Raw genomic sequence first — 49076 nt, 5'->3', positions numbered from 1 at the left:
GGCGGTCATCTGCAGCACCATATTCGGGAAAAGATCGGTGCGCTGCATGGAAAAGCTGAGGCTGGAGCCGGTGTTGACGTCGGCCTGGATGCGGCGCGTCGCCTCCGCGTATACCTGGTTGCCGGCGGCGCCGCCGACGGAGTCCAGCGCCTCGACCAGCGGCACCCCGGCGGTGAACAGCGTCGACAGCGTGCGCGCCCAGCGCGCGATGGTGGCTTTGCGGATGATGTCGCCGATCACCGGCAACTTCAGCAGGATGCGGTCCATCTGCTCCTGCAGCTTGGGCGTGCGCTTGAACGCATAGAAGAAAGCAAACAGCCCGCCGAAAATGGAACCGAATATCAGCCACCAGAAGCGGATGAACAAATCAGACAGCCAGATCACGAACAGCGTCGGCGCCGGCAGATTGGCGCCAAAACTGGAAAACAGGTCCTTGAACGCCGGAATCACGTAAATCATGATCACCGCCGTGATGACGAAAGCGGTGCCGACGATGGCCGCGGGATAAATCAGCGCCGATTTGATCTTGGACTTGATGGCCATCACCTTTTCCTTGTAGGTGGCCAGTTTGTCCAGCAAAGAATCGAGCACACCGCCGGCTTCGCCCGCGGCGATGATGTTGCAGAACAGCTTGTCGAAATGCAGCGGCCGCTTGCGGAACGCCTCGGCCAGCGAGATACCGGTCTCCACGTCTGCCCGCACCTCCAGCAGCATGCGCGTCACCGCGGGGTTGCTGTGCCCCTTGGCTGCGATGTCGAAAGCCTGCAGCAGCGGCACGCCGGCGCGCATCATGGTGCACAGCTGGCGGGTGAACAGGGTAATGTCTCTTTCCGTGATCTTGCGGCCGAAACCAGCCCGGCGTTTGCGGATTTTCACCACGCTGATGCCCTGGCGGCGCAATTGCATCTTGGCGACGTTTTCCGACTCGGCGCGCAACTCGCCGCGGATGGCTCGGCCGGACTTGTCCTTGCCTTCCCACTCCCAGATATGTCCCGGATTCGTTTTTTTTGTTGTCGTCGCCATCACTCCCAACCTTCCTTGTTCACTTCAGGACCACGCCATGCGCCGTGCCGCTTATCGCCTGCTCAGTCGTTGGTGACCGCTTCGATTTCCGCCAGCGAAGTGACGCCGCGCTTCACCTTCAGCAAGCCAGATTGCCGCAGGTTCAGCATGCCCTCTTTCTTCGCCAGATCGGCGATATCGACCGCCGTGCCGTTCTTCATGATCAAGCGCGTCATGGCGTCGCTGATCGGCATCACTTCATAAATCCCCACCCGCCCCTTGTAGCCGGTGTTACGGCACTCGTCGCAACCGACGGGGCCGTAGGGCTGCCAGCTGCCGTCCAGCTCGGCCTTGGCAAAACCCGCGCGCAGCAAGGCCTCTTCCGGAATCTCCAATGGTTTCTTGCAGTGCGCGCACAGCCGGCGCGCCAGGCGCTGCGCCATGATGAGCAACACCGAGCTGGCGATATTGAACGGCGCCACCCCCATATTCAGCAGACGAGTCAGCGTGGCGGGCGCGTTATTGGTATGCAGCGTGGAAAATACCATATGACCGGTCTGCGCGGCCTTGATGGCGATGTCGGCGGTTTCGAAATCGCGGATTTCGCCCACCATCAGCACATCCGGGTCCTGCCGCAGGAAAGCGCGCAGGGCGGAAGCGAAGGTCAATCCGGCCTTCTCGTTGACATTGACCTGATTGATGCCCGGCAGGTTGATTTCGACCGGGTCCTCCGCGGTGGAAATATTGGTGTCCGGCTTGTTCAGGATATTCAGGCAGGTGTACAGCGAGACCGTCTTGCCGCTGCCGGTCGGCCCAGTCACCAGCACCATGCCGTACGGCCGCTCGATGGTGTCCAGCAGCTGTTGTTTCTGCTCCGGCTCGAAGCCTAATTGTTCAATATCCAACGATGCCGAAGAGGAATCCAGAATCCGCATCACGATCTTTTCGCCGAACAGCGTAGGCAGCGTGCTGACGCGGAAGTCGATGGCGCGCGTCTTGGAAATCACCAGTTTCAACCGGCCATCCTGCGGCACCCGCTTCTCGGAGATGTCGAGCTTGGAGATCACCTTGATGCGCGAGGCGATCTTTTCCTTCAGGATCAGCGGCGGCTGCGCCACCTCCTTCAGCACCCCGTCCACCCGGTAGCGGATGCGATAGTACTTTTCATAAGGCTCGAAGTGGATGTCCGAAGCGCCCACGCCTATGCCGTCCAGCAGCATCTTGTGGATGAACTTGACCACCGGCGCGTCATCCACTTCCATTTGCGGACCGGCCTCGGATGGCGCGTCCGGATCGCCAAATTCCAGATCGCCGAAGTCTTCGCCCTCCAGCTCCTTCAAGGCCGACGCCGGGCTGTCCTGATAACGGCCCACCAGCTTGGACAGCTTGTCGTCCTCCACCACCACGATTTCCACCGTCAAGCCGGTCTTGAAGGTGATCGCATGATAGGCGGAGGTTTGTGTCGGATCGGACGTGCCGATGTACAACTTGTTGCCGCGCTTCAGCAAGGGCAGCAGGCGCCGGCTGGTGATCAGCTCATCGTCCACCAGCCCCTTGGGCAATTGCTCGGTATCCAGCGCCGCCATGTCCAACAGCGGATAACCAAACACGCGGGAAGCAAAAACGGCCACATCGCGGGCGCTCATCTTCTTGCTGAGTATCAGCTGTTCGACAAAGCTGATATGCGAGGCGGCGGCGTGCTTTTGAATCGCCTCCGCATCCTGCTGCAACAGCATATTATGCTGAACCAAGGCCCGTCCGAGGCCGGAAATCCCTGCCGTAGCTTCCATAAGCGAAATGGGTCCAGTTTTGTCGTGTGAGTTTGAAGCCATAGGCCTTGACGCTATTATATGCAAAATATCGCCGCGGCTCAGCGGCAATCCTTCACCGCCATGTCATGGCATCCTGCGGCACTGAATTGCCATGAAAACGAAAAAGGACTGCCGCAGCAGTCCTTTTCTCGCAACAAAGTGAATCGTCTTAGAAGCGGTGGATCAAACCGAGACCGAAGGAGTTCTCATTGTCGGCGCCCGGGAGCTTCCACTTGACATGGCCATACGAAGTGTAAACTTCCGTACGCTTCGAGACCGCATAATCAAGAGACAACACATACTGGTCATAGCCCGAATTATTGACTGTGGAGCCATTGAAATTCGCGTCATACCCCTTGGCGTAAGAGAAGTACGGGGTAAAAGCTCCAAAAGTATAGCCACCAGTCAATGCCAATTCCTTGGTCTTCAGCTTGCTGGTATCAATCACTGCTTGCGACACCCCGCCAGTAATATACGCGGCGTTAATTTTGGTCCCCAAGGCCGAATTGTAGTAGCTACCGAAGCCATAACCTTGAATTTGCTGATAGCCGAATGCCAAGTAAATGTTATTGGCATTATAACCTGCTTCGAGGCGGTGCCAGTCCTTGTTGCTGCCTGCAACGTTGGAAGCATCACCCCAGCTGGCATAGCTGTATTTGCCGAAGTAACCAGCGTTTTCGTAGCTCAAGCCAATGTTGACAAATTGCCTATTGGTACGCGCTCCGTCCAAGCCCACAGCTCGTGTCTCGTCAACTCCCCACAAGGCCATGTAGCTGAAACCATACCAAGTCGGGCTATCGTAACGAACCGCATTATTCACGCGATCATCCAGACGAGTGAACATGCCAAGGCCGCCTACGCTCTGGCCGCTGTAGTACCCCGGGTCGACTTGTTCCATGTCCAGGTTGGGGTAGTTAGACAGGCGGCCCAAACGGATCTGCCCCCAGCCGTCGCCAGCCAAGCCAACAAATGTGTCGCGAGTGCCAAAGCCGGTACTGTTGCTGCCGTCTACATTCACTCGGCTTTCAACCTGCCAGATTGCCTTCAAACCATTGCCCAGATCCTCGTTGCCCTTGAAGCCCAGGCGAGAAGTCCAGTCATTGATTTCAGAGCTGCCTTGTGGATTGCCGTTAGCGTCCTTGGACAAGGTGGAACTATAGGTCTTGTTATATTCATAACCGCCGCGGATTTGGCCGTAGATGGTCACATCCGCCATGGCGGCGGCTGGCAGGGCGGCCAGTGCCAAAGCGATGAGCTTCTTGTTCATTGCAGATCCTTTCAAGTCAGTTGATTTTGTCCTGTTGACTCATCGGCTTAGGCCGCTGGCCCGGACATTTATGTGCCGACGGTATATTCCGTCGGTCGCTGTTGCCAATATAAGACTGGCGTTGCGAAAAAACAAAGATCAACCGATTCAGGGCCTGCAAAATTACCAAAAAAACAACATCATCATCCGCAAACTCTTGATAGGAAAGCCATTCACGTAAGCGCAATGCATCAAGTTGTGCGGTTAAGAAACAACACCCCTACTCTGTTGTGAATTTTTTACAACACAATTCAGCCAGCAGGCGCAGCACCATACATGCAAAAACCGCCAACCGTTGCCGGATGGCGGTTCCCATGCAGGCCGCCGCGCCCGAGGCGCGGACGCCAGAGCTATTTCGCGGCCGGTTTCGCCGCCGGCTTGGCCGCAGGCGCGGCGCCGCCAACCACCAGATCCTTGCGCAGCTTTTCCAGCGTCTTTTCGCCGATGCCGGAGACTTTTTTCAGATCATCCACCGTCTTGAACGGTCCGTTCTTGGTGCGGTAATCGACAATGGCTTTGGCCTTGGCTGGGCCGATGCCGTTCAAGGCCTCCAGCTGCTGCGGCGTGGCGGTATTCAGATTGACGGCCGCCCAGGCGAAATTGCACGACAGCAACAGGCTGGCCAACACAGCAAACCACTTCTTCATGGCGAACTCCTTGATGGAAGGTGTCTTGCAAATGGGTCTCGGTTTTATGACGTGCAGCTTATGCGCGCTGCAGGATCAATTCTAAAACCACTTTGCTGCCCACGTATGCCAGCATCAAGGACAGGAAGCCGGCCAAAGCCCAGCGTATCGCCACTCGGCCGCGCCAGCCTTTCAGGCGCCGGCCTATCAGCAATCCGGCGAAAATCAGCCAAGACAGCACGCCAAACACCGTCTTGTGCGTCAGCGCCGCGGCCTTGCCGAAAACCTCTTCCGAGAACACCACTCCGGTCAGCAAGGTCACCGTCAACAGCAGAAAACCGACGGCGATGACCTGGAACATCATGGTCTCCAACGTCAGCAACGGCGGCAGCTGCTTGGCCAGCAGCGACACCCTGCGGTGATGCAGCGCCCGCTCCAGCAGCAGCATCAGCACGGCGATCAGCGCGCCGATGGCGAACAGGCTGTAGGCCAGCATGGACACCAGGATATGCAGCACGAAGGCCGGATTGGACAGATCGCTGACCATGTGGCGGCCTGGGAAGGCGACGGCGAAAGCCAGCGCGCCCATCGCCAGCGGCATCATGAACAGCTGCAGCCCTTCCACCTTGTAGAAGAAGCTGCAGGTCCAATAGATCAGCAGCATGATCCACACCATCACGCTCAGGGCGTGCCCCACGCCCAGCGACAATCCGCCGCTGACGCTGAGCGGCGTCACCACCACCACGGCCTGCACCAGCAGCAGCACGCCCAGCAGGCTGTGTTCCAGACGCGGATTGCGCGGCCAGCGGGCCACGCCCTTCCAGTTGGCCAGGTAATGCCAGGTGAAGGCGCCATAGGACAGAATCAGAAACAGGGTCAAAACGAGCAGGAGGCTGGTCATATATAAGGTGTGTGATCAAATCCGGGCGCTTACCCGGCGGCTCGTGATAAAATCGACAGTTTGAGAGTCTACACCAAGCTGCCTAATCGTTGGCAGAGAGTAAGGACAGCACCATGCTAGACAACCTGACCAGCCGCCTGTCCGGCGTGATGAAAACCTTGCGCGGCAACGCGCGGCTGACCGAATCGAATATCCAGGACGCGATGCGCGAAGTGCGCATGGCGCTCTTGGAGGCCGACGTGGCCTTGCCCGTCGTCAAAACCTTCATCGCCCAGGTGAAGGAGCGCGCGCTGGGCCAGGACGTGATGGGTAGCCTGACCCCGGGCCAAGCCCTGGTGGGCGTGGTCAACGAAGAGCTCATCAAGCTGATGGGCGAGAAGAACGACGAGCTGAACCTGGCCGCCGTGCCGCCCGCCATCGTGCTGATGGCCGGCCTGCAAGGCGCGGGCAAGACCACCACCGTCGGCAAACTGGCCAAAAGGCTGAAAGAAACCCAGAAGAAGAAGGTGCTGGTGGTATCGGCCGACGTCTACCGTCCCGCCGCCATCGAGCAGCTGAAGCTGCTGGCCTCGCAAGTCGGCGTCGAATGGTTCCCGTCCGATGCGTCGCAAAAGCCGGTTGACATCGCCCGCGCGGCGATCGACCACGCGCGCCGCCACTTCTTCGACGTGCTGCTGGTGGACACCGCCGGCCGCCTCGCCATCGACGAGGCGATGATGGACGAGATCAAGGCGCTGCACGCCGCGATCAATCCGATTGAAACGCTGTTCGTGGTGGACGCGATGCAGGGCCAGGACGCGGTGAACACCGCCAAGGCCTTCAATGAAGCGCTGCCGCTGACCGGCGTCATCCTCACCAAGATGGACGGCGATTCGCGCGGCGGCGCCGCGCTGTCGGTGCGCCACGTCACCGGCAAGCCCATCAAGTTCATCGGCGTAGGCGAAAAAGTCACCGGCATCGAACCGTTCCACCCGGACCGCATCGCCAGCCGCATCTTGGGCATGGGCGACGTGCTGTCCCTGATCGAAGAGGTCCAGAAGGGCATCGATCAGAAGGAAGCCGAGGTGATGGCCAAGAAACTGAAGTCCGGCAAGGGTTTCGACCTGGAGGACTTCAAGGCCCAAATGCAGCAGATGAAGAAGATGGGCGGCATGGCCAATCTGCTGGAAAAGATGCCTGGCCAGTTGGGCCAGATGGCGCAAGGCATCCAGGGCGCGGAGGCGGAGAAATCCATGCGCCGCATCGAGGGCATCATCAACTCGATGACGCCGGCCGAACGCCGCAAGCCGGAGCTGATCAAGGCCAGCCGCAAGCGCCGCATCGCCGCCGGTTCCGGCGTGACGGTGCAGGAAGTGAACCGCCTGCTGAATCAATTCGAGCAGATGCAGAAGATGATGAAGCAGTTCTCGTCCAAGGGCGGGATGATGAAGCTGATGCGAGGCATGAAGGGCATGATGCCCGGCATGTGAGCCAAAACAACGGGCGCCAGTCGCCCGTTTGTTTTGAGATGAAGACAAGCCGCCGGCAAGGCGGCGTCGAAGCGCTACAGTGATGAAGAGCCGATAACAAAATCTCATCGCCCGCCTCAGCCCAGGCGCGTCGACGCGATCAGCACGCGTCGCGCGGCAGCGCACAAGGCAGGATTGAGAGTTTTGTTAGCGGCGCCAAGGGATCGAACCGGCCTCGCCGCCGGAGCCGTTAGTACCGCAACCCGCCGTTGTTTGGCAAACCACGTTTGGAAATACCCCGCATGAATCTGACTACGTTGACCGCTCTGAGCCCGCTGGATGGCCGCTACGCCGGCCAGGTCGAGGCCCTGCGCAACCTGTTCTCCGAATTCGGTTTGATGAAGTGCCGCGTCAAAGTGGAACTGGAATGGCTGAAGATGCTGGCCGCCGAGCCGGGCATCGAGGAAGTCAAACCGTTCTCCGACGCCACCATTCGCGAGATCGACGACGTGATCGCCAACTTCAGCGTCGAGCACGGCGAAGAGGTCAAGGCGATCGAGGTCCGCACCAATCACGACGTCAAGGCCATCGAGTACTGGCTGAAGGAACGTCTGTCCGGCAATCCGGAAGTGATGGCCGCCAGCGAGTTCATCCACTTCGCCTGCACCTCCGAGGACATCAACAACCTCAGCCACGCCCTGATGCTGAAGGCCGCGCGCAACACCGTGCTGCTGCCGACGCTGGACGAGGTGATCCACAAGCTGCAGAAGCTGGCCCACGAACTGGCCGCCGTGCCGATGATGTGCCGCACCCACGGCCAGCCGGCCACGCCGTCCACCATGGGCAAGGAACTGGCCAATGTGGTGTACCGGCTGAAGCGCCAGCGCGAGCAGCTGGTGCATCAGGAAGTCCTGGGCAAGATCAACGGCGCGGTCGGCAACTATAACGCCCACCTGGCGGCCTACCCGGACATCGATTGGGAAAGCCTGTGCGGCCGCTTCGTCACCGGTCTGGGCCTGACGTTCAATCCGTACACCATCCAGATCGAGCCGCACGATTACATGGCCGAGCTGTACCAGGTGATGAGCCGCATCAACACCATCCTGATCGACCTGAACCGCGACGTGTGGGGCTACATCTCCCTGGGCTACTTCAAACAGAAGGTGAAGAAGGACGAAGTGGGCAGCTCCACCATGCCGCACAAGGTCAACCCGATCGACTTCGAGAACGCCGAAGGCAATCTGGGCATGGCCAACGCCATCATGGGCCATCTGGCGGAAAAACTGCCGGTATCGCGCTGGCAGCGCGACCTGACCGACTCCACCGTGCTGCGCAATATGGGCGTGGGCTTCGGCTACACCCTGCTCGGCCTGAAGTCCTGCCTGAAGGGCCTGAACAAGCTGGAGATCAATCCGGCGCAGATCGCCGCCGAACTGGACGCCTCGTGGGAACTGCTGGCCGAGCCGGTGCAAACCGTCATGCGCCGCTACGGCATCGCCAATCCGTACGAGCAACTGAAAGAGCTGACCCGCGGCAAGGGCGGCATCACCCGCGAAACGCTGCATGCCTTCATCAAGAGCCTGGAGCTGCCGGAAACGGTCAAGGCCAGCCTGCTGGAACTGACGCCTGGCAACTATCTGGGCAAGGCCGAAGAACTGGCGCGCCGCGTCTGATCCGGCCGATTGATCCGTCCTGCACGCCGCCCCTTGGGGCGGCGTTTTGCATTTCACCCGATCTTTATCGCCAAATTTGCGGCAACTTCGCCGCAAAAGCCATGCCGCTGTCGCATGCCAAGCAGAATTTAGTGGTCAAAAAGCCGTTTGCCCACGACAATGGAGTGTGAATAAGACCAGAATATCAGCTGCTGCAAATTGGAAACGCGGTGCTGTTCCCGCGAGACCGCCCGGACAAGGGTAAACCTTGAATGAGAATGGATGATCATGCAATCAATGTACGACCAATCCTCGAATCCCCCGGCAAGCGATGACGAAGTCGCCGCCATCCCGCAGCCTTCGTCCCCCCGCCCGCTGCTGCAACTGAACGAGCGCGCCCAGTCGGGGCTGTACCAATACTTCATCGAGCACGACACCAATCGCATCCTGCAGCATCTGGACACGCTGCGCGGCATGGCGTTCGCCCGCGAGATCGAAGACGACGAAGGCGCCCATGTGGAGCGTCCGTTCCCGTCGGTCTGCCTGATCGGCCTGGGCCGATGCGGCTCCAATATCGCGCTGGACGTGGCGACGCTGGTCTACAACGCCCGCCGCTTCTACATGAATGAATTCTCCGGCGACGAAAAAACCCCGCCGGAGCAGGAACAGCGCCCGCGCAAATGGATACGCCGCAATCTGCTGTCGCAGCACAAGACCGCCAAGCCGGCCTTCCTGATCGAACCCATGGTGATGCTGGGCGACCTGGACAAGGACATCAAGGGCCGCATCCGCTTCTCTCGCCGCGGCGAACAGAGCGATTTCTTCAGCAATTACAACAAGATGAAGATCATGGACCTGGCCGAGGTCCATGCCGGCGGCGCAGGCAACGCGCCCATCCTGGGCCAGTATCTGGCCAAGATCATCCTGAACAAGGACACGGTCAGCTTTTCCGACCCGGAATGGGCGCTGATCCACTCCTACCTGATGGACTCCTGCGGCATCAAGGCCAACCAGTCGCGGCTGTACTTCTACATATTCAGCGCCGGCGGCGGCACCGGCTCCGGCATGGCGTCCGAATTCGGCCTGGCTCAGCAGTACGCCTACATGAGCAAGACCTTCGAAACCCGCAACGACGACAAGCCCGGCCAGGTAGACGATTACGGCTTCGTGTTCGAGCCCATCTTCACCAGCGGCATCTGCATTCTGCCGAATATCTCCGGCCAGCATGCCGAAGGCTCCGAGGCGCTGCACATCAACGCCGGCCGCCTGCTGTGCAAATACCTGGCTGAGGAGTGGGATTTTTCCTACAACTTCGTCAACGAGGAAGCCGGCGCCGAAAGCGTGATGCGCCGCATCCGGCCGTGGAACGCGATGATGCTGATCTCCAACGACATCATGCGCTACGCCGAAGAGAGCGAAGGCGGCAATATCGAGCACCTCGACGTCAACGCGATGGAGCGCCACGCCAACCAGTACATCTCGCAGCAGATCTTCAACATCCTGACCGCGCAGGCCGTCACCAGCGATTACGACGAGAACTACTTCCTGCGCGCCGGCATCGACATGGGCGAGACGATACGGCTGGACGCCAACGACCTGTTCATGAGCCTGGCCGGTCCGGTCGCGGTGGCTTACGCCGAGTCTGTCGTCAGCGATCCGCTGGGTTCGGACGGCTTCGTCAACAAGCTCGACATCGACGACCTGTTCTTCCGCTCCATCGACCTGCCCCACTTCAACCAACAGACGCAGGCGATCGAGGGCATCAGCCTGCTGCCGATCGAATGCGAAAGCTATCGGGCGGCGCTGGAAGAGTACAAGCAGTCCGGCTACGCGGCGGAAAAGCTGAACCAGCTGTTCTTCTTCCAGAACTGCTCGTCGGTGGTGGCCATCCTGTCGCTGCCCAAGGGCTACAAGCTGTCCTACCTGGATCTGAACCGGCTGAAGCGCCACCTGAACGACCTGTTCCCCAGCACCACGCTGAAGCGCTACGCGCTGGTGATCGGCGCCTCCACCAACCTGTCCTTGACCACCCTGGTGGCCAAGAGCCCGTGCTTGAGCGATGACTTCCTGACGCTGATCGTCGCCTACATCAAGCGCTGCTTCGCCCATGGCAACCACCGCTTCGACGACAGCCTGGACAATGTCATACTGGATCTGATCACCTCGGACACTTTCGACGAGACGCTGCTGGAAAAGCTGCTGAACGATTACGAGAACCCGGCCAAAATCCTGGACACCAACTGGTTCGCCATCAAGCCGATGTACGAGAAGAAGTACCGCGAGCTGATCCGCGACAACAAGAAGTTCGTGTCGATCAACGACATCCGGCTGACCCGCGAGCATGTGCAAAAAGCGGTGTGCTACCTGCGCGAGATCTACCGCCATCGCATCGGCAAAACGCGCGTCGTTTCGCTCAACCGCTACGCTCGCAAAAAGTCTTGACGCATCAAGCCATCCTCAAACAGCCCTCCCATCCGGAGGGCTGTTTTCATTGCGTTGATGCGCGCTAGAACTTTTTTCCACGCCTGACGCCGGCCCGGTCAACGGTACGACCCCTTGACCAGTTAATGCAGTTTGGATGATGGGTTCCGCCGGCCTCGCCGGCAGCAAACCTTAACAAAAACCGCAAGGCATCGCCGTGCAATCCCGCCACAGAACATCCCAAACCTGGCATAAGCTGCAAAGACGGCGCGCATCATGGCGTGCCCGCCGCGACCGCGCGCCAACCTAGCGAGGCAAGCCGTACCCTATGTGGATTGTCGAAACGGCCCTGAAACGGCCCTATACCTTCATCGTGATGGCCATCGTCATCCTGCTGGCCACCCCGCTGGCCATCATGCGCACGCCCGTCGACGTGCTGCCGGAGATCGACATCCCGGTGATCAGCGTGATCTGGGGCTATGGCGGCCTGGCGCCGCAGCAGATGGCCGACCGCATCACCCAGACCCACGAACGCGTGCTGACCACCACAGTCAACGACATCGAGCACATCGAGTCGCAGTCGCTGGCCGGCATCGCCATCATCAAGATCTTCTTCCAGCCGGGCGTCAACATCCAGACTGCCATCGCCCAGGTGGTGTCGGTTTCGCAGGCGGTGGTGAAGCAGATGCCGCCGGGCGCCACGCCGCCCTTGATCATCAAGTACACCGCGTCCAGCGTGCCGGTGATCCAGGTTGGCCTGTCCAGCAAAACGCTGTCGGAACAGGAGGTGTTCGACACCGCCATCAACACCATGCGGCCGCAGCTTGTGACGATACCGGGCATCGCCATCACCTACCCCTACGGCGGCAAGATACGCCTGCTGTCGGTGGATCTGGACAGCCGCGCCATCGCCGCCCATGGCCTGACGCCGACCGACGTGGTCAACGCGGTCAACGCGCAGAACCTGGCGCTGCCTTCCGGCACCGCCAAGATAGGCGGCACCGAATACGATGTGGAGCTGAACGGTTCTCCGGACACCATCGCCGGCCTCAACGACATCCCGGTGAAAACCGCCGACGGCGCGACGGTATTCCTGCGCGAGGTGGCGCACGTGCGCGACGGCTTCTCGCCGCAAACCAATATCGTCAAGCAGAACGGCCAGCACGGCCTGATGATGTCGATCTACAAAAACGGCGGCGCCTCCACGCTGGACGTAGTGAACCACCTGAAGGAAAAGCTGCCGGGCCTGCTGCCCTTGCTGCCTAAGGACCTGCGCGTCGGCCTGCTGGCCGACCAGTCCATTTTCGTGAAAACCGCCGTGCAAGGCGTGATCCATGAGGCCCTGGTGGCAGCGCTGCTGACCGCGGCGATGCTGCTGCTGTTCCTCGGCAACTGGCGCACCACCTCCATCATCGCCGTCTCCATTCCGCTGTCCATTTTCTCGTCCATCGTCGCGCTGCACATGATAGGCGAGACCATCAATGTGATGACGCTGGGCGGCCTGGCGCTGGCGGTGGGCATCCTGGTGGACGACGCCACGGTGACGATAGAAAACATCGAACGCCACCTGCACATGGGCTCGCCGCTGTACACCGCCATCCTGGACGGCGCCGGCGAGATCGCCATCCCGGCCTTCGTCTCCACGCTGTGCATCTGCATCGTGTTCGTGCCGATGTTCTTCCTGGAAGGCGTGGCGCGCTATCTGTTCGTGCCGATGGCCGAGGCCGTGGTGTTCGCGATGCTGGCCTCCTACGTGCTGTCGCGAACCTTGGTGCCGACGCTGGCCCTGCTGCTGATGGGACACCCGCATCGCCAGGGTCGCATCGCGGCGGCCATCCACCGCGTGCATGAGCGCTTCAACGCGCGCTTCGAGCGGCTGCGCGAGGTCTATGCGCATCTGCTCAGCCACTTGCTGACCCGCCGCAAGGCCTTCATCGCCGTCTTCCTGGGTTTCTGCCTGGCCTCATGTGGACTGTATTTGCTGCTGGGCCGCGATCTGTTCCCGGAAGTGGACACCGGCCAGATCAAGCTGCACGTGCGCGCGCCCACCGGCATGCGCATCGAGGACACCGCGGCGCTGGCAGATCAGGTGGACGCGGAGATCCGCAAGGTCATCCCGCCGCAGGACCTAGACTCCATCATCGACAACATCGGCCTGCCGTATAGCGGCATCAACCTGTCGTACAGCAATTCCGGCACCATAGGCACGCTGGACTCCGATGTGCTGATCTCGCTGAAGCCCGATCACAAGCCCAGCGCGGACTACATCGCCGCCCTCCCCAAGCGGCTGGAAAGCCGCTTCCCCGGCGTGGAGTTTTTCTTCCAGCCGGCAGACATCATCACCCAGATCCTGAACTTCGGCGCCCCCGCGCCCATCGATGTGCAGATTTTCGGCAAGGATCTGACGCAAAACGCCGCCTACGCCGGCCGGCTGCTGCGCCGCATCCAGGCGATACCCGGCGCCGCCGACGCGCATGTCCACCAAAGGCTGGATGCGCCAGCCATCCAGTTGACCATGGACCGGCCGCGGATGCAGGGCATGGGCATCGCGCCGCTGGACGTCGCCCAGAACTTGCTGCTGCCCTTGTCCGGCAGCCAGCAGACGCAACCGGCGTTCTGGCTGAATCCCAACAATCACATCGTCTACAACCTCCAAGCGCAGACCCCGCAATACCGCATCGACTCGTTAGACCAGCTGCTGAAGCTGCCGGTCAACTCGCCGGGCAGCCATGGCATGGGCGCCCAGACCCTGGCCAATCTGGTGCGCGCCTCGCCGGGCCGCACCCCCGCCATCGTCACCCGCTACAACATCCTGCCGTCGGTCGACGTCTACGCCAGCGCGCGCGGCCGCGATCTGGGCTCGGTGGCCGCGGATATCCAGAAGGCCATCAATGAAGAACAGGCCCAGTTGCCCAAAGGCAGCCATGTCGGCATGCGCGGCCAGGTGGAGACCATGCGCTCTTCCTACCTGGGCCTGGGCGTCGGCATTCTCGGCGCCATCGTGCTGGTCTACCTGCTGATCGTGGTGAATTTCCAGTCCTGGCTGGACCCTTTCATCATCATCAGCGCTCTCCCTGCCGCGCTGGCCGGCATCGCCTGGATGCTGATCGTCACCGGCACCAATCTTTCGGTACCGGCGCTGACCGGCGCCATCATGACCATGGGCGTGGCCACCGCCAACAGCATTCTGGTTGTGGCTTTCGCGCGCCAGCGCATGCGGGAAGGGCTGCCGCCGCTGTCCGCTGCGCTGGAAGCCGGCGCCACCCGGCTGCGCCCGGTGCTGATGACGGCGCTGGCCATGATCATCGGCATGATTCCGATGGCCATCGGCATCGGCGAAGGCTCCGAGCAGAATGCCCCGCTCGGCCGCGCCGTGATCGGCGGTCTGATGTTCGCCACCGTGTCCACGCTGCTGTTCGTGCCGGTGGTGTTCGCCTCCTTCCACCGCTATCTGGAAAAACGCAAACAAGGCGCGACTGGCGCGGCCGACAACGCCGCCCCTTCCGCACAGGACGCATGACATGACAGAGCCACGCCACAACCATCAGGGCCTGCCCGAACTCCATCTGCACCACGCCCGCCGCGGCGCGGTAGCGCGCAAGGCGCGCATCGCCGCCGTCATTGCGATTGGCCTGCTGCTGGCGGGGCTGGGCCGCACGCTGCTGGCGCGCCACGCCAATGCCGAAGCGCTGGCCAAGGAGGCCGAACGCCACGCGGTGCTCACCGTCAGCGTCGTCACCCCCGCCCGAAGCCGCGGCGACGCCAAGCTGACGCTGCCCGCCACGTTGCAAGGCATCGCCGAGGCGCAGATCTACGCCCGCGCCAGCGGCTACATCAAGCGCTGGCACAAAGACATCGGCCAGCCAGTGAAAAAAGGCGAGCTGCTGGCGGAACTGGACATCCCGGACGTGGACAAGCAAGCGCAGCAAGCCCAGGCCAACTTCGCGCTGGCGAAAACCGCCTACCTGCGCTGGAAGACGCTGCGCGCCCAGGACGCGGTGTCGCAGCAAGAGTTCGACGAGAAGGAAAGCGCCTACAAGCAGGCCGACGCCGAACGGAAACGGCTGCGCGACCTGCAAGACTTCGCCCGCGTCGCCGCGCCATTCGACGGCATCGTCACCCGCCGCAACATCGACACCGGCAGCCTGGTCAATGCCGGCAACGGCGGCGTGCCGCAGGCTCTGTTCGCCGTCGCCCAGATCGACAAGCTGCACCTGTACGCCTACGTGCCGCAAGCCAATGCCGCCGCCATCCGCGTAGGCCAGACCGTGGACATCGCGCGCCAAGAAGCGCCAGGCCAGCCGATCAAAGGCAAGGTGGCGCGCACCGCCGGGGCCATCGACCCCGCCACCCGCACCCTGCAAGTGGAAGTGATGGTGGCCAATGCCGACCACGGCCTGCTGCCAGGCCAATACGTGGATGCCACCTTCCGCCTGCCCAAGGGCGACGCGCTGACGCTGCCCGCCAATACGCTGCAGTTCAACGCCAAGGGCAGCCGCGTGGCGGTGGTCGGGCCGGACAACAAAGTCCACCTTCAGCCCGTGGCGGTGGGCACCGACTACGGCCATGAGGTGGAAATCCGCACCGGGCTGAAACCCGACGACAAGGTGATCATCAATCCGCCAGACTCGATCAATGACGGCCAGCCGGTGACCATCGCCGCCCCCTTGAAGGAGGAATAGGGCCATGCGCACGCGGCCTCTGCTGATCGCCGCCGCGCTAGGCGGCGGCTGGCAAGCCGATATCCACCGCTGATAGTCAAAATCCCTACCCTGCAAATTGTAATAAAACTGCTACAAATAACTGGACAGGCCGGTTGGGTCATCCACGCCAGGGCTGCCGGTTTGCCGTAGCGGCCTGGCCATTTCTCTTTTCTCCAGTCAACGCTCGACTCTGTACGGCACCGGCCTGCTGCGCGGCCTTCCAAAATCCCTGTCAACAAGGTGGTCATTATTGCCATCGCGGAGTAGCATAAAAAAATAAGCCAACCGGCAAAGCTATCAGTTTTGGATATTCCCTGGCGACTTGCTGGTGCGAATGTCCCGGAGGAGATGGACGATGGAAGTCACCCGACGCCAGCTGTTCAAGCTGACCGCGGCGCAGCTGGGCGCCTCCAGCCTGGTCGCCATGGGTTTCGCGCCGCAGCAGGCGCTGGCGGAAGTGCGCCAGTTCAAACTGCTGGGCGCGCGCGAAACCCGCAACACCTGTACCTACTGCTCCGTCGGCTGCGGCCTGATCCTGTACGGCCTGGGCGACGGCGCCAAAAACGCCTTCGGCGAGATCTACCACATCGAGGGCGATCCGGACCATCCGGTCAGCCGCGGCTCGCTCTGCCCCAAGGGCGCCGGTCTGCTGGATTTCATCCACAGCCCCAAGCGGCTGAAATACCCAGAAGTGCGCGAACCCGGCAGCAGCGAGTGGAAACGCATCAGCTGGGACGAGGCGATTTCCCGCATCGCCCGGCTGATGAAGGACGACCGCGACGCGCACATCGAGGAAAAAAACGCCGCCGGCGTGCCGATCAACCGCTGGCTGTCCACGGCCATGCTGACGGCGTCCGCCGGCTCCAACGAAACCGGCATCATCTCGCAGAAATTCATCCGCAGCCTGGGCATCGTCGCCACCGACGCCCAGGCCCGCGTCTGCCACGGCCCGACCGTGTCGGCGCTGGCCTCCACCTTCGGCCGCGGCGCGATGACCAATAGCTGGGTGGACATCAAGAACGCCGACTTCATCCTGGTGATGGGCGGCAATGCCGCCGAGGCGCATCCGGTGGGCTTCAAGTGGGCGATAGAAGCGAAAAAGACGCGCGGCACGCGGCTGATCGTGGTCGATCCGCGCTACAACCGCACCGCCTCGGTGTCCGACCTCTACCTGCCCATCCGCGTCGGCACCGACATCGCCTTCCTCGGCGGCGTCATCAACTGGCTGATCAAGAACGACAAGATACAGTGGGACTACGTCAAGGCCTACACCAACGCGTCGCTGATCGTGCGCGAGGATTACCACTTCGACGACGGCCTGTTCTCCGGCTTCGACGCCGGCAAGAGCAAGTACGACAAGAGCAGCTGGAACTACGAGCTGGGCGACGACGGCTACGCCAAAACCGACCCGACGCTGCAACACCCGCGCTGCGTCTGGCAGCTGATGAAGCAGCACTACGCGCGCTACACGCCGGAAGTGGTCAACAATATCTGCGGCACGCCGGTGGACGGCTTCCTGCAGGTGTGCAAGGAACTGGGCGACACCGCCCGTCCAGACAAGGCAGGCACCATCCTGTACGCGCTGGGCTGGACCCAGCACACCACCGGCGCGCAGAACATCCGCACCATGGCGATGATCCAGCTTTTGCTCGGCAATATCGGCATGCCCGGCGGCGGCGTCAACGCGCTGCGCGGCCACTCCAATATCCAGGGCCTGTCCGACCTGGGCCTGTTGTCCACCAGCCTGCCCGGCTACCTGACGCTACCGAGCGAGGCCGACCACCCGGACCTGGCCGCCTACCTCGCCAAGACCACACCCAAGACCCTGCAGGCCAACCAGTTCAACTACTGGAGCAATACGCCCAAGTTCTTTGTCAGCCTGATGAAATGGATGTGGGGCGACAACGCCGGCAAGGACAATGATTGGGGCTACAACTGGCTGCCCAAGTGGGACAAGATGTACGACGTGCTGCACATGACCGAGCTGATGTATCAGGGCAAGATGAACGGCTTCATCGTGCAGGGCTTCAACCCGCTGGCCAGCTTTCCCGACGCCGCCAAGGTGACCGAGGCCTTCTCCAAGCTCAAGTACATGGTGATCATCGACCCGATCGCCACCGAGACTTCCACTTTCTGGCAGAACCACGGCGAAGCGCACGACGTCGACCCGGCCAAGATCCAGACCGAGGTGTTCCGGCTGCCGTCCACCTGTTTCGCCGAGGAGGACGGCTCCATCGTCAACTCCGCGCGCTGGCTGCAGTGGCACTGGAAAGGCGCCGAGCCGCCGGGCCAAGCCCGCGGCGACAACGAGATCATCGGCGAGTTGTTCGTCGCCATCCGCGACCTTTACCGCAAGGAGGGCGGCAAGCTGGCCGAACCCATCCTGAAAGTGAACTGGAACTACCGCAATCCCAAGGCCCCGACGCCGAGCGAGCTGGCGATGGAAATGAATGGCAAGGCGCTGGCCGACCTGCCGGATCCGGCCGACCCGTCCAAGGTGCTGGTCAAGAAAGGCGAGCAGCTGCCCGGCTTCGCCGCGCTGCAGGACGACGGCCGCACCGCCTGCGCCTGCTGGATTTTCTCCGGCTGCTGGACCCAGGCCGGCAATCAGATGGTTCGCCGCGACAACACCGACACCGGCCTCGGCAACACGCCGGGCTGGTCGTGGTCGTGGCCGGCCAACCGCCGCATCCTGTACAACCGCGCCTCCTGCGATCCGTCCGGCAAACCGTGGGACCCGAAACGCAAGCTGATCAGCTGGAACGGCGAAAAATGGGTAGGCGGCGACGTGCCGGACTTCAAGGCCGACGCCGCGCCGGACTCCGGCATGCAGCCCTTCATCATGAACCCCGAGGGCGTGGGCCGGCTGTTCTGCGCCGACAAGCTGGTGGACGGCCCGTTTCCCGAGCACTACGAGCCGATGGAAAGCCCGATCGGCACCAATCCGCTGCATCCCAAGGTCGTCTCCAGCCCGGCGGTGCGGCTGTTCGACAGCGACAAGAAGCGGCTGGGCACTCATAAAGATTTCCCCTATGTCGGGACGACTTACCGGCTGACCGAGCACTTCCAGTTCTGGACCAAATCGGTGCTGCTGAACGCCATCGCCCAGCCCGAGCAGTTCGTCGAAATCGGCGAAGCCTTGGCCCGCGAAAAAGGCATCGTCCAGGGCGACATGGTCAAGGTCAGCTCCAACCGCGGCTTCGTCAAGGCCAAGGCGGTGGTCACCAAGCGGCTGATGCCGCTAAAGGTCAACGGCCAGACCGTGCACCAGATCGGCATCCCGCTGCACTGGGGCTGGGAGGGCGTGGCGCGGCCGGGTTATCTGACCAACTCGCTGCCGCCGGCCGTGGGCGACTGCAATACGCAGACGCCCGAGTACAAGGCCTTCCTGGTCAAACTCGAAAAACTGTAAGGAGCCGCCGCCATGCCTCTGCAATCCCTGGACATCAAGCGCCGCTCCGCCAGCCCGACCGAAAGCCCCAAGGTCCGCCAGACGCTGGAAGTGGCCAAGCTGATCGACACCTCTACCTGCATAGGCTGCAAGGCCTGCCAGGTGGCCTGTTCCGAGTGGAACGACATCCGCGAGGAGGTCGGCCACAATATCGGCGTCTACGACAACCCCACCGACCTTACGGCCAAAGCCTGGACGGTGATGCGCTTCGCCGAGGAGGAAAGCAACGGCAAGCTGGAATGGCTGATCCGCAAGGATGGCTGCATGCACTGCGCCGACCCCGGCTGTTTGAAAGCCTGTCCGTCGCCGGGCGCCATCGTCCAGTACAGCAACGGCATCGTCGACTTCCACCAGGAAAACTGCATAGGCTGCGGTTACTGCATCGCCGGCTGTCCGTTCAACATTCCGCGCATCAGCAAGGAAGACAACAAGGCCTACAAGTGCACGCTGTGTTCGGACCGCGTCGCGGTCGGCCTGGAGCCGGCCTGCGTCAAGACCTGTCCCACCGGGGCCATCCAGTTCGGCTCCAAGGAAGACATGAAGGAAGTGGCGGCGGAACGGGTGGCCGACCTGCAGCGGCGCGGCTATCAACACGCCGGCCTGTACGACCCGTCAGGCGTGGGCGGCACCCACGTGATGTACGTGCTGCACCACGCCGACAAGCCGGAACAGTATTCCGGCCTGCCGAACAAGCCCGAAATCAGCCCCACCGTGCAGTTGTGGAAGGGCTGGCTCAAGCCGCTGGCGACCATAGGCATCGCCGCCGCCGGCCTGTTCGGCTTCCTGCACTACATCACCGTCGGCCCCAACCGCGCCGAGGAAGACGATGAAACGGCGCCGCACGAGGAGGACAAGCCATGAAGGAAAAACTGCTGCAACGCTATAGCGCCGCCGAGCGGATCAACCACTGGATCGTGGCCATCTGCTTCATCCTGCTGGCGCTATCCGGCCTGGCCCTGTTCTACCCGGCCTTCTTTTGGCTGACCGGCGTGTTCGGCACGCCGCAACTGGCGCGCATGGTCCATCCCTTCGTCGGCGTGCTGATGTTCCTGGGCTTCTTCCGCCAGTTCTTCCGCTACTGGCGGCGCAACCTGATCAATGGCCAGGACATCCAGTGGATGTTGTCGGTCAAAGAAGTGCTGCGCGGCCATGAGACCGTGGAAGTGGGCAAATACAATGGCGGCCAGAAGGCGATGTTCTGGATCATGACCCTGTGCGTGGCCGTCATGCTGGTCACCGGCATCATCGCCTGGCGCCAGTACTTCTCCGATTACTTCCCTATCCCCGTGATCCGGCTGGCCCTGCTGCTGCACGCCTGGGCGGCCACCGCGCTGATCGCCAGCATCATCGTCCACATCTACGCCGCCTTGTGGGTGAAGGGCACGATAAGAGCCATGGTGGAGGGCGTGGTCACCCACGCCTGGGCCAAGAAGCATCATCCGGGCTGGTATAAGGAAATGACGGGTAAGAAATAGCGAGTGTCCGCTGCGCAGACGACATGCTTAGGTGCCGGTTCCGCCCGGCAGACGGGCCAGGGGCTGAGCGGCCAGCCCTACCGCTGAGTGAATCGAAGATTCACACGCAGAGGCCATCCCAAGCCGCCCCAACCGCGCGGCGAAGCCACGGCTCCAAACCCATTCCCAAGGAGCCGCCGGAACTAGCGGGGCGCTAACGTCGCCCCGCATCGAACAACCGGCGTCTTAAAACCTTGGAAATGGTTTTAAAGCCGGCTTGCGCTGATGGGGAGTCAGCCACGTCGACTCGGTCCTAGCGTCGATAAAGATCGATTTCTTACGATGTAAATGGCAAACAACCTCAAAGCATCAATATCAACCATGACCCCTACCCAACCCATCCTTCCAGCCGAACAGATTCTCGCCGGCGACGCCCCGCTGATGAGCCTGCCCGTGCTCCGGCCGCCGACCGACCTCTTCGCCCGCCGCGCCGCGCGGCTGCTGCAACTGGCCGACAGCCATGCGATGGCCGATTTTCTGCGGCTGTGCGCCGCCATCTGCCAGCAGCAGCAAGCGTTGCACGACGCGTCCCGGCTCGATCCCCGCGCCGCGCTGGAAAAACTGGCACAGGCGCTGGCGCCGCAGCTGCCCTCCCCCGTCCAGGCCAGTCTTGATGCCCTGCTGGCGCTGGATGCCGCCGCGCTCAGCCGACTTGCTGAGCGTCTGCTCAACGGCGACTATCCGGCGGACGGCCCCTTGTTCGCCGCGCTGCCGCTGCTGGGCGCCGCCCTGCAGGCCCAAGCCACCCGCAGCATCCGCCAGCGGCCGCTGCCCGAGCCGCAAAGCCAGGAAGCGCGCTGCCCGTGCTGCGGCGGCCTGCCGCTGGCTTCGGTGCTGACGCGCGGCGACAGCGGCCACGCCCAGCGTCATGTGGTGTGCTCGATGTGCAGCCATGCCTGGCCGGTGGGCCGCGTGCGTTGCCTTGGCTGCGGCAATAGCCGCGATCTGCGCTACTACTCGCTGGCGCCTCAGGACTACGAAGCGCCGGAACCCGACCACCAGCGGCCGCACCAGACGCGCGGCGCGCAGGAGGTGGAGGCCTGCGGCGAATGCCATGGCGCGCTGAAGCAGGTGTCGCTGCTGCAGGCCCCGGACGCAGAGGCCGGCGCCGACGATCTGGCCAGCCTGGCGCTGGATCTGCTGGCCGGCGAAGCCGGCTACGCCCGCCTTGGCTTCAACCCGCTGTTCCTGCCCGGCACTTGAGCCCGGCAGCCGGCCGCGCCATACTTGCCGGCAATTCGCTCAATCAATGGTATGGACGCACGCATGACTCATCGCATCGTATTTGTCGAGGACGACGCAGACCTGGCGGAGTTGATCAAGGATTTCCTGGATCGCCATGAAATGGAAGTGGTGATCGAACCCCGCGGCGATACCGCGCTGGACACCATCGCCCGCGAACAGCCGGACATGGTGCTGCTGGACATCATGCTGCCGGGCAAGGACGGCCTGTCCATCTGCCGCGAGCTGCGTCCCAAGTTCGACGGCCCCATCATCATGCTGACTTCGCTGGACAGCGACATGAACCAGATCCTGGGCTTGGAGCTGGGCGCCAACGACTACATCCTGAAAACCACCCCGCCTTCCGTGCTGGTGGCGCGGCTGCGCGCCCAGTTGCGCAATTTGCGCCCGGCCCAACCGGCGGCGGAGGCTCAGCAGGGCAAGGGCGGCTCGCGCAAAGTGGTGTTCGGCCAGCTGTCCATCGATCCGGTCAGCCGCGACGTGGTGCTGGCCGGCGAAAAAATTCCGCTGTCCACCTCGGACTTTGACCTGTTGTGGCTGCTGGCCAGCCACGCCGGCGAAACGCTGAACCGCGACATCCTGTTGAAGGAAATGCGCGGCGTCAGCTACGACGGCCTGGACCGCAGCATAGACGTGGCCATCTCCCGGCTGCGCAAGAAGCTGGGCGACAACCCCAGCGAGCCGTTCCGCATCAAGACCGTGCGCAACCGCGGCTATCTGTTCTCGCTGTCCGGCTGGGAGTAAGCGCGGATGCGCCGCCTGTTCATCCAGTTCTACCTGCTGTTGATGTCCTGCTTCCTGGTCGCGGTCATCATGGTCGGCGTGGTGTACAAACAAGCCGTGGACGACGTCGGCGAGCGTTACCTGGCCGACCTGCTGCGCACCACGCTGTCGCTGATCGAGGCCGACTTGCGCGGCGTGCCGGAGGACCGCTGGGGCGAAACCCTGGCCAACGCCGACTACGGCTTCACCTTCCGCGTCAAGGTGGAGAAGATGAGCAACTACATCCTGGACGAGGAATCGCGCCAGGCGCTGGACCGCGGCGAAATCGTGATGCTGGAGGACAAGTATCTGTTCCTGCAAAAGCTGCAAGACAGCAACTACCTGCTGGTGGCAGGCCCGCTGCGCTATCTGTTCTTCCTGCACCGGCTCAAGTGGTTCGACTACGCCCTGCTCGGCCTGTTGGGCCTGTCCTTGGCCATTCCGGTATTCCTGTGGATGCGTCCGCACTGGCGCGATCTGGTGGCGCTGGAGCGCGCCTCCGGCAAGCTGGCCAACGGCGACCTCGCCGCCCGCGTCAATCTGCCGCCGCACTCCGGCGTCCACCACCTTGGCGTCGCCTTCAACCACATGGCCGACAACATCGCCACCCTGATCAACAGCAAGAAGACGCTGACCAATGCCGTGGCGCACGAGCTGCGCACGCCGCTGGCGCGCCTGCGCTACCGGCTGGCCTTGCTGGACGGCGACGAGGACACGCCGGAGCGGCAGGCGATAGAACGCGACCTCAACGCCATCGACAAGCTGGTGGAGGAGCTGCTGTTCCACGCCCGCCTGGATCGCCCTGAAGCGCCATTGAAACTGAGCAGCTTCAACGCCATTCCGTGGGCGCGCGAGCGCATCGCCGGCCAGGCGGCGCTGGCGCAGGAAATCCACTGGATCGAGCCGGTGGGCGAAACGCTGGACATCACCGCAGATGAACACCTGATCACCCGCGCGCTGGACAATCTGTTGTCCAACGCCCGCCGCCACGCCGGCTCCATCGTCGCCACGCACATCCTGATCGACAAACAGCAGTTCTGCATCATCGTCGACGACGACGGCCCGGGCATTCCCGACGAAGACCGCGAACGCGTGTTCGACCCCTTCGTCCGGCTGGACGAGAGCCGAGGCCGCAAAACTGGCGGCCATGGACTGGGCCTCGCCATCGTCGCAGGCATCGCCCGCGCGCACCATGGCAGCGTGGCGGTGGAGCGCTCTCCGCTCGGCGGCGCGCGCTTTCTGCTGAAGTGGCCCGTCGCCTGATGTACATTTTGTAACATTGAGATACAAGCATCCCCTAGACGCCCCGGGCTTGCCACCGCTAGCATCACGCCCTGAATTAGGACTATTTCATGTCCGTTTCAACCCAATCCAAAGAAACTTAGGAGTTTCGTAAATGAAAAAGCTGGCTCTGCTCGCCCTGACCGCTGCTTTCAGCCTGGCCTCCGCTAACGGCTTCGCCGCTGAAAAAGCTGCTGCTTCCGCTCCGGCCATCCACAAGGCCAAGAAAGTTGAAAAGAAAAAAGTAGCTTCCGCTGCTCAGAAGGCTCAAGCCGCCAAGGCCGACGCTTCCGCTCCGAAGGCCAAGAAGGCTCACAAGCACCACGCCAAGAAGGACGCTTCCGCAGCTCAGAAGGCTCAAGCCGCTAAGGCCGACGCTTCCGCTCCGAAGGCCAAGAAGGCTCACAAGCACGCTGCCAAGAAGCACGAAGCTTCCGCTCAAAAGGCTCAAGCCGCTAAGGCTGACGCCTCCGCTCCGAAGGCCAAGAAGGCCAAGAAGCACGCTGTGAAGAAAGAAGCTTCCGCTCAGAAGGCTCAAGCCGCTAAGGCCGACGCTTCCGCTCCGAAGGCCAAGAAGGCCAAGAAGCACGCCGCCAAGAAAGAAGCTTCCGCTCAGAAGGCTCAAGCCGCCAAGGCCGACGCTTCCGCTCCGGTAGCCAAGAAGTCCCACAAGCACCACAGCAAGAAGCACGCCGCTAAGAAAGAAGCTTCCGCCGCTCAAAAGGCTCAAGCCGCCAAGGCCGACGCTTCCGCTCCGAAGGCCAAGAAGGCTCACAAGCACGCTGCCAAGAAAGAAGCTTCCGCGCAGAAGGCTCAAGCCGCTAAGGCCGACGCTTCCGCTCCGGTAGCCAAGAAGTCCCACAAGCACCACAGCAAGAAGCACGCTGCCAAGAAAGAAGCTTCCGCCGCTCAAAAGGCTCAAGCCGCCAAAGCCGACGCTTCCGCTCCGGCCAAGAAGGCTCACAAGCCGGCTGCCAAGAAAGCCGCTGCTTCCGCTGCCAAGTAATCATGGCGCGAATGCCGCGGCTTCTCGCTTAGCGGCATAGCAAGATACGGGGCGCGCTGCGCCCCGTTTTTATTTCTGGAGCCCCGCGCGATGAAACTCACCCGCCTTCTCCTCTGCCTCGTCCTGATCCCCGCGCTGTCCCATGCCGCGCCGCTGAGCCGCGAACACAAGATTCTGTTTTTCGGCAAAGACGACCGCGTGTTGACCAAGCCAAACAAGATGCCATGGCAGGCCGTCGGCCAGCTGGAAACCCGCTCGCAGAATATCTGCACCGGCACGCTGGTGGCGCCCGATGTGGTGTTGACCGCCGGTCACTGCTTCCTGGACGACAAGGGCCGGATGGATAAGGCGATCAGCTTCACCGTCGGCTTATGGGGCAACGAGTACGAAGAGCAGAGCCGCATCACCGATGTCTACGTGGACAAGGCTTTTCTGAAAGGGCTGATCCGCCGCAAGGATGGCGTCTACATCCCGCCTGCCATCGCCCCGCGCGATTTCGCCTTCGTCCGCCTGGCCAAGGCGCTGGGCGTGCAGCAGGGCGTGATTCCAGTCTTCGCCGGCAATAGCGCGCAACTGAAGCAGCTACTGGACGAACGCAAATGGACCGTCACCCAGGGCGGCTATCCAGTGGACGACCAGCGCCACCTGCGCGTCCACAATCATTGCCAGGCCACCGCGCTGCGGGCCGATGGGCGGCTGACCCATCGCTGCGACACGCTGGAAGGCAATAGCGGCTCGCCCATCTTCGCCATCGACGGCCAGGGCCGCGCCACCATCGTCGCGGTGCAAAGCTCGGCGCCGCCGGCCTCGCGCCGCAAACTGGAAGACAATATGAGCGTGTCGGCGCCGGTTTTCAGCCAGGCCTTGCGCGATTTCATCGCCCGCAAGACGCCGCAGTCCGCCAAATGAACAAAGCCGCCCAAAGGCGGCTTTTCCGATCAAACAGCCGACGCTCAGCCGGCCAGCGCGTCGCGCTGCAGCTGCAGCAACTCATTGATGCCCTTGCGCGCCAGCGCCAGCATCGCCGCCATTTCCTCCTCGCTGAACGGCTCGCCCTCGGCCGTGCCCTGCACTTCGACAAAGCGCCCGCTGCCGGTCATCACCACGTTCATATCGGTTTCGCAGCCGGAATCTTCCAGATAGTCCAAATCCAGAACCGGCTTGCCCTGGAACACGCCTACCGACACCGCCGCCACCTGGTCGCGCAGCGGGCTGTTCTCCAATTTGCCGGCGCGAATCAAACCATGGATCGCGTCGGCCAGCGCCACATAAGCGCCGGTGATGCTGGCGGTGCGCGTGCCGCCGTCGGCCTGGATCACGTCGCAATCGATGACGATCTGGCGCTCGCCCAGCTTGGCCAGATCGATCACCGCGCGCAAGGAGCGGCCGATCAAGCGCTGGATTTCCTGGGTGCGGCCGGACTGTTTGCCGGCGGCCGATTCGCGGCGCATGCGGCTGCCGGTGGAACGCGGCAGCATGCCGTATTCCGCCGTCACCCAGCCCTGGCCCTTGCCTTTGAGAAAGGGCGGCACCGTCTCTTCCACGCTGGCGGTGCAGATCACCTTGGTGTCGCCGAACTCCACCAGCACCGAACCTTCGGCATGCTTGGTGTAGGAACGGGTCAGACGGACGACGCGCATGGCGTCGGCGCTACGTTGGGAGGGTCGCATGAGGCTGTCCGGTAAAATCGATATGAAGGCAATTATAACCGCTCAAGCGCCCTTTCCCACCTGGCTGGCCAGAATCTCTCTATGCATGGTTTCCAGATTGGATTCCAGAATCAGCCGGCCGCCCATGCGCGGCGGATTCTTTTCCGTGTCCAGCGCATCGTCGCGCTCGCCCAGCTCCACCGCATCGTCCAGCACAGTCACGGCTATCGCCGACAGATTATCCCCGCCGGCGCCGGCGCGCCGCTCCGCCACATTGATCAGCGCCGGCAGCACCTGATTGACGCCGCGGCCGGCGAAGACGCGCTCCAGCTCCGCGTCCTGCACCTGGGACCACAGGCCGTCCGTGCATAACAGCACCGAACAGCCGGGGCCTATCGGTTGGCGCTCGCCGATATCGATGCTTGGATCGCTGGATGCGCCCAGACAGTTGTAGATCTTGTTGCGATCCGGGTGCGTCTTGGCCGCTTCCTCGGTCAACAGCCCCTGGTCGATCAAGCGCTGCACCTGGGAATGATCGCGCGAGCGCAGCCGCATGCCTTTTTGATCGATCAGATACAAGCGCGAGTCTCCGACATGGCACCAGAACAACTGGTCCTGCTGCAGGATGGCCGCCACCACGGTGGTGCTGGGCACGTCCGGCAGCCGGTGGTCGGCGGCATACTCCAGAATCACTTGATGAACCGAGCTGATGGCATTCACCAGAAAACGATTGGGATGGTTCAGCGTGGGCGACGCCTGCTGGTAGAACAGCTCGCACAGCAGGTCCACGGTGATCTGCGCCGCCACTTCGCCGCGCATATGGCCGCCCATGCCGTCCGCTGCCACCAACAGCACCGACTCCGGAGTATGGGCAATGGCCAAACGGTCTTGATTGTAACTGCGGCCGCCGATGCGGCTCTCCTGGAAGACCGATAATTTCATTCCGTTCCCTTTCCATGCCGGCCACCGGTCAAGCCCTTGATCCAGCCGACCAATCGATTGCCCTCGCCTGCCGTTTCGCGCAGCGGATCGCTATACACCTCCTGCTGCAGGGATTTTTGCACCTCCAGCACCGTTGTCGGCCGGTCGTCGGGGCGCAGCGCCAGACAACGGTCGCACAGCTCGGTCAACTCGCGCGAATACTGATGACGAAAGGCCTTGGCCGCCGGCACCAGCGTATCGCCGGCCAAGCGCGCCTTGGCGCCGGGCGGCACGTCTCCTCCCATGCAGACATACAGGCAGGCGCCGATGGCATAGATGTCGGTCCACGGACCCAAGGGCTGGTCTTTGTCATACTGTTCCGGCGCGGCGAAGCCCGGCGTATACATGGCGGCGAAATGCTTGGCGGTGCGCGACAGCGTCTGCCGCGCGGCGCCGAAATCCAACAGCAAGGGCACGCCGTTGCGGCGCAGGTAGATGTTGGCGGGTTTGATGTCCAGATGCAGCAGGCGCTGGCTGTGCACCTCGCGCAAACCGGACAGCAGCGCGGCAAACCATTTGCGGACCTGCCGCTCCTGCATCTGCCCGCCCACCAGCTCCAACTCACGCGCCAGCGAGCGGCCCTCGGCATACTCCATCACCATATACACCGTATGGTTGGCGCGAAAGAAGTTGCTGACGCGCACGACCGTGGGATGGGCGATGGCGGACAGCACCCGCCCCTCTTCGAAGAAGCATTTCAGCCCCAGATTGAAAGCATCGCGGTCCAGCTCAAGCGGAACGGTCACCTCGCCGTTGGGATGGCGCGCGGCCAGGTTGCGCGGCAAGTATTCCTTGATGGCGAACTTGCGATCGTCGTCGTCCAGCGCCAAATAGACGATGCTGAAGCCGCCTACGGACAGCTGGCGCACAATGGTGTACTCCGCCAGACGGTAGCCAGGCGGCAACGGGGTTTGCTTGCTGGATTGAGTCATGGGATCGCAGTTGATATAGTGTCTTCTGGCCCAGGATTGATCTTAGCAAAGCAATTCGGGCCCGGCCGTTGGAAATCTTTTCAATAATCAGGAGCCCCGCATGATATTGAGCATGACTGGCTTTGCCGCCGCCACCCGGGAATTCCCTGGTGGGATGTTGAGCCTAGAGGTTCGCGCCGTCAATCATCGCTATCTCGATGTGCAAATGCGTTTGCCGGAGGAGTTGCGCATCATTGAGCCGCAACTGCGCGAACAAATCGCCGCGCGCGTCACCCGCGGCAAACTGGAATGCCGCGTCGGCCTCAACCAAGTCGATAGCGCCGCCCCGACGCTGGAGCTGAACCAGGCTTTCCTGGGCCGGCTGCTGGAAATCTCCCGTGAAGTGCAGCAACAATGCGCCGACAACAAAGGCTTGTCCGTCGGCGAGCTGCTGCGCTGGCCTGGCGTGCTGAAGAGCAACGAACTGGCACCGGAAGTGCTGCACCAGCTGTGCCTGGATGCGCTGCAAACCGCGCTGGCCGACTTCAACGCCTCGCGCGGGCGCGAAGGCGAAAAACTGAAGGCGGTGCTGATCGAGCGCATCGAAGCCATGGAAGGCATCGTCGCCGCCATCAAGCCCAAGCTGCCGCAAATCCTTGAAGGCTACATGACCAAACTGGCAGGCCGCCTGCAGGAAGCGCTGGGCAATGTGGACGACGACCGTCTGAAACAGGAATTTGCGCTGTTCGCCCAAAAGATAGACGTGGACGAAGAGCTGTCGCGCCTGACCACCCACCTGACCGAAGTGCGCCGCATCCTCAAAACCGGCGGCCAATCCGGCAAGCGGCTGGATTTCCTGATGCAGGAACTGAACCGCGAAGCCAACACCCTGGGCTCCAAGTCCGTCTCCACCGACACCACGCAAGCTTCTGTCGAGTTGAAGGTGCTGATCGAGCAGATGCGGGAGCAGATACAAAACATCGAGTAAACTTTCACGCCATGTCACGGCTTGTCAGCAAAACCACAAAAGCCCCGCCAGACGGGGTTTTTTCATGTCCTGTCGTGTCACCAAGAATCAAGAAAGCGCATAATTGGCGTGTACCCCTAGGTGTACCCCTGGCCATTTTTGAGAAAAGTTAGGGGTACACAGCGTTAATCGTTGTTTGGATTTTTGACGGTCCAGCAGCACCAAGGGCTAGGGGCAGACACTCACTATTCGGGGCGCAACATGGCAAAGCTGACAGACATGCAAATCAAGGCCTGGATCAAGGCCGGCGAGCGCTTTGAAGGCCGAGCCGATGGCGACGGGTTGTACCTGGTATATCGGGAAAACTACGCTATCCCCGTCTGGCGCTTCCGGTACAAGTTCGCGGGCAAGCCGCGCGTGATGGTGATTGGCACCTACGCTGACCTTTCCCTGGCCAAGGCCCGCGAAACTGCCCGCGAACTGGCCGCGCGCGTCGCCTTGGGCTATGACGTGGCCGGTGAGAAGCAGGACCGCAAAGCCGCGGCATTGGCCAAGATCGAGGAAGAGAAGAACGCCATCACCATGCTGGCGCTGGCCAACGAGTATTACGAGCGGATGATCTTGGGCCGCTGGAAGCACCCGGACATCGTGCGGCGCCGGATCGACAAGGACATCGGCCCGATGCTGGGCAAGATGAAGGTGGAGGACATCAAGCCCCGCCACATTGACGACATGCTGCAGGCCATCGTAAAGCGCGGCGCGCCATCCATCGCCAATGACGTGCTGCGCTGGATAAGACGCATGCTCGACTACGCCATCAAACGCCACATCATCGAAATCAACCCGGCCAGCGCCTTCGACATTGGCGACGCCGGCGGCAAGGAAGAAGCCCGCGACCGGGCCTTGAGCCGCGACGAGCTGGCCAAGCTATTCGCCGCCATGAAGCTGGCCAAGGGTTTCAGCGTGGAAAATGACCTCTCCATCCGCCTGCTGTTGCTGCTGTGCGTCCGCAAGATGGAGCTGTGCGCCGCGCGCAAGGAAGAGTTCGATCTGAAGGCCGGCGTCTGGCACCTGCCAGGCGAGCGCAGCAAGACCGGCAAGCCAATCGATATTCCCCTGCCGGCCTTGGCCGTGGAATGGCTGCAGCAGCTGTTCGAGTTGGCCGGGCGCAGTGCCTGGCTACTGCCGGCCCGCAAGATGCAGCACCGCATGGTGCCGCACATCCACGAAGGCACTATCGGCACCGCGCTGGGCAAGGTCAAGCCGCACATGCCAGGCGTGGCGGACTTCACCATCCATGATCTGCGCCGTACCGCGCGCACCCACCTTGCAGAGCTGGGGATTGATCCCGTAGTAGCGGAGCGCTGCCTCAATCACAAAATCCCCGGCGTGGAAGGGATATACAACCGACACGACTATTTCAACGAGCGCCGCGACGCCTTGAATAAATGGGCCGGGCTGCTCAATGCACTGGACAAGGGCGAAGCCTACAACGTGACACCGATTACCAAGAGCCGGAAGAAACAGGCCTGACACCAGCTTTGCCGCGCGGCTTTGTTGCACAAATCACCCTCCCTGTAGGCGGGGTAGAATGACGGCATGAGTAAGCCCACCCCGCCCAAGTACAAGACCACTAACTGGAAGACCTACAATGCTGCGCTCAAGGCGCGTGGGTCGCTGATGATCTGGTTGGACCGTGACATGCGCTGGCATGGTTCTGCGCTCGGCAAACGCGGACGGACACTGACCTTCAGCGATGCCGCCATTCAGTTCTGCCTGACGATCAAATGCCTGTTCAATCTTGCGCTCCGACAGGCCGTGGGTATGGTGCAAAGCCTGCTAAAACTGGCGGGGCTAGACTGGCTAACGCCGGACTACAGCACCGTATGCCGGCGGCAAAAGCATTTGCAGGTGGCCATTCCTTGCCGTCCAAGCACGACCGGGCTGCACCTGTTGATCGACAGCACCGGCATCAAGATGCTGGGTGAAGGCGAATGGAAAACGAAGAAACACGGCGCGGAGTACCGCCGTCAGTGGCGCAAGGTGCATTTGGGCATTGATGCGCAGACGCTGGAAATCCGAGCGATTGAAGTGACCGACAACGCGGTGGGCGATGCGCCAATGTTGCCGGAGTTGCTGGACCAGATTCCTGCGGGGGAACGGATTGCTGCAGTAAGTGGCGATGGTGCCTACGACACCAAAGGCTGCCATGAAGCGATTGCCAAGCGAAAAGCCGAGGCGGTGATTCCTACCCGGAAGAATGCCAAGCCGTGGAAGGAAAATCGGTTGGGCGCCCATGTCCGAAACGAGATACTGCGTGCTACCCGGCTCCTGGGACGAGCGATCTGGAGGAAATGGAGCGGTTACCATCGCCACAGCCTGGTGGAAACCAAGATGCGCTGTTTCAAGCTGCTGGGCGAGCGGGTGATGGCAAGGGACTTCGACCGTCAAGTCGCAGAGCTCCAAGTGCGAGCGGCGATCTTGAACCGTTTCACGCGGCTCGGGACGCCGATGACGGTGCGCATGCCATAAATCCGCCCAGGGAAAGGGGCTTTGCATGCCGAAGCCTATTTATGCAACAAAGCCGCCCTCGTTGCCGACGATAGTCAGCGCGAGCAGCTTTTTCTGGGGATCGCACAAAACGCGGTAGGTGATTTCTCCGCTCGCCCGCTGCCCGGTCTTCTTGGCCTTGGCGAGCTTCAGGGATAAGTAGCTTGGGTTGGTTTCGGTCATGGTGTGTTGTCTCGATCAGGGCTGCAAAAGCAAAGCGGCCCGGTTCCAGCTGGGAACGGGGCCGCGTGAATGAGGTGAATGGCGCGCCTTCAAGCCGAAGGCATTGGCGTCAGCGTTTGACTCGAATGCGCAGTTCGACTTCGACTCGCTGGGGCAGCGAGGGGGAGATGTATTCGGCGATGGCGTTGCTCAGCATGTTGGTGTTCCTCGTGGCAGTAACAAAAAAAGCCGATCCCCAAAACGAGGATCGGCTACCGGGTCAGTGACCACGAAAACAATATCTACCTGACTTTGCGGTCGTTACCCCTTGGCGACGTGGCGACTTGGGCGACGAGACGGCGCACCATACCCGTTGTCGCCACTGTCGCCGTGTCGCCGTGTCGCCTCAGGCCAAGCCTCTCAGCCAGCATGTTCCGCCTTCTCCCTGCGCATCCCGCCAAGCTCCCCAACATTCAGATAGCGATCGCGCAAACCAAGAGCAAAGAGAGGACAGCCTGCCCACAAAAACCCTACATCGACTACTTCCGACGTCCTGGTTGGCCCAGCGTCTCAACATTTCCGTCATGACCATCGAGCGCCTTCGGGCCCAGCAGTCACCCGACATCCCTCCGCACATCACTATCGGCAAATCGATTCGCTACGACGAGCGGGTTGTCGAGGCTTGGCTGCAGAACAAGATGGGCCTTCGGGCACCATTGCCGATTGATGCCCCTGCAGCGGTGTGACCAAAAAATGATGCCTACAGTCATACCACCTACCCCTAAAGGGGGTAGGTGGTATGACTTTGTGGTGATCATCAAGCCCGAAGGGACCGCGAATGTTAGCCGTCTTTATCAACCACATCGCTATCGCGAGTCAGTACGATTCGGGTCATTGTTGTCAGGCCGATACCAACTGCAAGCCACAATGTCAGACTGCGACTGACGAACGATGCGGTGATGGCATCCGCCTGGCCAACGCCTGCCGCCGACAGAAGCAACACGATCGCCGCTTCTGTGGTTCCCAGCCCGCCCGGAATAAACGACGCGGCGCCAACCAGGATGCTCAGGCAATAAATCGCAATGACAGTACCGGCCGCTAATTCATAGCCGAGCGCATGAACAATCAAGTACAGCGAGACGCCTTGCACCGCCCAGGCCGCAAGGCTCAAGGGTGCCGCCACAGCGAGTCTGCGACCAGACAATAAGAAACGAACGTTAGCAATCAGGGTTGTCGCATGGCCAACGACAGAGCTCCTCGCAGCTCGTCTGCCTATCAAGGTGATTAGTTGGGAGCGGAGCAGCAGAACCACGATAGCGATGCTGGCGATTGCCGCGAGCATCCACGGCCGCTGTTCCGGGAACATCGACATTGCCACCGATGCCAGCATCCCCACCGCAACCAAATCCAGAAGCCGCTCGGAAATAAATGCGCCAATACTGTGCGGGTAGCTGACGCCGTAGGGATGGAGATAAACCGATCGGATCGTTTCTCCAGCCTTGCCCGGTGTGAGCGTCAGCGCAAACGCCGCCAGGTAGATTTCGAGGTTACGAACAACCGGAACCCGGTGTCCCATGGTACCGATGAAGTGATGCCAGCGGGCAAATCGGAGCAGATAGCTCAACAGGGATAGGCCGACCACCTGAACCCAAATCTCACCCGGGAGCACGGAGACCGCAGCACCAAATGCTTCCCAATCCGCTAGGGTTGCCATCCCGACGTACAGCACCACCGTCGCCACAATGGCCAGTGAAATGGACCGAACTGGAATGCGGTTCGCGGTAGCTTGGTTTATCGCCAGGGTCTCGTCCATCCGTGACTCGTCCATCAGGCCAAAATCGTGTTCACTGCAGCGGCAACCGCGATACCTACGGTGATGCCCGCGGCAATTTCCAACCGGGTGTGACCCATGCGCTCACGAAGCGCCTGATGATCAGATGCTTTAGCCGCCAATTTGTTGATGGCCACCGCATGCTTGCCCACCTGACGGCGCAGACTATTGGCATCCAGCATCACGATAAAGGCCAGCGTAATGGCGACGCCGAAGGCGGGCTGTCCTATGCCCCCCTTGAGGGCAATAAGTGCAGCCATGCTGCTGACGATCGCACTGTGGTTGCTGGGCAGCCCACCGTAGCCGATGAGGCTGAACGACAGCTGTTTTGCCTTGATGCTGTTGATGATGAACTTTGAAACTCCGGCGACGAGCCAAGCTAGAAATGGGGTCAGGGCGTAAGAGAAGTCCATAATCACCCCTGCACTGGCCACAATGCCCAACCGCAGGCAGCCACCCACAGCGCCACGGTAAACAACAACTGCCAGTCAGCCAGCAGCGCATCGGTAGGCGACTCACCGCCATCAAGGGCTTCCACCACGAACCAGTAACGAAACAGGCCGAACAGGACCAATGGAACCGTGATGACCAACTCGGGCTTGGCGGACATCACGAACATGCTATAGAACAGCAGCGCCCCTGTTGCCGACATCTCAGCGTAGCGGTCCACCAGCGAAACGGAGTACTTCTCAAGCACCTTGCGGCCCTCAGTGCCACTTTGGCTGAGCTCTTGACGGCGTTTAACGGCTGCCAAGTACAGAGCTAAGCACAGAGTCGTGATAAACATCCAGGAGGAGACAGGCACGTCCAGTGCCATGGCGCCTGCATAGACCCGCAGAACAAAACCGATGGCGATGGTGAAGATGTCGACCACGGGCTGATGCTTTAGCACGAACGTGTAGGCCAGGTTCAGCACCAGATAGGCTGCGATGACCATCACCACCTTTGGGGCAACGAACCAGCCCCACACTAGCACGGCGTAGAGGGCTGCAAGCAAGATTAGGGCAGCGGGTACCGAGACGATCCCAGCCGCCAGTGGACGGGTCTTGGACTTCTTGGGGTGACGACGGTCACGCTCGATGTCGTGCATGTCGTTGATGACATAAGTCGCCGATGAGCCGACGCAGAACAGCAGTACAGCCAACAAGGCATGGTTGACGGCTCCAGCATCCAGAAACGCCCCGGAAAAAACCAGCGGTGCCAGAACAAAACCGTTCTTGACCCACTGCTTTGGTCGCATCAGTTTCATTACCCCCTTTAGCTGCGCTAGAGGTGAGCAGGCTATTGCGTTATCATGCATTGTTTTCGAATTTCGGTCCATATTAGATGTTCTCTTCTACCAAGCTGGCAATTAACTATGCCATTTTCGCACTAATCGCAACTGCAGCAAACATCGGCGCTCAGGATCTTGTCATCCGGACCTACAGCGGCGCCTTCGATATTCTGGCCTCGGTCGTCGTGGGCACAGGCGTTGGTCTTGTCGTCAAGTACATCCTCGACAAGCGCTACATTTTCCGCTTCAGGGCACGCAGCGTCGCCCACGACACCCAGACCTTCGCCCTCTATACCGTCATGGGCTTGGCCACGACCGTGATCTTCTGGGGCTTCGAGTTTGGCTTCCAGTACATCTTTGAAACCAAGGAAATGCGCTACCTCGGCGGCGTTATTGGTCTTGCGATCGGCTACCTGACAAAGTACCACCTGGATAAGCGTTACGTCTTCCGCACGGAGGCCGTATGAAGCCGGTTACTTCCTGGGGGCGCTTGAGCACCGATCCTCATCATGTCGTCGGTCTGAATGATCCTTCTAAGGTCAAGAGTCTGGTTTGTAATGGAACGCACCCGGGTGTGGCTCATGGCATGGGCCGCAGCTATGGCGACGTCTGCCTGAACCCGGAAGGCACTCTTTGGATCACGACCGGACTCGACCACTTCATCGCTTTTGACGACAGCACCGGCCGCCTGGTGTGTGAGGCTGGCGTGTTACTAAGGGACATCCAGCGACTGGTCATCCCTCGCGGCTGGATTCTGCCGGTAACACCGGGGACGCAATTGGTAACCGTTGGGGGGGCGATCGCCAACGATGTCCACGGCAAGAACCATCACGTACTCGGCTCTTTCGGCGATCACGTCCAGAACATCACCCTTATCCGGACCGATGGCGAGGTCATCCAGTGCGGGCCACATGAGCAAGCCGATTGGTTCGCTGCCACGGTCGGAGGATTGGGCCTGACTGGGGTGATCACGCAAGCCGAGATCCAGTTGCGCCGCGTGGCTGGACCATGGCTGGACACTGAGACCGTGCCCTATGCCAACCTGAATGAGTTCTTCCGGCTCGCGGATGATTCCGAGGCCGATTGGGAACACACTGTGTCCTGGATTGACTGCATCACAGGGGGCGGCGGGCGTGGCTTGTTCATGCGCGGCAACCCCACCAATGTCAGAGATCGCTCGGCACCTCAGGGTCGTAAGCTGACCATGCCGATGGTGCCACCCGTTTCCCTGGTCAATCGGTTGTCGCTGCGCCCCTTTAACATGGCCTACTACCATCTTAAGAAGGTGCGAGCTGGGCGGGCCATTACGCACTACGAGCCGTTTTTCTATCCCTTGGACAACCTGCTCGAGTGGAACCGGATGTACGGGCCTAAGGGCTTCTTCCAGTACCAGAGTGTGGTGCCACGCGAAGTCGGGCAAGAGGCCGTTCAGGCCATGCTTAAAGAAATCGCTCGCTCTGGCGATGGCTCATTCCTGGCTGTACTGAAGACCTTTGGCAACCGCCAGCCGGTAGGGATGCTGAGCTTTCCACAGCCGGGGGTCACGCTGGCGCTGGACTTTCCGAATCACGGCGAGCGAACGCACCAACTATTCGAGCGCCTGGATGCCATCGTGCATGAGGCCAAGGGCCGCATTTACTTGGCCAAAGATGCACGAATGCCCAGAGAACTCTTCGAAGCAGGCTATCCGCGCCTGGCCGAATTCATGAAATACAGGGACCCGGGCATCAGCTCCGGTCTCTCACGCCGTTTGATGGGAGGTTGAATGAACAACAAGAAAAGAATCGTCATTATTGGAGCCACCTCGGCCATCGCCGAGCACTGCGCAAGGCTCTGGCTGAAAAAGCAGCCGGCCGATCTGACTTTGGTGGGGCGCGATGCACAGCGCATCGAACGGGTGGCCACAGACCTCAAGGTGCGCAGCCCTGAATCGGAAATCCGGGTCATCCAGGCTGAGTTTATGGACCCCGAAACCATAGACGCCACGGCTGGGTATATCGTCAAATCGGGTCGCGTCGATATCGTCCTGATTGCGCATGGGTCGCTGCCCGAGCAGACCGAGTGTCAGAACGACCTTCAGTATTGCCGCGACGCACTGGAGATCAACGGGATATCACCCGTCCTCTATGCCGAGGCCTTTGCCAAAGAGATGGAAAAAGCCAACCACGGCACCATTGCCTTGATTGGCTCCGTAGCCGGGGACAGGGGGCGCAAGTCCAACTATGTCTACGGAGCAGCCAAAGGACTGGTTACCCGCTATACCCAAGGCTTGCAGCACCGTTTTGCGGGTAGCGGGGTCAAGGTGGTGCTGATCAAGCCTGGGCCGACTGATACTCCGATGACGGCTAATCTAAAGAGTAAGGGGGCCAAACTCGCGCCTGTTGAAGGCGTGGCAAAGCAGATTGTTGATGGCATAGAATCGTGCAAACTGGTTATCTACACCCCAAATAGGTGGCGGTTAATAATGCTCACAATTCAGCACATTCCGTTTTTGATTTTTAAAAATATCAACATCTAAAATAGCGCCATGATCTCAAAAAATAAAATTAATCTAACAGCCTCTGCTGTTTTAATCCTTGCCACCCTTACCTCATTTTATATCTTCTCTCGATTTACAGTTGATGATGCATTCATCTCATGGAGATACGGCAGGAATCTTATTGAATTCGGATTGTGGAATTATAATCCAACCCGAATTGATATGGTCCAAGCCTACACAAATCCCATTTTTGCATTAATTAGCATACTCTCAAATTTTATTAATTTCGATGTTGTGTTTTTTTTCAAAATGCTCTCGATTTTAACTGTTGCAGCATTTTTTATCTGGTTCAGAAAAAGAGTTAATCAATCAAGGCTATTACTATTGGGATTTATCTGTCTCCCAGGAACAATAATTCACGCCTTTTCAGGGCTTGAAACATTTTTATTTGTTTTTCTTCTTGGCGCACTACTGATATCACTCTACGAAGAAAAGGTTTTCGAGTCAATATTGCTCTCCAGCCTATTGTTTATTACGCGCCCAGAAAGCTGGATTTTTGCAATACTGATCCCGATATATTTTGCAATAAACGATAAGGAAGAAAATGTGAATTGGGCACTCAAACACCCAATTCGGTATTTAAAATCCATAAATCTCAGCGCTCGGAGAGGAGTTATCCCCCTCATTGTCTTGTCCCTTCTTTTGATCGCCTATTTTATCTTTCACTACATTCACTTTGGCGACCCACTTCCCAATACTTTTCACATCAAATCTGGTGCAAGATTTTCGGTTAAAAATTTTTTGATTTTTGCCTTTTTTTCCGCCCCCGCTATTTTGGCCGCTACAACTGTAGCCAAGCGTCCAAAATTCTTCGTGCTTGTGCTGGGAACTTTCTGTGCAATGATCGGAAGTTACTCAACTTCTGATCTGCAGATGAATTATGCATGGCGATTTGCATTTCATATTTTTGCTCCAAGCTATTTTCTACATTGCTATTTTTTAAATAAGAAGCCCGGCAAAATTACCTTACAGAAATCAGTTGAGAAAAAACCGCCGAATTCGCCCGGCAACATCATCCATAATGTTATTGCTCCAGCAATCCTTTTTTCATTTTTTATGATATCAACATCACTTAGTACTGCATTTTATTATCCGAGGGCACTTATTTCACATGCGCAGCTAGGAAGAGTTTTAGAAGAAATATCAGAAAAATACAACATAAAAACGTTTGCATTTGGCGACGCTGGTATGGCGGCCTATTATTCCAAAATAAATGTGCTGGATAATGTCGGTCTTGCGAATAGCCAAATAGGGCGACACGGCTTGACACGCGAGTACCTGGATTACATAAAGCCAGACATGGCAATTTTCTACGCAACACCTTCCGGAATAAGGCTGAGTGAATTTAATCAGGGAGTCATTTTTGATTGGGTAAGTGAAAAAAAATTCGTAAAAATATGCGACATATATTTCACGCCAGAATATCTTATGACAGTTTATGCAAAGACAAAAATTCCCGAAATTCAATCACTATGCAAAGAGACTTATCTAAAAAACTCAGCCGACAACAAATCGATTCTCTCCTATGCCATAGCCCCGCCTCCATGGACTTTCTGGAAGGAGTAGGATAGCCAAAGGCCGCGCAAGCAATTAAAACGAAAAAGCCAACCCCGAAAGAGGTTGGCTTTTTGAACCGCCCCGGGTTTCGCGGAGGCTCCCTCACTTGAGAGAATGGAGCTATGAGCAAATCCACCAAGTTTTCCCCAGAAGTCCGCGATCGCGCTGTGCGCATGGGGCGCTGTTGCATAAATCCAGAACAGGGCGAGGCTCCCCTTTCCCGGCTTTGTTGCATAAATAGGCTTCGGCATGCAAAGCCCCTTTCCCTGGGCGGATTTATGGCATGCGCACCGTCATCGGCGTCCCGAGCCGCGTGAAACGGTTCAAGATCGCCGCTCGCACTTGGAGCTCTGCGACTTGACGGTCGAAGTCCCTTGCCATCACCCGCTCGCCCAGCAGCTTGAAACAGCGCATCTTGGTTTCCACCAGGCTGTGGCGATGGTAACCGCTCCATTTCCTCCAGATCGCTCGTCCCAGGAGCCGGGTAGCACGCAGTATCTCGTTTCGGACATGGGCGCCCAACCGATTTTCCTTCCACGGCTTGGCATTCTTCCGGGTAGGAATCACCGCCTCGGCTTTTCGCTTGGCAATCGCTTCATGGCAGCCTTTGGTGTCGTAGGCACCATCGCCACTTACTGCAGCAATCCGTTCCCCCGCAGGAATCTGGTCCAGCAACTCCGGCAACATTGGCGCATCGCCCACCGCGTTGTCGGTCACTTCAATCGCTCGGATTTCCAGCGTCTGCGCATCAATGCCCAAATGCACCTTGCGCCACTGACGGCGGTACTCCGCGCCGTGTTTCTTCGTTTTCCATTCGCCTTCACCCAGCATCTTGATGCCGGTGCTGTCGATCAACAGGTGCAGCCCGGTCGTGCTTGGACGGCAAGGAATGGCCACCTGCAAATGCTTTTGCCGCCGGCATACGGTGCTGTAGTCCGGCGTTAGCCAGTCTAGCCCCGCCAGTTTTAGCAGGCTTTGCACCATACCCACGGCCTGTCGGAGCGCAAGATTGAACAGGCATTTGATCGTCAGGCAGAACTGAATGGCGGCATCGCTGAAGGTCAGTGTCCGTCCGCGTTTGCCGAGCGCAGAACCATGCCAGCGCATGTCACGGTCCAACCAGATCATCAGCGACCCACGCGCCTTGAGCGCAGCATTGTAGGTCTTCCAGTTAGTGGTCTTGTACTTGGGCGGGGTGGGCTTACTCATGCCGTCATTCTACCCCGCCTACAGGGAGGGTGATTTGTGCAACAAAGCCCATCATGATTGATATAGCTGTCTTCCGTCGCGAGATTGGTCGACCCTGCCACCCTTTTGGCCATGGCGGGTTGCCAAGCCAGCGCCATGGCCAGCAGGGCTGCCAGTCCTATCGATTTTATCGCTGCCAACATGCCGTATCCCTTATTCAGATCGCGTGAGTCCGCATTCTAGAATGAGGAAGACAATGCTGAACAGAACAATCAACCTGTGATACAAAATCCAAGCGGCAGCATGACTAGCAGCTTGAAGCGCTCCCGCCAGGCACATTCTGCGGCAAGCACGCCACTCAGGATGGCATTACACGAACATTTATAATCACATCCTGCTTTTTCACCTTTATCAGGGACGCAAAATCGCAGAAAATGGGGTTTTACTCTATGCGAAAGACGCACACCATGACCAAAGCCGAACTGATTGCCCTTCTTTCCGACAAGTCCGGCCTGAATAAAGCCGATGTTCTGCGCGTTCTGGGTGCCTTCGACGAAGTGCTGCTGGACACCCTGGCCAACAATGGCGAGCTCAGCATCGTGGCCGGCAAGTTCAAGGTGAAGGAAAGCGCAGCACGCACCGGCCGCAATCCGAAAACCGGCGAAACCATCCAGATTCCGGCCAAGCGCAAGGTGGCGTTCGTCGCCAGCAAGCAATTGAAGGATCGTATCGGCTAAGCGCTCGATCCCGCCTCTATCATTGAAAACGGGCCGCGCAATTTGCGCGGCCCGTTTTGCGTGCCAACAAGCTTAGTTTTGTTGCCAAATCAGCCTGGCAATCGCCGCCGAATCCAGCTCGCCATCGCCCTGCTCGACCAACTGATCGATCAAATGCATTGTGCGCTCCGCGGCTGGCAGACTGATGCCCTGCTCCCGCGCGGTATCCAATACGATATGCATATCCTTGGCGTGCAGCTTGGCCTTGAAGCCTGGCGCGTAGTTGTCGTCTATCATGCGCTGGCCATGCACATCCAGCACGCGGCTTTGCGCGAAGCCGCCCAGCAGCGCCGCGCGTACCGGCGCGGGATCGACATCGCAGGCGCGCGCCAGTTTGACGATTTCGGCCACCGCCGCCACGCCCACCGCGACGGCGATCTGGTTGCACGCCTTGGCCACCTGGCCGGCGCCGCTGGCGCCGATGTGGGTAATGGTCTGTCCCATAGCCAGCAAGGCCGGCCGCGCCTTCTCCAAAGCCTCGGCCTTGCCGCCTACCATGATGGTCAGGGTACCGTTGATGGCGCCGACTTCGCCGCCGGATACCGGACAATCCAGGAAATCGATCCCTTTTTCAGACAAGGCCGCGGCGATGCGGCGCGCGCCATTCGGCGCGATGGTGCTCATATCCACGCACACCAGTCCCGGCTTGCCGCCATGGACCGCGCCGCGCTCCCCCAGCAGCACCTGCTCCACATCGGCCGTATCGGACACATTGGTGACCAGCACGTCGACCTGCGCGGCCAACTCCGCGGGACTGGCCGCCCATTCCGCGCCGGCATCCAGCAAAGCCTGGGCACTTTCGCGCTTGCGCGCCCAGACGCGGACCGGGTAGCCCGCCTTCAACAAATTGAGGACACAGGGACGACCCATGATGCCAAGACCGATATAACCGATGCGCATGCGATTCTCCAAGCGGGGTAGCGTAATCGGCTGAGCATAGGGGATTGCGCCAAACGGCGCTAGGGGCTTAACGGTTGCTGACCGGGGCGCGCCGGTCGTTGATCCAGTCTTCGAATTCGGTTTGCGCCGAGCCAGCCTGTTTTTCCAGGTAGTAGACGAACGCCAGGATTTCAGCGACGGCTCGATACAGTTCCGGGGGGATATGCTTGTCCAGATCAACCTGCATCAACAGCGAGACCAGCTCGGGCGAATCGTGGACAAAAACGCCGGCATCCTGCGCGCATTCGATGATGCGTTGGGCCATCTGACCATAGCCCTTGGCCACCACCAGCGGCGAACGATGGCCCTCCTGATAAGACAACGCCACCGCAGAGCGGCGCTTGTCGTCATTCTGCTGCTGATTCATTCTGACTCACCGCCAGGCCAGCCAAGGTCAGGCCAGCGGCCTCCATGCCATCGCGCAAACGCGCGGCATGCTGCCTGATCAGCTGGCTCGTATCCTCGTCATCGGCCTTGAAAGACACTTGTACCGACTGTCCAACCAAGCGCACTCTCACCCCCATGCCGCCCAGCGCAGGCAAAGCCAGCGATAGACTGGTGTTCCACACCGGAATGTCCTCTTGCCCATCCCCCTGGCGCTCGTTTTCCATGGGCTCCTGCTGGATTTGCATATCCATCAGCTGGCCGGGCCAAGCCAAGCCCTGAAACTGCACGGTACGCTGTTCCAAACCATCCAATTGCCGCTGCACCAAATGGCCCAGTTCCTGTAATTGCGGCTTCACCGCGTTGTTATTCTTTTGCCCCTCATCCAAGGCCTGCATGGTCAGCGTCAACTTGGCCTGCGGCTCCTGCTTCAACTGCTCCAGAGAATGCAAGCCATTGCTGAAATCCTTGAGGTGGGACTCATAGAACAAGCCGCTCTGTTTGACATTCAACTGCAACTGCTTGGCCAGTTGCTCAGGCGGGTGCTCGCCGGCATCCAGCTGCAAGGGCAAATGCTTTGCCGTTGCACCGGTGCCAGCGGTATTGGCTGAATGCGTTTCTTCTCTCGGCGTGCTCAGCAAAGTGGTCAGATAGCGGGATGCGGTGCTGAGTTTGACGGCGACCGAGCTGTCCTGCGGCGGCGGGGTTTCCTTGCCGCCATCCTGCAATTGAAAGGTCAACGTGGGGGACAGCGACACCACTTTCAGATTCAGGCTATCGCTGGGCAAATGGGTGCCTTGGGGCAGGTTCAGCGTGAACAGGGCGTTCTTGATCAGAACGGCCAACTGATTATTGCCCAGCTGGTCTGCCACCTTGGCCGTCAACAACTCTCCCACCATCAATGATGGCGGGCTGTCCGGCTGGCTGAGCGCTTCCAGCAGCCGGCTGGTATCCACCGAGGTGCGCAGCTGGTTAAGCGTCTGCGTCGTGCCTTGCGAGGCGGTGGAAACGGCGTTGGGTAACGATGGGATCATGAAGTGGGGCTATTACGGTAAAGCGATACGATCAGCTCTGCCTCACTGCGGGAAATCCCACAGCGAGAAGCCACCTCGGAAGCGGTCAAACCCTGGCGTATCATTTCTATGGCTTGATTGTAAGGACTCAATCCCGCATCGCCGGTCGCCTGATGATCAAACTTAGACTGCAAGCGCGCTACATCCCGCTGCAGCGCGCTGATTTGCTGCTGCTGCTGGTCCAAATACAGCGAGGTGAGGCTGTCCCGCTTGCTTTCCAGTCGCTGCAATCGCCCGAACAGGTAAACAATGGCCACCGCCAGTACAAGCCACAGCGCAACCATCAGGTACGGAAAGAAGGCGCCGGTCATGGAGAATCCCCTTGGGTGAGCATCCACATTGACTTTAAGTGTATGGCGAAAAATAGCGCAACCCAAGTCAAAACCGGCTCATTCCTCATCCAAGACGCCGCCCCGCCAAGCGGGCCGACATATAGCAACGCGGCATCATGATTTGTACTGACGATTGAGCTTGGAACTCTGGCTCAAAGCCCTCAACTCATGCTTGACCTGGTCCGCCCAGGACGCGATCTGCGTCTGCACCTCAAGACGCAAGGCCAACACGCGCTTCAAGGCGTCGCGCTGCTCGGGGCTGAGTTTGTCTCGCTCGCCAGCCTCCAGCCGTTGCAATAGCTGGTGAGTATAGCCTTCATGCAAGGTGAACAATTCAACAAAACGCGGCCGCTCGCGTTGATTGGCCGCTTCCAGCAACTGTTTTGCCAAAGGCTCCAACTGGTCTATTAAATTAGCCAAGCCCTTCGGGGTGGAGGCAAATTGCGCGGGCATGCCTGTCATCACGCTCCTGAACCGGTATTCGCCTCGGCCTGCGCGGCGGAATTGGCTCGGTCAACCTGTTGCCAGGCAGGCAGAATGGTTTCCATCAGGCCTTTGACTTCGGCCAGGATTTCCTTGTCGTTCTTCAGACTAGCCTTGGCCAAGCGCATCTTCATATAAATGTACAGCTCATTCAGGTTGACCGCGGCCTCGGAGCCCTGCTCCAGGTCCAGCGCAATGCGCAAGCCCTCAAGGATATCGATTGCCTTGCCGATCATCCTGGCTTTTTCATCGAAACGATTGTTGTCAATGGCTAAGCTGGCGGAACTCAGCGCCTTGATCACGCCTTCGTAAAGCATCACGACGATGCCAATCGGACTCGCACCGTATATCGCCGCCTTTAGGGCGTCGTTGGCATATGCCTGATTGAACTGCTTGAGCATTCGTGAATTCAGCATGAGTCACCATCATTTTCTAGGCTTAAGACAGCCAACGCCGCCTTCTGCGATTCTACTTGGAAATCAGGTTGAACAGGCTACTCGAACCTGCCTGCATCTGCGCCAGCGTTTTGTTCAGGTTCGTATACTGCTGCAACAACTGGCTTTGCTTGGTATCCAATCTGGCTTGCAGAGAGCTTTGCAGCTGGGCCTCCTGATCCACACGGCTCTTGATCGATGCCTTGCTGGTTTCGATCAAGCCGGTAGGACCCAGCATGCTGTTGATTGCCTGATTGAAACGCTGGGCAAAACCTGTATTGTTGGCATTGCCAAACAGGTTGGCAACAGCTTGCTTGTCCTTCTTAAGCGCGTCATTGAACGCGTTCTGATCGACCTTCAGCGTGCCATCCTTCTGCAGAGAAATGCCGACTTGCGACAAGAACGCATACGAATTCACCGGATCCGCACCCTCCACCCCTACTGACAGCACTTGCTGCAGCCGACTCTGGATATCCAGGATCGAAGCGTTGCCCTTCAGGGCGCCCTTGCGCGCATCCTTTACATCGCTGACAACCTGGTTATAGGCATCGACAAATGATTGCAGGTTCTTGTTGATGCCAGCGTTGTCTGAGGCAAGGGAGACTGTGAAGCTGCCCGGCTTGTACAAATCGATTTCCACGCCGGCCACAGCCGATGATATGCGGTTGCTGCCCGCGCTCACCGCCACGCCATTGACGGTCAGGCTGGCATTCTGGGCATTCAGGGACTCCTTCCCTGCCGCATCGCTTTGCGTCAGTCCTGCCAGGGTGGAGCCGGAGGTGTTGCCGGAGTCGTGATCGCTACCTGCGATGCTAAACTGATTGTCAGTACCCGAATTGGCCGCGACCAACACCAGCTTGTAATCCTTGCCGTTTTGAACGATGCTCGAATTAATCCCGATGCCCGCGGCATTGATTTTGTCGTTAATGGTTTGCAGCGTCACCGCGTCACCAGGCTTGTCGATCAGTTTGACTGTCTGCGTTTTGCCGCCCACCTGAAAGGTCAGCTGGTCCAGCTTGGTGCTAACCACCGCATCGGACTTGGATATGGTCTCCCCACCCAACCGATCAAAAACCAGCTGGCGATTGGTCGCCAATTTATCTACCGATATCTGATAAGTCCCGGTATTGCCACCCGTAGTGGTAGACACCGACGCCATGGCCCCATCGCTGACGGAGGCTTTGAATACCTGCAGGAACCGCCCAGACGACAGCGAAGTCATCGCCGTCTGCAGCGCCGATAAAGACGAGCTCAATCTGCCGACGGTACTCAACTGGGTATTGTACTGGTCAGTCTTTCCCAAACTGGCATTCAGCGGCTGTCTTTCAATCATCATCAGCTGGCTGACAATGCCCTGCACATCCAAAACGCCCACGGAACTGGTAATGGCTGCCATTTTTTTGTGTCCTTATGTTCGCACCGCATCGCGTCAGGACAGTTTGATCAGGCTTTGTCCTTCAGCAAGAGTCCTTTGAAGTCGCCGATCGCCTTGGCGATGCGCAGCGCTTCTTCAGATGGAATCTGACGAATCACCTTGTTGTTCTCTTTGTCGACGACTTTCACCACCGTTGCGCCGGTGTCCTTGTCGACCGAAAACTGCAAGGAGCTATTGTACAGCGTTGCTGCATTGTTCAACTGGTTCACCGATTCCTGCAGTTGCTTGGGATCGGTTAGCTGTTTTTTCTGCGCATCCGCAGAAGACTGTTGCTGCTGGCTCTGCCCAGCCGCGGCAACTGCCTGTGTGGAATCAGCCAACACGGGCTGATTCTGATCACCCGCAGGCGCCTGAGCCAACTCAACCAACTGTTGACGCTGCACTGGCGCTGCCGACGCAGGCGCAGCAGGCGATAAAATGGACGGGATTTGCATGATCATACTCCTCATGAACGCAGCCCCGGCTGCCCAACCGGAGCTGCACTCTGGCTATACCATCAGGCTACGCTTTACTGCAGCAGCGTCAATGCTGCTTGAGGTATAGTATTCGCTTGCTTCAGAATCGAGGCGCCGGCCTGTTGCAGAATCTGGTTTTTCGTCAGATTAGCCGTTTCCGCGGCAAAGTCCACATCCACAATACGGCTGTTGGCTGCAGTCAGGTTTTGCACATAACTCTGCAGGTTTGCCACCACCGCGTCAAACCGGTTTTGTACCGCACCCCAAGTAGAACGTACAGTGGAAATTTCGGCGATGTCGCTATCGAGCGTGGACAGCAGGGCAGAGGCACCAGACTGAGTCGTAATGTTAATCGTACCGGTTGCCGTCAGCGACGAGTTGTAGCTGCACAACACGCCGCCCGAAGTCAAGTCCACGGACGAAATCGATACCTGGTTGCTGCTGGCGCCAGACGAACCCACTTGGAAGGTCAGAATCGCACTACCGGACAACAGCTGGGTGCCGTTGAACTGGGTAGTTTGCACGATACGCGAAATTTCCTGGGTCAGCTGGTCCACTTCGTTTTGCAGCTGCGAACGGTTGGTATTGCTGACGGACGAGTTGGAGGACTGCACCGCGATTTCACGGATACGCTGCAGGTTGTTGGCGATCTGACCCAACGCGCCTTCAGCGGTTTGGCCGACGGAAGTACCGTCGTTGGCATTCTTGATCGCCTGGTTATTACCACGGATGGCGGACGTCAGGGTCTGCGAAATCGCGAGACCAGCCGCGTCATCCTTGGCACTGTTGACGCGCAGGCCGGAAGACAGGCGTTGCAGCGATTGCGACAGCGACATCTGCGAATTGTTCAGGTTCAGCTGGGCTTGCAGCGACGTGACGTTGGTGTTGACGGTAATGGCCATGATGACTCTCCTGGTGCTCTGTGTGTGGGCAAAGTAGCTTGCTTACACCACTTATCGACCAGGTCGAACCGAACTTTACGGTGAAAATGTGAATTTTCACACTTGACTTGCCATCAACACTGCCAAACTGTTATCGCATCTACTCACCTCCAAGCTACTGCGTATCTTTAATGCGGCTCCGCGGCGGCTTTGTCGCCGTGATCTGCCCCCGCTAGCCATACCAGCAATCAGGAGAGAAGTCCTAGGTTTGCATGGTGGTGGAACCTGCTGATCTTTGGCTTGCTAATTGTGCCTGGCGATGGCGTGCCGCAAATTCCGCTGGCGGTATCCGGCCAATCGATCCATGGGGACGGACTTGATTGTAATCGTCCCGCCACGCGGAGATGATCTGCCTGGCCTCCGCCAGCGAATCAAAGACATGCTCGTTCAGGCATTCGTCGCGGAGTCTGGCATTGAAGCTTTCGATGTAACCATTCTGCATCGGCCGGCCTGGTTGAATCAGGATGTGGCGGATGCCGCGGCTTTGCGCCCAGCCCATGAATGCCCGACTGGTGAACTCCGGCCCATTGTCCGTCCGGATCGCTGACGGATAGCCGCGAAATTGCGCCGCCTGATCCAACATCCGCGTGACGTATTGACCGGACATCGAGAAATCCACCGCAATCTGCACCGCTTCGTGGCTGAAGTCATCGGCGACCGTCAGGCATTTCAAGCGCCGACCACTGGCTAACTGGTCGCTGACAAAATCCATGCTCCACACCTCATTCCACTGCGTAGCGGCTTGCAGCAGCGTGCGCACGCCGGTCAGCTTACGCCGACGGTTACGTCGTCTAACCGCCAGACCTTGTTCGCGATACAAGCGGTACACCCGCTTGTGGTTGATGCCCGGAAACTCGGCGCGCAACAGGTCATGCACTCGCCGATAGCCAAAGCGGCGGCGCGTGTGGGCGATATCGATGATGCGGGCGGTCAGCCGATGCGTGAATGCATCGGTTTGCGGCGGATGTCGCCAGGCGTCTCGAGAAAGCCCCACAAGCCGGCAAGCGCGGCGTTCCGACAATGCCAGTCCGCTGCTTAGCATGATGCGGATGGCCTGCCGCTTGGCTTGCGGGGCTAGCGCTTTATCCCG

Annotated in this window: 46 protein-coding genes; 22 read left to right on the top strand and 24 right to left on the bottom strand. The window is 59.8% G+C overall.

The features are described 5' to 3' along the window. From BI343_RS10170 to BI343_RS10150, 5 genes are all read right to left on the bottom strand, one after another. On the bottom strand, positions 1 to 1023 hold a 1023-nt coding region (locus BI343_RS10170), incomplete at its 3' end, for a type II secretion system F family protein (protein WP_071109611.1). 62 nt (positions 1024 to 1085) lie between these two features. Beyond that, positions 1086 to 2792: a type IV-A pilus assembly ATPase PilB gene (pilB, locus tag BI343_RS10165; protein WP_071109610.1), complete on the bottom strand. Its 1707-nt coding sequence runs from the start codon at positions 2790 to 2792 to the stop codon at positions 1086 to 1088. A 190-nt stretch (positions 2793 to 2982) separates the two neighbouring features. Further along, positions 2983 to 4080, bottom strand: a complete 1098-nt coding sequence (locus BI343_RS10160) for a porin (protein WP_071109609.1) — start codon at positions 4078 to 4080, stop codon at positions 2983 to 2985. A gap of 389 nt (positions 4081 to 4469) precedes the next feature. Then, positions 4470 to 4766 carry a ComEA family DNA-binding protein gene (locus tag BI343_RS10155; RefSeq protein ID WP_071109608.1) on the bottom strand — a complete coding sequence of 99 codons (297 nt, stop codon included), beginning with the start codon at positions 4764 to 4766 and terminating at the stop codon, positions 4470 to 4472. 58 nt (positions 4767 to 4824) lie between these two features. Beyond that, positions 4825 to 5646 carry a cytochrome C assembly family protein gene (locus tag BI343_RS10150; RefSeq protein ID WP_043621924.1) on the bottom strand — a complete coding sequence of 274 codons (822 nt, stop codon included), beginning with the start codon at positions 5644 to 5646 and terminating at the stop codon, positions 4825 to 4827. Between the two features lie 113 nt (positions 5647 to 5759). Here BI343_RS10150 and ffh point away from each other — a divergent pair, with 113 nt between their 5' ends. The 13 genes from ffh (at position 5760) to BI343_RS10085 (ending at position 26035) form a co-directional block, all read left to right on the top strand. Beyond that, positions 5760 to 7115 carry a signal recognition particle protein gene (gene ffh / locus BI343_RS10145; protein ID WP_071109607.1) on the top strand — a complete coding sequence of 452 codons (1356 nt, stop codon included), beginning with the start codon at positions 5760 to 5762 and terminating at the stop codon, positions 7113 to 7115. Positions 7116 to 7396: 281 nt separating this feature from the next. Beyond that, complete coding sequence (gene purB, locus BI343_RS10140) at positions 7397 to 8767, top strand: adenylosuccinate lyase (RefSeq protein WP_071109606.1); 1371 nt, start codon at positions 7397 to 7399, stop codon at positions 8765 to 8767. Between the two features lie 261 nt (positions 8768 to 9028). After that, a complete protein-coding gene (locus BI343_RS10135; RefSeq protein WP_106077647.1) occupies positions 9029 to 11188 on the top strand; it encodes a hypothetical protein in 2160 nt (719 codons plus the stop codon). Positions 11189 to 11495: 307 nt separating this feature from the next. Then, positions 11496 to 14687 (top strand): efflux RND transporter permease subunit, encoded by a 3192-nt coding sequence (locus BI343_RS10130; RefSeq protein ID WP_071109605.1) that lies wholly within the window; start codon positions 11496 to 11498, stop codon positions 14685 to 14687. 1 nt (position 14688) lies between these two features. Continuing rightward, positions 14689 to 15849 (top strand): efflux RND transporter periplasmic adaptor subunit, encoded by a 1161-nt coding sequence (locus BI343_RS10125; RefSeq protein ID WP_071109604.1) that lies wholly within the window; start codon positions 14689 to 14691, stop codon positions 15847 to 15849. 376 nt (positions 15850 to 16225) lie between these two features. Continuing rightward, positions 16226 to 19282, top strand: coding sequence for a formate dehydrogenase-N subunit alpha (gene fdnG, locus BI343_RS10120; RefSeq protein WP_083340898.1), 3057 nt, complete (start codon positions 16226 to 16228; stop codon positions 19280 to 19282). A 12-nt stretch (positions 19283 to 19294) separates the two neighbouring features. Next, complete coding sequence (gene fdxH / locus BI343_RS10115) at positions 19295 to 20182, top strand: formate dehydrogenase subunit beta (RefSeq protein ID WP_071109603.1); 888 nt, start codon at positions 19295 to 19297, stop codon at positions 20180 to 20182. After that, positions 20179 to 20796, top strand: a complete 618-nt coding sequence (locus tag BI343_RS10110) for a formate dehydrogenase subunit gamma (RefSeq protein WP_043621945.1) — start codon at positions 20179 to 20181, stop codon at positions 20794 to 20796. Before fdxH ends, BI343_RS10110 begins: the two co-directional genes overlap by 4 nt. Positions 20797 to 21156: 360 nt before the next feature. Next, positions 21157 to 22038, top strand: coding sequence for a formate dehydrogenase accessory protein FdhE domain-containing protein (gene fdhE, locus BI343_RS10105; protein ID WP_071109602.1), 882 nt, complete (start codon positions 21157 to 21159; stop codon positions 22036 to 22038). Positions 22039 to 22101: 63 nt separating this feature from the next. Continuing rightward, on the top strand, positions 22102 to 22821 hold the full coding sequence (gene rstA / locus BI343_RS10100; RefSeq protein WP_043622070.1) for a two-component system response regulator RstA: 720 nt from the start codon (positions 22102 to 22104) through the stop codon (positions 22819 to 22821). Positions 22822 to 22827: 6 nt separating this feature from the next. Then, the gene (gene rstB, locus BI343_RS10095) at positions 22828 to 24102 is read left to right on the top strand and encodes a two-component system sensor histidine kinase RstB (RefSeq protein ID WP_043621954.1); all 1275 of its coding nucleotides are present in this window, start codon (positions 22828 to 22830) and stop codon (positions 24100 to 24102) included. Between the two features lie 133 nt (positions 24103 to 24235). After that, entirely contained in the window at positions 24236 to 25126 is an 891-nt protein-coding gene (locus tag BI343_RS20010; protein WP_169829002.1) for a hypothetical protein, read from the top strand. A 90-nt stretch (positions 25127 to 25216) separates the two neighbouring features. After that, entirely contained in the window at positions 25217 to 26035 is an 819-nt protein-coding gene (locus BI343_RS10085) for a trypsin-like serine peptidase (protein WP_071109601.1), read from the top strand. Between the two features lie 44 nt (positions 26036 to 26079). On the opposite strand, the gene rph is transcribed toward BI343_RS10085, so the two are convergent. The 3 genes from rph to BI343_RS10070 are packed head-to-tail and all read right to left on the bottom strand — an operon-like array spanning position 26080 to position 28688. Further along, the gene (rph, locus tag BI343_RS10080) at positions 26080 to 26796 is read right to left on the bottom strand and encodes a ribonuclease PH (protein WP_071109600.1); all 717 of its coding nucleotides are present in this window, start codon (positions 26794 to 26796) and stop codon (positions 26080 to 26082) included. A gap of 42 nt (positions 26797 to 26838) precedes the next feature. Further along, entirely contained in the window at positions 26839 to 27717 is an 879-nt protein-coding gene (locus tag BI343_RS10075; RefSeq protein ID WP_071109599.1) for a PP2C family protein-serine/threonine phosphatase, read from the bottom strand. Then, positions 27714 to 28688 (bottom strand): serine/threonine-protein kinase, encoded by a 975-nt coding sequence (locus BI343_RS10070; RefSeq protein WP_071109598.1) that lies wholly within the window; start codon positions 28686 to 28688, stop codon positions 27714 to 27716. The genes BI343_RS10075 and BI343_RS10070 overlap by 4 nt, the downstream gene beginning before the upstream one ends. Positions 28689 to 28788: 100 nt before the next feature. On the opposite strand from BI343_RS10070, the gene BI343_RS10065 reads away from it, so the two are divergent. The 3 genes from BI343_RS10065 to BI343_RS10055 all read left to right on the top strand — a co-directional run bounded on the left by BI343_RS10065 (position 28789) and on the right by BI343_RS10055 (position 32166). Next, positions 28789 to 29655 carry a YicC/YloC family endoribonuclease gene (locus tag BI343_RS10065; protein WP_043621971.1) on the top strand — a complete coding sequence of 289 codons (867 nt, stop codon included), beginning with the start codon at positions 28789 to 28791 and terminating at the stop codon, positions 29653 to 29655. Between the two features lie 240 nt (positions 29656 to 29895). After that, positions 29896 to 31167, top strand: coding sequence for a tyrosine-type recombinase/integrase (locus BI343_RS10060; RefSeq protein WP_071109597.1), 1272 nt, complete (start codon positions 29896 to 29898; stop codon positions 31165 to 31167). A 66-nt stretch (positions 31168 to 31233) separates the two neighbouring features. Further along, the gene (locus BI343_RS10055) at positions 31234 to 32166 is read left to right on the top strand and encodes an IS5 family transposase (RefSeq protein WP_071109589.1); all 933 of its coding nucleotides are present in this window, start codon (positions 31234 to 31236) and stop codon (positions 32164 to 32166) included. Positions 32167 to 32205: 39 nt separating this feature from the next. Here the strand turns inward: BI343_RS10055 and BI343_RS20005 are convergent, their stop codons facing one another. Further along, positions 32206 to 32367 carry a hypothetical protein gene (locus BI343_RS20005; protein ID WP_169829001.1) on the bottom strand — a complete coding sequence of 54 codons (162 nt, stop codon included), beginning with the start codon at positions 32365 to 32367 and terminating at the stop codon, positions 32206 to 32208. Positions 32368 to 32744: 377 nt separating this feature from the next. On the opposite strand from BI343_RS20005, the gene BI343_RS20585 reads away from it, so the two are divergent. After that, positions 32745 to 33092: a helix-turn-helix transcriptional regulator gene (locus tag BI343_RS20585; RefSeq protein WP_280513332.1), complete on the top strand. Its 348-nt coding sequence runs from the start codon at positions 32745 to 32747 to the stop codon at positions 33090 to 33092. Positions 33093 to 33187: 95 nt separating this feature from the next. On the opposite strand, the gene BI343_RS10045 is transcribed toward BI343_RS20585, so the two are convergent. From BI343_RS10045 to BI343_RS10035, 3 genes are read right to left on the bottom strand one after another with little or no spacing between them, the layout of a single operon-like run. After that, a complete protein-coding gene (locus BI343_RS10045) occupies positions 33188 to 34159 on the bottom strand; it encodes a lysylphosphatidylglycerol synthase transmembrane domain-containing protein (protein ID WP_169829000.1) in 972 nt (323 codons plus the stop codon). 14 nt (positions 34160 to 34173) lie between these two features. Next, the gene (locus BI343_RS10040; protein WP_071109594.1) at positions 34174 to 34590 is read right to left on the bottom strand and encodes a divergent PAP2 family protein; all 417 of its coding nucleotides are present in this window, start codon (positions 34588 to 34590) and stop codon (positions 34174 to 34176) included. A 2-nt stretch (positions 34591 to 34592) separates the two neighbouring features. After that, positions 34593 to 35477: a decaprenyl-phosphate phosphoribosyltransferase gene (locus BI343_RS10035; RefSeq protein ID WP_071109593.1), complete on the bottom strand. Its 885-nt coding sequence runs from the start codon at positions 35475 to 35477 to the stop codon at positions 34593 to 34595. Positions 35478 to 35503: 26 nt separating this feature from the next. On the opposite strand from BI343_RS10035, the gene BI343_RS10030 reads away from it, so the two are divergent. From BI343_RS10030 to BI343_RS19650, 4 genes are read left to right on the top strand one after another with little or no spacing between them, the layout of a single operon-like run. Then, positions 35504 to 35917 (top strand): GtrA family protein, encoded by a 414-nt coding sequence (locus tag BI343_RS10030; RefSeq protein WP_071109592.1) that lies wholly within the window; start codon positions 35504 to 35506, stop codon positions 35915 to 35917. Next, a complete protein-coding gene (locus tag BI343_RS10025) occupies positions 35914 to 37215 on the top strand; it encodes an FAD-binding oxidoreductase (protein WP_071109591.1) in 1302 nt (433 codons plus the stop codon). The genes BI343_RS10030 and BI343_RS10025 overlap by 4 nt, the downstream gene beginning before the upstream one ends. After that, on the top strand, positions 37216 to 37968 hold the full coding sequence (locus BI343_RS10020) for an SDR family NAD(P)-dependent oxidoreductase (RefSeq protein WP_071109590.1): 753 nt from the start codon (positions 37216 to 37218) through the stop codon (positions 37966 to 37968). 9 nt (positions 37969 to 37977) lie between these two features. Beyond that, entirely contained in the window at positions 37978 to 39555 is a 1578-nt protein-coding gene (locus BI343_RS19650; RefSeq protein ID WP_139165699.1) for a hypothetical protein, read from the top strand. Positions 39556 to 39822: 267 nt separating this feature from the next. On the opposite strand, the gene BI343_RS10015 is transcribed toward BI343_RS19650, so the two are convergent. Next, on the bottom strand, positions 39823 to 40755 hold the full coding sequence (locus BI343_RS10015; RefSeq protein WP_071109589.1) for an IS5 family transposase: 933 nt from the start codon (positions 40753 to 40755) through the stop codon (positions 39823 to 39825). After that, the gene (locus BI343_RS20745; RefSeq protein WP_479686412.1) at positions 40752 to 40892 is read right to left on the bottom strand and encodes a DUF3761 domain-containing protein; all 141 of its coding nucleotides are present in this window, start codon (positions 40890 to 40892) and stop codon (positions 40752 to 40754) included. The genes BI343_RS10015 and BI343_RS20745 overlap by 4 nt, the downstream gene beginning before the upstream one ends. A gap of 309 nt (positions 40893 to 41201) precedes the next feature. On the opposite strand from BI343_RS20745, the gene BI343_RS10010 reads away from it, so the two are divergent. Further along, positions 41202 to 41471, top strand: coding sequence for an HU family DNA-binding protein (locus tag BI343_RS10010; protein WP_043621976.1), 270 nt, complete (start codon positions 41202 to 41204; stop codon positions 41469 to 41471). Between the two features lie 72 nt (positions 41472 to 41543). Here the strand turns inward: BI343_RS10010 and BI343_RS10005 are convergent, their stop codons facing one another. The 10 genes from BI343_RS10005 to BI343_RS09960 all read right to left on the bottom strand — a co-directional run. Next, entirely contained in the window at positions 41544 to 42410 is an 867-nt protein-coding gene (locus BI343_RS10005) for an NAD(P)-dependent oxidoreductase (RefSeq protein ID WP_071109588.1), read from the bottom strand. A gap of 67 nt (positions 42411 to 42477) precedes the next feature. Next, complete coding sequence (locus tag BI343_RS10000; protein ID WP_043621982.1) at positions 42478 to 42816, bottom strand: EscU/YscU/HrcU family type III secretion system export apparatus switch protein; 339 nt, start codon at positions 42814 to 42816, stop codon at positions 42478 to 42480. Continuing rightward, positions 42797 to 43867, bottom strand: a complete 1071-nt coding sequence (gene fliK, locus BI343_RS09995; protein WP_071109587.1) for a flagellar hook-length control protein FliK — start codon at positions 43865 to 43867, stop codon at positions 42797 to 42799. Before fliK ends, BI343_RS10000 begins: the two co-directional genes overlap by 20 nt. Continuing rightward, a complete protein-coding gene (locus BI343_RS09990) occupies positions 43864 to 44217 on the bottom strand; it encodes a DUF2802 domain-containing protein (protein WP_071109586.1) in 354 nt (117 codons plus the stop codon). The genes fliK and BI343_RS09990 overlap by 4 nt, the downstream gene beginning before the upstream one ends. A 135-nt stretch (positions 44218 to 44352) precedes the next feature. Next, positions 44353 to 44691 (bottom strand): flagellar protein FliT, encoded by a 339-nt coding sequence (locus BI343_RS09985; protein WP_169828999.1) that lies wholly within the window; start codon positions 44689 to 44691, stop codon positions 44353 to 44355. 8 nt (positions 44692 to 44699) lie between these two features. Continuing rightward, positions 44700 to 45122, bottom strand: coding sequence for a flagellar export chaperone FliS (fliS, locus tag BI343_RS09980; protein ID WP_244886619.1), 423 nt, complete (start codon positions 45120 to 45122; stop codon positions 44700 to 44702). 67 nt (positions 45123 to 45189) lie between these two features. After that, positions 45190 to 46551: a flagellar filament capping protein FliD gene (gene fliD, locus BI343_RS09975; RefSeq protein ID WP_071109583.1), complete on the bottom strand. Its 1362-nt coding sequence runs from the start codon at positions 46549 to 46551 to the stop codon at positions 45190 to 45192. A 47-nt stretch (positions 46552 to 46598) separates the two neighbouring features. Further along, positions 46599 to 47024, bottom strand: coding sequence for a flagellar protein FlaG (locus BI343_RS09970; protein ID WP_071109612.1), 426 nt, complete (start codon positions 47022 to 47024; stop codon positions 46599 to 46601). Between the two features lie 74 nt (positions 47025 to 47098). Beyond that, on the bottom strand, positions 47099 to 47947 hold the full coding sequence (locus BI343_RS09965) for a flagellin N-terminal helical domain-containing protein (RefSeq protein WP_071109582.1): 849 nt from the start codon (positions 47945 to 47947) through the stop codon (positions 47099 to 47101). Positions 47948 to 48188: 241 nt separating this feature from the next. Next, positions 48189 to 49076, bottom strand: an 888-nt coding sequence (locus tag BI343_RS09960; RefSeq protein WP_083340896.1) for an IS3 family transposase, incomplete at its 5' end; no start/stop codon positions are given.

Source organism: Chromobacterium amazonense, from assembly GCF_001855565.1.
Classification (GTDB): Bacteria; Pseudomonadota; Gammaproteobacteria; order Burkholderiales; family Chromobacteriaceae; genus Chromobacterium; species Chromobacterium amazonense.
Note: the sequence above shows the minus strand (reverse complement) of the source record. Positions and strands in the feature narration are given on the sequence as shown.

What these genes read in the sequence shown, in the direction of transcription:
- pilB (WP_071109610.1), bottom strand. Translation starts at nt 2,792, where the DNA reads ATGGAAGCTACGGCAGGGATTTCCGGCCTCGGACGGGCCTTGGTTCAG.
- BI343_RS10160 (WP_071109609.1), bottom strand. Translation starts at nt 4,080, where the DNA reads ATGAACAAGAAGCTCATCGCTTTGGCACTGGCCGCCCTGCCAGCCGCC.
- BI343_RS10155 (WP_071109608.1), bottom strand. Translation starts at nt 4,766, where the DNA reads ATGAAGAAGTGGTTTGCTGTGTTGGCCAGCCTGTTGCTGTCGTGCAAT.
- BI343_RS10150 (WP_043621924.1), bottom strand. Translation starts at nt 5,646, where the DNA reads ATGACCAGCCTCCTGCTCGTTTTGACCCTGTTTCTGATTCTGTCCTAT.
- ffh (WP_071109607.1), top strand. Translation starts at nt 5,760, where the DNA reads ATGCTAGACAACCTGACCAGCCGCCTGTCCGGCGTGATGAAAACCTTG.
- purB (WP_071109606.1), top strand. Translation starts at nt 7,397, where the DNA reads ATGAATCTGACTACGTTGACCGCTCTGAGCCCGCTGGATGGCCGCTAC.
- BI343_RS10135 (WP_106077647.1), top strand. Translation starts at nt 9,029, where the DNA reads ATGATCATGCAATCAATGTACGACCAATCCTCGAATCCCCCGGCAAGC.
- BI343_RS10130 (WP_071109605.1), top strand. Translation starts at nt 11,496, where the DNA reads ATGTGGATTGTCGAAACGGCCCTGAAACGGCCCTATACCTTCATCGTG.
- BI343_RS10125 (WP_071109604.1), top strand. Translation starts at nt 14,689, where the DNA reads ATGACAGAGCCACGCCACAACCATCAGGGCCTGCCCGAACTCCATCTG.
- fdnG (WP_083340898.1), top strand. Translation starts at nt 16,226, where the DNA reads ATGGAAGTCACCCGACGCCAGCTGTTCAAGCTGACCGCGGCGCAGCTG.
- fdxH (WP_071109603.1), top strand. Translation starts at nt 19,295, where the DNA reads ATGCCTCTGCAATCCCTGGACATCAAGCGCCGCTCCGCCAGCCCGACC.
- BI343_RS10110 (WP_043621945.1), top strand. Translation starts at nt 20,179, where the DNA reads ATGAAGGAAAAACTGCTGCAACGCTATAGCGCCGCCGAGCGGATCAAC.
- fdhE (WP_071109602.1), top strand. Translation starts at nt 21,157, where the DNA reads ATGACCCCTACCCAACCCATCCTTCCAGCCGAACAGATTCTCGCCGGC.
- rstA (WP_043622070.1), top strand. Translation starts at nt 22,102, where the DNA reads ATGACTCATCGCATCGTATTTGTCGAGGACGACGCAGACCTGGCGGAG.
- rstB (WP_043621954.1), top strand. Translation starts at nt 22,828, where the DNA reads ATGCGCCGCCTGTTCATCCAGTTCTACCTGCTGTTGATGTCCTGCTTC.
- BI343_RS20010 (WP_169829002.1), top strand. Translation starts at nt 24,236, where the DNA reads ATGAAAAAGCTGGCTCTGCTCGCCCTGACCGCTGCTTTCAGCCTGGCC.
- BI343_RS10085 (WP_071109601.1), top strand. Translation starts at nt 25,217, where the DNA reads ATGAAACTCACCCGCCTTCTCCTCTGCCTCGTCCTGATCCCCGCGCTG.
- rph (WP_071109600.1), bottom strand. Translation starts at nt 26,796, where the DNA reads ATGCGACCCTCCCAACGTAGCGCCGACGCCATGCGCGTCGTCCGTCTG.
- BI343_RS10075 (WP_071109599.1), bottom strand. Translation starts at nt 27,717, where the DNA reads ATGAAATTATCGGTCTTCCAGGAGAGCCGCATCGGCGGCCGCAGTTAC.
- BI343_RS10070 (WP_071109598.1), bottom strand. Translation starts at nt 28,688, where the DNA reads ATGACTCAATCCAGCAAGCAAACCCCGTTGCCGCCTGGCTACCGTCTG.
- BI343_RS10065 (WP_043621971.1), top strand. Translation starts at nt 28,789, where the DNA reads ATGATATTGAGCATGACTGGCTTTGCCGCCGCCACCCGGGAATTCCCT.
- BI343_RS10060 (WP_071109597.1), top strand. Translation starts at nt 29,896, where the DNA reads ATGGCAAAGCTGACAGACATGCAAATCAAGGCCTGGATCAAGGCCGGC.
- BI343_RS10055 (WP_071109589.1), top strand. Translation starts at nt 31,234, where the DNA reads ATGAGTAAGCCCACCCCGCCCAAGTACAAGACCACTAACTGGAAGACC.
- BI343_RS20005 (WP_169829001.1), bottom strand. Translation starts at nt 32,367, where the DNA reads ATGACCGAAACCAACCCAAGCTACTTATCCCTGAAGCTCGCCAAGGCC.
- BI343_RS10045 (WP_169829000.1), bottom strand. Translation starts at nt 34,159, where the DNA reads ATGGACGAGACCCTGGCGATAAACCAAGCTACCGCGAACCGCATTCCA.
- BI343_RS10040 (WP_071109594.1), bottom strand. Translation starts at nt 34,590, where the DNA reads ATGGACTTCTCTTACGCCCTGACCCCATTTCTAGCTTGGCTCGTCGCC.
- BI343_RS10035 (WP_071109593.1), bottom strand. Translation starts at nt 35,477, where the DNA reads ATGCATGATAACGCAATAGCCTGCTCACCTCTAGCGCAGCTAAAGGGG.
- BI343_RS10030 (WP_071109592.1), top strand. Translation starts at nt 35,504, where the DNA reads ATGTTCTCTTCTACCAAGCTGGCAATTAACTATGCCATTTTCGCACTA.
- BI343_RS10025 (WP_071109591.1), top strand. Translation starts at nt 35,914, where the DNA reads ATGAAGCCGGTTACTTCCTGGGGGCGCTTGAGCACCGATCCTCATCAT.
- BI343_RS10020 (WP_071109590.1), top strand. Translation starts at nt 37,216, where the DNA reads ATGAACAACAAGAAAAGAATCGTCATTATTGGAGCCACCTCGGCCATC.
- BI343_RS19650 (WP_139165699.1), top strand. Translation starts at nt 37,978, where the DNA reads ATGATCTCAAAAAATAAAATTAATCTAACAGCCTCTGCTGTTTTAATC.
- BI343_RS10015 (WP_071109589.1), bottom strand. Translation starts at nt 40,755, where the DNA reads ATGAGTAAGCCCACCCCGCCCAAGTACAAGACCACTAACTGGAAGACC.
- BI343_RS20745 (WP_479686412.1), bottom strand. Translation starts at nt 40,892, where the DNA reads ATGGCGCTGGCTTGGCAACCCGCCATGGCCAAAAGGGTGGCAGGGTCG.
- BI343_RS10010 (WP_043621976.1), top strand. Translation starts at nt 41,202, where the DNA reads ATGACCAAAGCCGAACTGATTGCCCTTCTTTCCGACAAGTCCGGCCTG.
- BI343_RS10005 (WP_071109588.1), bottom strand. Translation starts at nt 42,410, where the DNA reads ATGCGCATCGGTTATATCGGTCTTGGCATCATGGGTCGTCCCTGTGTC.
- BI343_RS10000 (WP_043621982.1), bottom strand. Translation starts at nt 42,816, where the DNA reads ATGAATCAGCAGCAGAATGACGACAAGCGCCGCTCTGCGGTGGCGTTG.
- fliK (WP_071109587.1), bottom strand. Translation starts at nt 43,867, where the DNA reads ATGATCCCATCGTTACCCAACGCCGTTTCCACCGCCTCGCAAGGCACG.
- BI343_RS09990 (WP_071109586.1), bottom strand. Translation starts at nt 44,217, where the DNA reads ATGACCGGCGCCTTCTTTCCGTACCTGATGGTTGCGCTGTGGCTTGTA.
- BI343_RS09985 (WP_169828999.1), bottom strand. Translation starts at nt 44,691, where the DNA reads ATGCCCGCGCAATTTGCCTCCACCCCGAAGGGCTTGGCTAATTTAATA.
- fliS (WP_244886619.1), bottom strand. Translation starts at nt 45,122, where the DNA reads ATGCTCAAGCAGTTCAATCAGGCATATGCCAACGACGCCCTAAAGGCG.
- fliD (WP_071109583.1), bottom strand. Translation starts at nt 46,551, where the DNA reads ATGGCAGCCATTACCAGTTCCGTGGGCGTTTTGGATGTGCAGGGCATT.
- BI343_RS09970 (WP_071109612.1), bottom strand. Translation starts at nt 47,024, where the DNA reads ATGCAAATCCCGTCCATTTTATCGCCTGCTGCGCCTGCGTCGGCAGCG.
- BI343_RS09965 (WP_071109582.1), bottom strand. Translation starts at nt 47,947, where the DNA reads ATGGCCATTACCGTCAACACCAACGTCACGTCGCTGCAAGCCCAGCTG.